The organism is Nocardia ninae NBRC 108245 (assembly GCF_007990755.1).
Lineage (GTDB): Bacteria > Actinomycetota > Actinomycetes > Mycobacteriales > Mycobacteriaceae > Nocardia > Nocardia ninae.
This window is the reverse complement of sequence record NZ_BJXA01000063.1, coordinates 1-54,294: the sequence shown is the minus strand read 5'-3', so window position 1 is coordinate 54,294 and position 54,294 is coordinate 1. Positions and strand designations below refer to the sequence as shown.

44 protein-coding genes, 2 tRNA genes and 1 pseudogene are annotated in these 54,294 nt (G+C 67.4%); 37 read left to right on the top strand and 10 right to left on the bottom strand.

Annotated features, from left to right (window positions below; genetic code table 11):
- The 8 genes and pseudogenes from NN4_RS32890 to NN4_RS32855 form a co-directional block, all read left to right on the top strand.
- Positions 1–478, top strand: a pseudogene (locus tag NN4_RS32890) (hypothetical protein); the annotation flags it as partial.
- A gap of 238 nt (positions 479–716) precedes the next feature.
- Positions 717–1,661, top strand: a complete 945-nt coding sequence (locus tag NN4_RS32885; RefSeq protein ID WP_147139538.1) for a DUF2157 domain-containing protein — start codon at positions 717–719, stop codon at positions 1,659–1,661.
- A gap of 191 nt (positions 1,662–1,852) precedes the next feature.
- Complete coding sequence (locus NN4_RS32880) at positions 1,853–3,352, top strand: CoA-acylating methylmalonate-semialdehyde dehydrogenase (protein WP_107654421.1); 1,500 nt, start codon at positions 1,853–1,855, stop codon at positions 3,350–3,352.
- A gap of 3 nt (positions 3,353–3,355) precedes the next feature.
- A complete protein-coding gene (locus NN4_RS32875) occupies positions 3,356–4,495 on the top strand; it encodes an acyl-CoA dehydrogenase family protein (protein ID WP_147139536.1) in 1,140 nt (379 codons plus the stop codon).
- Positions 4,492–5,553, top strand: coding sequence for an enoyl-CoA hydratase/isomerase family protein (locus NN4_RS32870; RefSeq protein ID WP_147139535.1), 1,062 nt, complete (start codon positions 4,492–4,494; stop codon positions 5,551–5,553). Before NN4_RS32875 ends, NN4_RS32870 begins: the two co-directional genes overlap by 4 nt.
- A complete protein-coding gene (mmsB, locus tag NN4_RS32865) occupies positions 5,546–6,445 on the top strand; it encodes a 3-hydroxyisobutyrate dehydrogenase (protein WP_147139533.1) in 900 nt (299 codons plus the stop codon). The genes NN4_RS32870 and mmsB overlap by 8 nt, the downstream gene beginning before the upstream one ends.
- A gap of 76 nt (positions 6,446–6,521) precedes the next feature.
- Positions 6,522–6,707 (top strand): DUF6374 family protein, encoded by a 186-nt coding sequence (locus NN4_RS32860; RefSeq protein WP_147139531.1) that lies wholly within the window; start codon positions 6,522–6,524, stop codon positions 6,705–6,707.
- Positions 6,708–6,827: 120 nt separating this feature from the next.
- Entirely contained in the window at positions 6,828–7,604 is a 777-nt protein-coding gene (locus NN4_RS32855) for an enoyl-CoA hydratase (protein ID WP_147139529.1), read from the top strand.
- Positions 7,605–7,679: 75 nt separating this feature from the next.
- Here NN4_RS32855 and NN4_RS32850 read toward each other — a convergent pair whose 3' ends face one another.
- A complete protein-coding gene (locus NN4_RS32850; protein ID WP_147139527.1) occupies positions 7,680–8,738 on the bottom strand; it encodes an Hsp70 family protein in 1,059 nt (352 codons plus the stop codon).
- A gap of 126 nt (positions 8,739–8,864) precedes the next feature.
- Positions 8,865–9,416, bottom strand: coding sequence for a MarR family winged helix-turn-helix transcriptional regulator (locus NN4_RS32845; protein WP_147139525.1), 552 nt, complete (start codon positions 9,414–9,416; stop codon positions 8,865–8,867).
- Positions 9,417–9,648: 232 nt separating this feature from the next.
- Here NN4_RS32845 and NN4_RS32840 point away from each other — a divergent pair.
- Positions 9,649–9,723 (top strand) — tRNA-Cys (locus NN4_RS32840).
- 19 nt (positions 9,724–9,742) lie between these two features.
- On the opposite strand, the gene NN4_RS32835 is transcribed toward NN4_RS32840, so the two are convergent.
- The 5 genes from NN4_RS32835 to NN4_RS32815 all read right to left on the bottom strand — a co-directional run bounded on the left by NN4_RS32835 (position 9,743) and on the right by NN4_RS32815 (position 15,541).
- Positions 9,743–10,804: an ABC transporter ATP-binding protein gene (locus NN4_RS32835; RefSeq protein ID WP_147139523.1), complete on the bottom strand. Its 1,062-nt coding sequence runs from the start codon at positions 10,802–10,804 to the stop codon at positions 9,743–9,745.
- Complete coding sequence (locus tag NN4_RS32830; RefSeq protein ID WP_147139522.1) at positions 10,801–12,354, bottom strand: ABC transporter permease; 1,554 nt, start codon at positions 12,352–12,354, stop codon at positions 10,801–10,803. Before NN4_RS32830 ends, NN4_RS32835 begins: the two co-directional genes overlap by 4 nt.
- Before the next feature lie 2 nt (positions 12,355–12,356).
- The gene (locus tag NN4_RS32825) at positions 12,357–13,376 is read right to left on the bottom strand and encodes an iron ABC transporter substrate-binding protein (protein WP_147139520.1); all 1,020 of its coding nucleotides are present in this window, start codon (positions 13,374–13,376) and stop codon (positions 12,357–12,359) included.
- A gap of 119 nt (positions 13,377–13,495) precedes the next feature.
- Entirely contained in the window at positions 13,496–14,917 is a 1,422-nt protein-coding gene (locus tag NN4_RS32820; protein WP_147139518.1) for a metallophosphoesterase, read from the bottom strand.
- Between the two features lie 30 nt (positions 14,918–14,947).
- Positions 14,948–15,541, bottom strand: a complete 594-nt coding sequence (locus tag NN4_RS32815; protein WP_147139516.1) for an Rv0361 family membrane protein — start codon at positions 15,539–15,541, stop codon at positions 14,948–14,950.
- A 261-nt stretch (positions 15,542–15,802) separates the two neighbouring features.
- Here NN4_RS32815 and NN4_RS32810 point away from each other — a divergent pair, with 261 nt between their 5' ends.
- The 5 genes from NN4_RS32810 to NN4_RS32790 all read left to right on the top strand — a co-directional run bounded on the left by NN4_RS32810 (position 15,803) and on the right by NN4_RS32790 (position 27,179).
- Positions 15,803–16,174 carry a hypothetical protein gene (locus NN4_RS32810; protein ID WP_147139514.1) on the top strand — a complete coding sequence of 124 codons (372 nt, stop codon included), beginning with the start codon at positions 15,803–15,805 and terminating at the stop codon, positions 16,172–16,174.
- Between the two features lie 107 nt (positions 16,175–16,281).
- Positions 16,282–17,094, top strand: coding sequence for a CPBP family intramembrane glutamic endopeptidase (locus tag NN4_RS32805; RefSeq protein ID WP_246181206.1), 813 nt, complete (start codon positions 16,282–16,284; stop codon positions 17,092–17,094).
- Positions 17,095–17,624: 530 nt separating this feature from the next.
- Positions 17,625–25,037 carry a type I polyketide synthase gene (locus tag NN4_RS32800; protein WP_147139512.1) on the top strand — a complete coding sequence of 2,471 codons (7,413 nt, stop codon included), beginning with the start codon at positions 17,625–17,627 and terminating at the stop codon, positions 25,035–25,037.
- Positions 25,038–25,041: 4 nt separating this feature from the next.
- A complete protein-coding gene (locus tag NN4_RS46685) occupies positions 25,042–26,136 on the top strand; it encodes an SDR family oxidoreductase (RefSeq protein ID WP_186818746.1) in 1,095 nt (364 codons plus the stop codon).
- A 212-nt stretch (positions 26,137–26,348) separates the two neighbouring features.
- Positions 26,349–27,179: a hypothetical protein gene (locus NN4_RS32790; RefSeq protein ID WP_147139508.1), complete on the top strand. Its 831-nt coding sequence runs from the start codon at positions 26,349–26,351 to the stop codon at positions 27,177–27,179.
- 117 nt (positions 27,180–27,296) lie between these two features.
- On the opposite strand, the gene NN4_RS32785 is transcribed toward NN4_RS32790, so the two are convergent.
- From NN4_RS32785 to NN4_RS32775, 3 genes are all read right to left on the bottom strand, one after another.
- Positions 27,297–27,369, bottom strand: a tRNA-Arg gene (locus NN4_RS32785).
- Positions 27,370–27,465: 96 nt separating this feature from the next.
- A complete protein-coding gene (locus NN4_RS32780) occupies positions 27,466–28,176 on the bottom strand; it encodes a DUF305 domain-containing protein (RefSeq protein ID WP_147139506.1) in 711 nt (236 codons plus the stop codon).
- Complete coding sequence (locus tag NN4_RS32775; RefSeq protein ID WP_147139505.1) at positions 28,176–29,105, bottom strand: thioredoxin-like domain-containing protein; 930 nt, start codon at positions 29,103–29,105, stop codon at positions 28,176–28,178. Before NN4_RS32775 ends, NN4_RS32780 begins: the two co-directional genes overlap by 1 nt.
- Before the next feature lie 114 nt (positions 29,106–29,219).
- Here NN4_RS32775 and argS point away from each other — a divergent pair, with 114 nt between their 5' ends.
- The 23 genes from argS (at position 29,220) to murA (ending at position 54,065) form a co-directional block, all read left to right on the top strand.
- Positions 29,220–30,878, top strand: a complete 1,659-nt coding sequence (argS, locus tag NN4_RS32770) for an arginine--tRNA ligase (RefSeq protein ID WP_147139503.1) — start codon at positions 29,220–29,222, stop codon at positions 30,876–30,878.
- Positions 30,879–30,921: 43 nt separating this feature from the next.
- Positions 30,922–32,343, top strand: coding sequence for a diaminopimelate decarboxylase (lysA, locus tag NN4_RS32765; RefSeq protein WP_147139501.1), 1,422 nt, complete (start codon positions 30,922–30,924; stop codon positions 32,341–32,343).
- Positions 32,340–33,692 (top strand): homoserine dehydrogenase, encoded by a 1,353-nt coding sequence (locus NN4_RS32760; protein WP_147139499.1) that lies wholly within the window; start codon positions 32,340–32,342, stop codon positions 33,690–33,692. Before lysA ends, NN4_RS32760 begins: the two co-directional genes overlap by 4 nt.
- Positions 33,693–33,763: 71 nt before the next feature.
- A complete protein-coding gene (gene thrC, locus NN4_RS32755; RefSeq protein ID WP_147139540.1) occupies positions 33,764–34,825 on the top strand; it encodes a threonine synthase in 1,062 nt (353 codons plus the stop codon).
- 49 nt (positions 34,826–34,874) lie between these two features.
- Positions 34,875–35,840: a homoserine kinase gene (thrB, locus tag NN4_RS32750; RefSeq protein WP_147139497.1), complete on the top strand. Its 966-nt coding sequence runs from the start codon at positions 34,875–34,877 to the stop codon at positions 35,838–35,840.
- A gap of 287 nt (positions 35,841–36,127) precedes the next feature.
- Positions 36,128–38,269 (top strand): transcription termination factor Rho, encoded by a 2,142-nt coding sequence (gene rho, locus NN4_RS32745; RefSeq protein ID WP_147139495.1) that lies wholly within the window; start codon positions 36,128–36,130, stop codon positions 38,267–38,269.
- A gap of 829 nt (positions 38,270–39,098) precedes the next feature.
- Positions 39,099–39,344, top strand: coding sequence for a 50S ribosomal protein L31 (rpmE, locus tag NN4_RS32740; protein ID WP_107654442.1), 246 nt, complete (start codon positions 39,099–39,101; stop codon positions 39,342–39,344).
- 91 nt (positions 39,345–39,435) lie between these two features.
- Positions 39,436–40,506 carry a peptide chain release factor 1 gene (gene prfA, locus NN4_RS32735; RefSeq protein WP_147139493.1) on the top strand — a complete coding sequence of 357 codons (1,071 nt, stop codon included), beginning with the start codon at positions 39,436–39,438 and terminating at the stop codon, positions 40,504–40,506.
- A gap of 31 nt (positions 40,507–40,537) precedes the next feature.
- Entirely contained in the window at positions 40,538–41,410 is an 873-nt protein-coding gene (gene prmC / locus NN4_RS32730) for a peptide chain release factor N(5)-glutamine methyltransferase (RefSeq protein WP_147139490.1), read from the top strand.
- Positions 41,411–41,490: 80 nt separating this feature from the next.
- A complete protein-coding gene (locus NN4_RS32725) occupies positions 41,491–42,156 on the top strand; it encodes an L-threonylcarbamoyladenylate synthase (protein ID WP_135235070.1) in 666 nt (221 codons plus the stop codon).
- Positions 42,157–42,172: 16 nt separating this feature from the next.
- Positions 42,173–43,330, top strand: a complete 1,158-nt coding sequence (locus tag NN4_RS32720; RefSeq protein WP_107654444.1) for an MraY family glycosyltransferase — start codon at positions 42,173–42,175, stop codon at positions 43,328–43,330.
- 11 nt (positions 43,331–43,341) lie between these two features.
- A complete protein-coding gene (locus NN4_RS32715; RefSeq protein ID WP_135235071.1) occupies positions 43,342–43,800 on the top strand; it encodes a Cg1360 family ATP-synthase-associated protein in 459 nt (152 codons plus the stop codon).
- Positions 43,801–44,049: 249 nt separating this feature from the next.
- Positions 44,050–44,898: a F0F1 ATP synthase subunit A gene (gene atpB, locus NN4_RS32705; protein WP_167768945.1), complete on the top strand. Its 849-nt coding sequence runs from the start codon at positions 44,050–44,052 to the stop codon at positions 44,896–44,898.
- Between the two features lie 75 nt (positions 44,899–44,973).
- Entirely contained in the window at positions 44,974–45,222 is a 249-nt protein-coding gene (locus NN4_RS32700; RefSeq protein WP_107654446.1) for an ATP synthase F0 subunit C, read from the top strand.
- Between the two features lie 5 nt (positions 45,223–45,227).
- Entirely contained in the window at positions 45,228–45,791 is a 564-nt protein-coding gene (locus tag NN4_RS32695) for a F0F1 ATP synthase subunit B (protein WP_107654447.1), read from the top strand.
- Between the two features lie 19 nt (positions 45,792–45,810).
- Complete coding sequence (locus NN4_RS32690) at positions 45,811–46,620, top strand: F0F1 ATP synthase subunit delta (protein ID WP_147139488.1); 810 nt, start codon at positions 45,811–45,813, stop codon at positions 46,618–46,620.
- 85 nt (positions 46,621–46,705) lie between these two features.
- The gene (atpA, locus tag NN4_RS32685) at positions 46,706–48,343 is read left to right on the top strand and encodes a F0F1 ATP synthase subunit alpha (protein ID WP_147139486.1); all 1,638 of its coding nucleotides are present in this window, start codon (positions 46,706–46,708) and stop codon (positions 48,341–48,343) included.
- Positions 48,344–48,484: 141 nt separating this feature from the next.
- Positions 48,485–49,456, top strand: a complete 972-nt coding sequence (locus NN4_RS32680; protein ID WP_147139484.1) for a F0F1 ATP synthase subunit gamma — start codon at positions 48,485–48,487, stop codon at positions 49,454–49,456.
- A 16-nt stretch (positions 49,457–49,472) separates the two neighbouring features.
- Positions 49,473–50,921 carry a F0F1 ATP synthase subunit beta gene (gene atpD, locus NN4_RS32675; protein WP_107654451.1) on the top strand — a complete coding sequence of 483 codons (1,449 nt, stop codon included), beginning with the start codon at positions 49,473–49,475 and terminating at the stop codon, positions 50,919–50,921.
- Positions 50,922–50,927: 6 nt separating this feature from the next.
- Complete coding sequence (locus tag NN4_RS32670; protein ID WP_107654452.1) at positions 50,928–51,305, top strand: F0F1 ATP synthase subunit epsilon; 378 nt, start codon at positions 50,928–50,930, stop codon at positions 51,303–51,305.
- A gap of 194 nt (positions 51,306–51,499) precedes the next feature.
- Complete coding sequence (locus NN4_RS32665; RefSeq protein ID WP_186818745.1) at positions 51,500–51,916, top strand: DUF2550 domain-containing protein; 417 nt, start codon at positions 51,500–51,502, stop codon at positions 51,914–51,916.
- Positions 51,917–51,981: 65 nt separating this feature from the next.
- Positions 51,982–52,563 (top strand): cob(I)yrinic acid a,c-diamide adenosyltransferase, encoded by a 582-nt coding sequence (locus NN4_RS32660; protein ID WP_147139481.1) that lies wholly within the window; start codon positions 51,982–51,984, stop codon positions 52,561–52,563.
- 242 nt (positions 52,564–52,805) lie between these two features.
- Positions 52,806–54,065: a UDP-N-acetylglucosamine 1-carboxyvinyltransferase gene (murA, locus tag NN4_RS32655; RefSeq protein WP_107654455.1), complete on the top strand. Its 1,260-nt coding sequence runs from the start codon at positions 52,806–52,808 to the stop codon at positions 54,063–54,065.
- The last annotated feature ends 229 nt before the right edge of the window (positions 54,066–54,294 follow it).

Sequence of the window (54,294 nt, the reverse complement as noted above, 5' to 3'; positions counted from 1 at the left end):
CCCGGCGCAGCCCGCCTGCCCGCTCGGCTGGCCCGCGCCGAAGCAGCAGGGCGGTCTCGCCTCGCTGATCGGACTGGCTCCGCTGGCGGGCCCGTTCTCCTCGGAAGCTTTCGCGCTCGGCTCGGTCTACCAACCCATCCTGCAGCTGGCAGGCCCGGTGCTCGCCGAGGTCGCCCCGGTGCTCGCGCGGTACCAGCCGGCGATCGACCCGTTCATCACCCAGGTGCAAGGCGTGGAAGCCGTTGTCCTGCAGGCTATCCTGCCGTACTACGGCCCTTACCGCGATCAGCTGATCGCCGCCGAGGGTGAACTCGCCAAGGTCTTGGCCCCCATCCTCACCCGCGCCTACAACAGCGAGATCGCCTCCTGCTTCGTGGCCTGGCAAGGTCAGATCATCGACCAGGCAAAGGGCGGCCACATCACCGTGGCCTCGCTGGCGCACCCGGGAACCGTGGTGGAGCTCGGCCCCGAATCCTGAACCCGCCGAGTACGGGCGGCCAGATCGCCGTGGCTTCGCTCGCCGACCCGGCACCGTGTCGAGCGCGGCCCGCTGTCGCACGGTAGGGGGGTCGTCGCCACGGTGTCCGTTGCCTGGGGCGCATCGTGCTGACCCGCGCACGAGTTCGGTGACAGGTCGGGCTACCGAGGGTGTGCGGGTGGCGCGTCGAATCGACGATCTCCGGCGGGTGGGGTGTTGGCCCGGACATAATGGGGCGATGGCGACACACCAGAGGTTGGCTGTGCGGAAGCTGGTCGAGCAGGGTGTGCTGACCGAAGCGCAGTTCGAGGCAGTGATGGGCGCGCTGGCCGCGCACGAGCCGCGGCCGCGCGGGAAGATCCTCGCCGAGATCGCGGCGTACATCGGTGCCGGGCTGGTGTTCTGCGGCATCGCGCTGGTCATCGGGGCGTCGTGGGACGATCTCGCGCGCGGTGCGCAAGTGACCCTGCTGATCGCGGTATCGGTCGGGCTCGTCCTCGGCGCGATCGCCGTGGTCGGCGGACCGTCCAAATTGTTCGACCGGGATCCGCATGGCTCCCGGGTTCGGCTTGCCGGGGCTTTGCTGGCGCTCGCCGCCGGTTCGGTGACCGGGACGGTGGGTACCGCGCTCGAAAACGGCTCCGCCGACGCGGCGTCGTGGTCGGCGCTCGCCGGACTGGTCGCCGCCGTGCTCGGCTACATCGCCGTTCCTTCGGTCATCGGCATGCTGGCCTGCGGCATCTTCAGTGCGTCGGCCATCCCGGTGGCGCTCGACGAAATGTTCGGCGTCAGCGACCTCTGGGTGGGCCTCGGCATGCTCGTGGTCGGCGGAATATGGTTCGCGCTCAGCAGGATCGGCGCGTTTGTCGAGACCTGGCTGGGATACGCGATCGCGATCGGGATCGCACTGGTCGGTGCGATCGTCACCGATTCGGACCATCGGCCGTGGGCGTTCTTGCTCAGCGCGCTGGTGGCGGCCGTCTGCTTCGTTCTGTTCGCGCAGCAGCGTTCGACGGTGCTCGTGATCGGCGGCGGTCTCGCGGTTGCCCTGGCGACCGGTCAGGCGGTGACGCAGTGGACCGACAGCGTCCTCGCCGTAGCGGTCGCTGTGCTGGTGATCGGGGCAGTGGCTCTCGGGGTCGGCTCGTACGTACTCACCAGGTCGCCGAAGCCGTCGGACTAGGCCGGTCGACTGCCTTCGAAGTCTCCCCGCATAACGCGGTGAAACCCCTGGTAGGAGTATTATTCCGCAGAGTCCGGGCGCTCCCACGCGACGTGGGATGAATCACACTCACTAGATACATGGACGTCCAACTATAGGATGACCGCATACCGCGCTGCGGTGTCACGGTCGGCTACCAGAACAGGACTGGCATGGTTCGCGAACTCACTCACTTCATCGGCGGGCAACACGTCGCGGGTACCTCCGGCAACTTCGGTGACGTCTTCGACCCCAATCTCGGCCAGGTGCAGGCGCGGGTGCCGCTGGCGAGCACGGCCGAGGTCCAAGCCGTCATCGCGAATGCCGAAGCGGCGCAGCCGGTGTGGGCCGCGTTCAACCCGCAGAAGCGGGCGCGGGTGCTGATGCGGTTCCTGACGCTGGTGCAGGACGAGATGGATTCGCTTGCCGCACTGCTCTCCTCGGAGCACGGCAAGACCATCGCCGACGCGAAGGGCGATATCCAGCGCGGCCTCGAGGTGATCGAGTTCGCCGTCGGCGCGCCGCACCTGCTCAAGGGCGAGTACACCGAGAGCGCGGGCACCGGCATCGACGTCTACTCGATGCGCCAGCCGCTCGGCGTCGTCGCGGGCATCACCCCGTTCAACTTCCCGGCCATGATCCCGCTGTGGAAGGCGGGCCCGGCGCTGGCCACCGGAAACGCGTTCGTGCTCAAGCCGTCCGAGCGCGATCCCTCGGTGCCGCTGCGGCTGGCCGAGCTGTTCCTCGAGGCCGGCCTGCCGCCCGGTGTGTTCAACGTGGTGCACGGCGACAAGGTGGCCGTCGACGCGCTGCTGCACGACCCGAGGATCAAGGCCGTCGGTTTCGTCGGCTCCACCCCGATCGCGCAGTACATCTACGAGACCGCGACCGCGAACGGCAAGCGCGCCCAGTGCTTCGGCGGCGCCAAGAACCACGCGATCGTCATGCCGGACGCCGACCTCGACGACGTCGCCGACCAGTTGATCGGCGCCGGTTACGGTTCCGCGGGCGAGCGCTGCATGGCCATCTCGGTGGCCGTGCCGGTCGGCGAGGAGACCGCGGATCGCCTGCTGGCCAAGCTCACCGAGCGGGTGCACAAGCTCAACATCGGCCGCTCCGACGACCCCGGCGCCGACTACGGCCCGCTCGTCGGCAAGGACGGCGTGGACCGGGTGCACAACTACGTCCAGATCGGCATCGATGAGGGGGCCGAGCTGGTGGTCGACGGCCGCGGCGTGACCGTCGAGGGCGCCGAGGACGGATACTTCGTCGGCGCAACGCTTTTCGACAAGGTCACCCCCGAGATGCGGATCTACAAAGAGGAGATCTTCGGTCCGGTGCTGACCGTGGTCCGGGCCAAGGACTACGAGGAAGGCCTGCGCCTGGCCAACGAGCACGAATACGGCAACGGCGTCGCGATTTTCACCCGCGACGGCGACACCGCCCGCGACTTCGCCGCCCGCGTGCAGGTGGGCATGGTCGGCATCAATGTGCCGATCCCGGTGCCGATCGCGTACTACACCTTCGGCGGCTGGAAGCGCTCCGGCTTCGGCGACCTGAACCAGCACGGCCCCGACTCGTTCCGCTTCTACACCAAGACCAAGACCGTCACGCAGCGCTGGCCTTCCGGCATGAAGGAAAGCAACGCGTTTGTCATCCCGACGATGGACTGACGAATGTTCATCCTCGACGACGACGAGAAAGCGATCAGCGACACCGCCCGCGGCTTCGCCGACGAGTTCCTCGCGCCGAACGCGCTGGAATGGGATGAGCAGAAACACTTTCCGGTCGATGTGCTGCGCAAGGCCGGCCCGCTGGGCCTCGGCGGCATCTACGTCCAAGAGGACGTAGGCGGCTCGGGTCTGCGCAGGCTCGACGCCGTGCGCATCTTCGAGCAACTCGCCACGGGGTGCCCGGCCATCGCGGCCTACATCTCCATCCACAACATGGCGACCTGGATGATCGACAGCTACGGCGACGACGCCCAGCGCCATCGCTGGCTGCCGCGGCTGACCTCGATGGAACTGCTGGCGAGTTACGCGCTGACCGAGCCCGGTGTCGGCTCGGACGCGGCGGCCTTGAGCACCAAGGCCGTCCGCGACGGCGACGACTACATCTTCAACGGCGTAAAGCAATTCATCTCCGGCGCGGGCGCCACCGACGTGTACGTGGTCATGGCCCGCACCGGAAGCCCAGGCGCGCGCGGTATTTCGGCGTTCATCGTGCCCGCCGATACGCCGGGCCTCTCCTTCGGCGCCAACGAGCGAAAGATGGGCTGGCACGCCCAGCCCACCCGGCAGGTGATCTTCGAAGACGCCAGGGTTCCGGCGGTCAACCTGCTCGGCGCGGAGGGCGACGGCTTCCGCATCGCGATGAACGGACTCAACGGCGGACGGCTGAATATCGCCGCCTGCTCGGTCGGCGGCGCGCAGGCGGCGCTGGACAAGACGGTGCCGTACCTGGCGCAGCGCAACGCGTTCGGCGCACCGCTGCTGAAGAACGATGCATTGCGGTTTCAGCTCGCCGACATGCGAACGGAGTTGGAGGCCGCCCGCACCCTGCTGTGGCGGGCCGCGGCGGCGCTCGACGCCGACGCGCCGGACAAGGTCGAGTTGTGCGCCATGGCAAAGCGATTCGCCACCGACGCAGGCTTCGAGGTCGCGAACAAGGCGCTGCAACTGCACGGCGGCTACGGTTACCTGGCCGAATACGGTCTGGAGAAGATCGTCCGGGATCTGCGGGTACACCAGATCCTCGAAGGCACCAATGAAATCATGCGGGTGGTCGTCGCCCGTGCGGTGGTAGGAGCGGCATGACCAGTGAACCGGAAGTTCTGATCGAAAAGCAGGATGGGCTCGGGCTCATCACCCTGAACCGGCCCAAGGCCATCAACGCGCTGAATCATTCGATGGCGCTGGCCATCAGCGAGGCGCTGCACGCCTGGACCGATGACGACGAGGTCCGCACCGTGGTCGTCACCGGTGCGGGGGAGCGCGGCCTGTGCGCGGGCGGCGACATCGTCGCCATCCACACCGACGCGACCGGCGGTGCGGCGGGCGCGGATTCGCCGACCGGGCGCTTCTGGCGCGACGAGTACGTGCTCAACGCGCTGATCGGCCGCTACCCGAAGCCCTATGTGGTGGTGATGGACGGCATCGTGATGGGCGGCGGCGTCGGCTTGTCCGGCCACGGCAGTCACCGGATCGTCACCGAGCGGTCCAAGATCGGCATGCCGGAGGTCGGTATCGGCTTCATCCCGGATGTCGGTGGCACCTATCTGCTTTCGCGCACGCCGGGCGAGCTCGGCACGCACGTCGCGCTCACCACGGCCCGGATGAACGCGGGCGACGCCATCGCGGCCGGCTTCGCCGACTACTACATCGCCTCCGAACACCTTCCGGCGCTGCTGGATACGCTGCGCACCGAGACGGCAGAGATCGCGATCGCCAAGTTCGCCTCGGCCGCACCGGCTTCCGGCCTGCTCGCCCAGCAGGACTGGATCGACGCCTGCTACGGCGCCGACACCGTCGAGGAGATCGTCGCCCGCCTGCAGGCGCACGAGGCACCGGAAGCGGCCAAGGCCGCCGCCGACATTCTCACGAAATCGCCTGTCGCGCTCAAGGTCACCTTGCGTTCGTTGCGTTCGGCGCGGTCCGCGCCGAACCTGGAGGCGGTGCTGAACGAGGAGTACCGGGTCTCCATCGCGGCGCTGGCCTCGGCCGACCTGGTGGAGGGCATCCGCGCGCAGGTGATCGACAAGGACCGCAACCCGCAGTGGTCGCCGGCGACGCTCGCCGACGTCACCACCGCACAGGTCGACGCATACTTCGCCGAATTGGGCGATCAGGAACTGGGTTTGGTGAGCAATGACTGAAAAGATCGGATTCCTCGGACTCGGCCACATGGGTGCGCCGATGGCGGCGAACCTCGTCAAGGCCGGATATGAAGTGCTGGCCTACGATCCGGTGCCCGCCGCGCGGGAGCAGGCCGTCAAGGACGGCGCCACCGTGGTGGGTACGGCGGCGGAAGCGGCGGACGCCGGTGTGGTGATCACCATGCTGCCCAACGGAAAACTCGTCCTCGACGTGTACGCCGAACTGCTGCCTGCCGCCAAGCCCGGCACCCTGTTCATCGACTGCTCCACCATCGACGTCGCCGATGCCAAGTCGGCCGCGGTGCTCGCCATCGGCGCGGGGCATCGCGCGCTGGACGCACCGGTGTCCGGCGGGGTTGCGGGCGCGGCGGCGGGTACGCTGACCTTCATGGTCGGCGGCGGGGCCGAGGACTTCGCCGACGCATTGCCGGTGCTCGAGGTGATGGGCGGCAAGGTGGTGCACTGCGGCGGCTCCGGCGTCGGCCAAGCCGCCAAGATCTGCAACAACATGCTGCTCGGCATCTCGATGATCGGCCTTTCCGAAGCCTTGGTCCTCGGTGAGAAGCTCGGCCTGACGCACCAGTCGTTCTTCGATGTCGTCTCCACCGCATCGGGCCAGAGCTGGGCGCTGACCAGCTATTGTCCGGTCCCCGGCCCGGTGCCGACCAGCCCGGCCAACAACGACTACCAGCCGGGTTTCGCGACTGCTCTGATGAACAAGGATCTCGGTCTGGCCGCGAACGCGTTGCGTGAGAACGGCATCGACGGTCAGCTCGGTCTGCTGGCCGCGGAGATCTACAACCGGTTCAACGAGTCGTCCGGCGGCCGCGACTTCTCGGCCATCGTCACCGAGATCCGGGAACGAAGCGTCGGCCAGAACGGGGACGCCTGAGGCCGCGGCGAGCCGAGTCCGACGCGAAGGTTGACACGTCTCGAACATGCGTTCGACTCGAGGTATTGTTCGGGCCGTGTCTCCACTTTCCCGCCAGGACTGGGCCAGGATGAACCTCGAACAGGTCCGTGACCAGCTGCTCGACGCGGCCGCGTTCGGCAAGTACCTGCCGCCCGAGCAGCTCGAGCACGCGGCCGGGAAGATCGCCGAGGGGCTGCGCGTCTTCCAGGAACTGACGAGCGACCGGAATGGGCCCGGATAGCCAATTACGTTGTAGTGCAACACATTTGAAGATTGATCGGGACGTTGTGGAAGGGGTGAGATACCTGCTTCCTGTATCGTCACCGATATTCCTGACCACCCCCGACCTAGAAGGTGCCGAGTGACCGAGTTCGAGACGATTCTGCTGGAGCGTAAAGGCCGGGTCGGCTGGGTCACGCTGAACCGCCCGAAGGCGCTCAACGCACTCAATGCCCAGGTCCTCGACGACGTCATCGCCGCGCTCGACGAACTGGAGCGCGACGACGAGGTTGGGGCCGTGGTCATCACCGGGTCCGAGCGCGCGTTCGCGGCCGGCGCCGACATCAAGGAAATGCAGCCCAAGTCGTATATGGACATGTTCCTCAACGACTACTTCGCGCGCTGGGACCGGCTCGCCCAGTTCCGCAAGCCGACCATCGCCGCAGTGGCCGGGTACGCCCTCGGCGGCGGCTGTGAGCTGGCGATGATCTGCGACATCCTGATCGCGGCGGACACCGCGAAGTTCGGGCAGCCGGAGATCAAGCTCGGCGTCATCCCCGGCATCGGCGGCTCGCAGCGGCTCACCCGCGCGGTCGGCAAGGCCAAGGCGATGGATCTGGTGCTCACCGGTCGCAATATGGACGCGGAGGAGGCCGAGCGCGCCGGACTGGTGTCACGCATCGTGCCCGCCGCCGACCTGCTCGACACCGCACTCGAGGTGGCCGAGACGATCGCCTCGATGTCCTTGCCGGTCACCATGATCGCCAAGGAGTCGGTCAACCGTTCCTTCGAAACCACCCTCGCCGAGGGCCTGCGCTTCGAACGGCGAGTGTTCCACTCGCTCTTCGCCATCGAGGATCAGAAGGAAGGCATGACCGCCTTCGTCGAGAAGCGGCCCGCGAAGTTCACCAACCGCTGATCCGCGTGCGCCCGGCAGAATAGTTGTCCACTTAACCGGCAGAATTCGACGCCCCTAGGCCCGATGTCGAAGGGCCTAGCCGAAGCTGGACGACGACGGTCCGACGATGTCCATCGGCGTCGGCGGGACACCGTGGGTGGGTTCGGCCGAAGAGTTGTCCATGGCAAGGATTCCCGCGATCGTCGCGCCGAGTGCCGCAGTCACCGCAACCGCGGCGATCAGCTTGCGGCGGTCCACCGTGCCGTGCGCCAGCGACGCGGACAACGCCGCACCCGCCCGCACCCGCGGCATCCGCACGTCGCCGCTGTGCCGCTCCGCGGCGAGCAACACCGCGCCGCGAGCCGAGACGTAGTCGGGTTCCGGGTCGTAGATGATCGGCAGGTCGATCAGCTCCGCGAGCTCCTCGCGGATGCTCGGGCTGCGCGTGCAGCCGCCGAGCAGCACCATCGCGTCGGGCTGCACGCCGCTCTCCTCGATGAGCTGACGCACGAACGAGGCCGAGTGATGGATGCTCGCCGCGCACAATTCGGCCAGGTCACTGCGGGTGACCACCTCGCGGTCGCCGGAGATCGGGTCGATCGCGGTGACCACCCGCTCGCTGCTCAGCGCCTCCCGATGCCTGCGACTGGTCAGCTTGTCGGTGAGCACGCCGCCGCGGGCGAGCTGCCAGCGCAGCAGCGCGTCGTAGCCGTCGCCGCCGAGCACCGTGCTGCGTTTACCGGCCAGGATGGTGTCGTTGCGGCAGTCGGCGTGCGTGATGGTCAGGCCGGACGTGCCGAGGTCGTAGAGCAGCACCGTGCCCTCGTCCGGCAACTGGCCGGTGAAGCGCAGGTAGCGCAGTTGGGCAAGCGGTTCGTCGACGATGGTGAGGCGATTGCGGCCCGCGCTGGTCCGGATGGCGTCGGCATGCAGGGTGCAGCGGCAGGTCACCGCAGTTCCGGTGACCAATTCGTCGCGCCGGTCGGCGGCGCCGCGCATCTGCCGGATGGCCTCGAAAACGGGTTCTTCGACGCCGCCACCGGCGCGTCGCGGCACCTCGCAGCGGTCGATCGGCGGGAGGTGCGGCTGATCGGAATGTGTCAGCATCGCGCGTGCGCCACCAGCGCCCGCCGATACCCCCAAGACCAGCACCATGGTTTACATGGTGAACCCTTTTGGGCCCGCTGCCAAGACGACGGGGCGGGAAATTCGCTAGTTGGATGCCGGACCGTTACCCCCTGGTCGATCAGCGGGTGTATTGAACCGTCCAGTACGTCTGTCTCATTCGGGCCGGGTCGTGGACCAGCGGGCTTGCTCGCCGCCGGTGTCGAAGTCGCCTGCGGCGTGTCGGAATTCCGCCAGTAGCTGCAGCAGCGTGTGCAGCCGATCCGGTGCCAGGCCGGGCAGTGCGAAGACTTTCGTGTTGAGTTCCTCGGTCGCCTGCGCGACCAATTCCCTTCCGGCGGCGGTGATCTCGATCAAGGTCGCGCGCCGGTCGGTGGGGTGCGGCACCCGCTCGACCAGCTTCGCCGCCTCGAGCCGGTCCACCGTGTTGGTCACGCTGGTCGGGTGCACCTGCAGCCGGGCACTGGCCTTGGCCATCGGCAGCGCGCCGGTCTTGCTGAAGCTCAGCAGCATGAGCAGTTCGTACCGGGAGAAGGTCAAACCGGTTGGTTTCAGTGCCTCGTCCACCCTGGCCATCACGATTTGCTGGGCACGTACCAGCGAGGTCACCGCGGCCATGCCGTCGGCCACGTCCCCCCAGCCGTGGTCGACCCACTGGCGATGGGCCTCCTCGATCGGGTCGAGCGGGAGCGGGCGTGGCCGAGACATGGTCCGATCATTCCATGCGGGCTCGGAATCGGGCCGCATGCTCGGAATCAGGGCCATGCTGCTGATCGAGCCCACCCGCCCTCCGGCTCAGCGGCTTCGAGTCGGGCCCAGTGGCTTTGAATCGAGCCGGTGCTTGGAATGGGCCCAGTGCTTTGAATCAGGCCCGTGCTTTGAATCAGGCTGAGCGCAACGGTGTGTCCGGGAGTCCGCGCACGGCACTATCAATCGTGAGGCGGGCGTGGCTGAGTGGTTGAGGCAACGGTCTGCAAAGCCGTTTACGCGGGTTCAATTCCCGCCGCTCGCTCCATCGGGGTTCGAGGGTCGCCTCAGGCGGCAACGCTCGGTTCGGCATACGCCACAGCCGAACCGAGCACCTCGAGCCGTACGCGCCGGCCAGCGGCAGGCGCCGCCACACTGGCCCGGCGCACCCGTACGGCGTCACTGCGGCCGTCCAGTGCGATGGTGAGCATCACGTCGGCACCGCGGAATTCGACATCGCGCACTACCCCGCTGTCCGGTTCGCCTGCCGAAACTTCATGGGCGACAAGTTGTTCCGGGCGAACCATGATGGTGACCGCACCGGTCGGCGCACCCTTCTGCACAGGAATCCGGCCGAGCACGCACTTCGCCACGTCGCCGTCCACCACCGCGTCGAGCAGCACGCAGTCACCGAGGAAACGCGCGGTGAACAGGTCCTTCGGCGCGGCGTAGACCTCTTCCGGCGCGCCGACCTGGGTGAACCGGCCGTCGCGCATCACCGCGACCTGCTCGGCGAAGCACAGCGCCTCCTCCTGATCGTGGGTGACCAGGATGCTGGTCATGCCCGCCGCGCGCAGGGTGTCGGCGACGGCCTGCCTGGTGGTCGCGCGCAGGCCGGCATCGAGTGCGCTGAACGGTTCGTCCAGCAGCATCACGTCGGGCTTGCGGGCCAGGGCGCGAGCGAGGGCGACGCGCTGCTGCTGCCCGCCGGAGAGTTGATGCGGGCGGCGCTCGGCGTAGGACGGATCCAGCGAGACCATGTCGAGCAGTTCGTCGACGCGGTTTGTGCCGTTGCGCCGGCCGTAGAATCCGCGGCGCAGTCCGTAGGCGATGTTCTGGCCGACGGTCAGATGCGGGAACAGCGCACCGTCCTGTGCGACATAACCGATGTTGCGCCGCTGGGGCGGCACCGAGAACCGATCGCGGGCAACGGTTTCCGAGCCGATCGCGACCGACCCCGCGTCCGGCGCCTCGAACCCGGCGATCACCCGCAGCAGCGTGGTCTTGCCGCAGCCGGAGGAGCCGACCACCGCGGTCGAGGTCCGGTCCGGCACCTCGAGGGTGATCCCACCGAGCACCCGATGGCGGCCGAACGTCTTCGACACATCGGCAACGACGAGCTCACTCATATTCCGGCCGCCTTCCGCGATTGCGTGAACAGCAGATAAGTCACCGGCACCGCCGCGACGATCATGATCAGGGCGTAGGGCGCGGCGGCCGCGTAATCCAATTCGCCGGACAGCGACCAGAATCGCATGGCCAGCGTGCGAGTTCCGTTGGGCGCCAGCAGCAGTGTCGCGGTCAGCTCGGTCGCGACGGCGACGAAGACCAGCGCACCGGCGGCGGCCGCGGCAGGGGCGGTGAGCCGCAAGGTGATTCGGGCGAAGGTGACCGGACCCGACTTGCCGAGCGACCGGGACACCTCCTCCAGCCCGATCGGCACCTGCGCGAGCCCGGCCCGCACGCTCACCAGTGCGCGGGGCAGGAACAGCAGCACGTAGGCGGCGACCACCATGGTCGCCGTCTGGTAGAGCGGGGGAGCCCAGCGGATGGTCACCGTCACCATGGCCAGCGCGACGACGATGCCGGGCAGTGAACTGGTGATGTAGTTGGCGCCCTCCACCATTCGGGCGAACACCGAGGTGGAGCGCACCGCGATCCAGGCGACCGGGAAGGCGCACAGCGTGGTGAGCAGCGCGGCCACCGCGGCCAGCGCGATGGTCTGCCCGAGCGCCTCGCCGAGCTCGGCGAAGTCCCATACCTGCGCGCCACCGATGCGCAGCCAGCGCCCGATGGTCCACAGCGGAACGCCCAGCGCACCGGCGGTCACCGCGGCGAGCGCGGCCAGCACCGGAATAGTGCTCGCGCCCAGGCGGATTCGTGCCGCTGCGCGCGGTGCGCCGCTGCCGATCCTGGCGTAGCGGCTGCGGCCACGCACCGCCGCCTCACTCCCCAGCAGCACCAGGCAGCACAACACCAGTACCCCCGCGAGCATGCTGCCCGCGGGGCCGGCGAAGCTGGACTGGTACTGCTCGAAGATCGCGGTGGTGAAGGTGTCGAAGCGGACCATGACGAACGCGCCGTACTCGGCCAGCAGGTGCAAGGCGATGAGCAGTGCGCCGCCGAGAACGGCCAACCGCAACTGCGGCAACACGATTCGCGCGAACACCGCCACCGGCCCCGACCCGAGCGCCCGCGCGGACTCCTCCACCGCGGGATCGAGGCGGCGCAGCGTGGCCGCGGCGGGCAGGTACACCAGCGGGAAGTACGACATGGTGGAGATGACCACCCCGGCCGAGAGGCCGTGCATGGTGGGGAAGGCGCTGACCCAGGCGTAGCTGTTGACGAACGCGGGAACCGCCAGTGGCGCCGCGAATATCGGCCCCCACCATGCCTTTCCCGGCACATCGGTGCGTTCGACCACCCAGGCGAGGCCGACCCCGAGCACCACGCAGATCGGCACGGTGCACACCACCAGGCCGACCGTATTACGCAGCAGCTGACCGACTCTGGGCCGAAACACCAGGTCTGCTGCCGGGCCCGGCCCGGTGGCGAAGATCTCGGACACGATGTAGCCCAGCGGCACGAACGTCGCGGCCACCAGCAGCAGGGCGACGGTCGTGACGAAGGGCCCGGGTCGACCGACCCGGGACGAGGCGACAGCGGTCCGGACGGCCACGGTTAGAGCAGGCCCGCCTCGGTCATCAGCGCGGTGACCTTCTTGGCGTCCAGCTCGGACGGATCCACCGGGGGCGCCTGCAGGTCGGCCAGCGGCGGCAGCGCCGGATTGGCGGCCACATTGCTGGCCACCGGGTACTCCATCGAGTCGCCGTCGCGCAGCACCTCCTGGCCCGCCTTACCGGTGATGAACGCCAGGAACTTCTGCGCCGACTCCTGCTTCTTGCTCGACTTCAGCACGCCGCCACCGGAGATGCTGACGAAGGCGCCCGGGTCCTGCTTCTTGAAGTAGTGCAGCGCGGTATGGCTGCTGCTCTCTTTGGTCTTGGCCTGGTCGCGGTACCAGTAGTAGTGGTAGATCACGCCGCCGTCCGGGCTGCCCGCGTCGACCGCCTTCATGGTGGCCACGTTGTTCGGGAACGGCGTCGCGTTCTCCTTCATGCCCTTCAGCCAGGCACGGGTCGCGTCCTCACCCTTCAGCGCGAGCAGGGCGGCCACGATGGCCTGGAAGTCGGCGCCCGAGACGCCCGCGCCCCAGCGGCCCTTCCACTGCGGCTGCGCGAGGTCGAGCAGCGAGGCGGGCAGCTGGTCGGCCGCCACCTTGTCCTTGTTGTAAACGAAAACCGTTGAGCGCGCGGCGACTCCGGTCCACTTGCCGGTGGACGGGCGGAACTGCGCGGGCACCTGATCCAGCGTCGGCTTGTCCACATCGGCGAACAGGCCCGCGTTCTCGACCAGTGCCATGGCGGGGGAATTCTCGGTGAGGAATACGTCGGCGGGCGAGGCGGCGCCTTCGGCGACGAGTTGGTTGCCCAGCGCGGTGTCACCGCCCTGCCGGAGCGTGACCTTGATACCGGTCTCTTTGGTGAATGCCGCCACCCATTCCTTGGTGAGCGATTCGTGCTGTGCGTTGTAGACCGTGATCTCTTGCGCATCATCCGACGAATTCGAGCATGCCTGTAGACCGAGCGCCGCTACCGTGACGGCCAGTACTCCGGAGATCGTTTTCCATCCGACAGGCATCGGTTCGGTCCTTCCGCTGGAATTCCTCATGTTGATGAGGCTTACCTAAGCAACATACCGCGTCCGACGTGCGCGGATGATATCGGTCCGGCAGCGGCGTTTCCGGAATTCCCGGCCGGTCAGCGCAGACCCGAGAAATCCCGTAGGACAACGTGATTACGGTCGGCGGTGGTGCCCAGCGTGTAATCCGGGAGTAGGCCGAAGTATTCGGACCTGGTGGTCGCGCTCCAGCGGCGAGCCGCGTCGGTGCGGGTTTTGTAGAAGTTGAGCATGTAACCGCCCTCGTACAGCCGGAGCAGGCTGTAACCGCCCGGATATTCCTTCACCGCCGCCACTTCCAGGAATTCGACGGCGCAGGCGGCGTCGGGGCGGGTGCGGCGATTTCGGTGGGTATGTCCGCTGTGGTGCAGGAAAACGCCGGGGGAGCGGGTGTACAGGGCTTGGAGTTCGGCGCTGTCGCGGCCATTGAGGACGAATCCCGGTCCCGCGAGATTGGTGAAACCGGATTCGACGGTGACCGGGTGGTGGCCGAAGACCAGAGTCGGGCGGTCGGGGTCGGCGCGCAGTCGCTCGGCCAGCAGATCGAGTTGTGGTCGGTCGATGGTGCCGCCGGAGCCGTCTAGTTCGCTGGTGTCCAGGCCGAGCAGGCGCAGGCCGCCGGTTTCGTGCTCGATCAGCTGCTGGCGCGGGATGAACGCCTCGGCCCAGCAGTCGTGGTGGTCGGCCGGAGCGGGCAGGCAGCTCGCGTAGTCCGGGCCGACGTGGGGGCGGTCGTGGTTGCCGCGCACGACGAAGTAGTCGGTACCGAGCGCGCCCCAGGTGTCGAGGTGGGCACGCACGGCGGTCGCGTCTTTCAGAGACGCCTCATTGGTGAGGTCGCCCGCGATCAGCAGTCGCTCGGCGCCGCGGTCAGGTCGGCGCAGATCGTCGAGCAGGGCACCCAGCATCACCTCCGGGTACGGCGGGATGTCCTGGCGGACGCCGGGCGGCACGTTGGCGACCAGCAGGCCACTGACCTCCTCGCCGTAGTGCACGTCGTTGGCGAGGGCGAGGGTTTGCAGTGGGCGGCCCGGCGGCGGCACCAACGTGGTGAATTCGCCGGTGGATTCGGGAGTTCCCGGGCTGAGGGTGGTCAGCGAGAGCGCGGGGATCGCGCGCACGCCGTTGGACCACGCCTCGAAGCGATAGGGGCGGCCGGGTTCGAGGCCGTCGATTTCGGCGTAGTGGAACGGTGTCGGCCGCGGGTCGGCGTGCACGGGAACCGGGGCACGGGCCGAATCGGCCGGGGCCAGCCGAACTTCCGCGTCGGTATCCACCGGTGTCAGTCGTCCGGCGGCATCAGGCGTCACCGTCGTCCAGGTGATGATCACCGAGCGGTCGGTGATCGTGACGACCTCGAGATCGGTGGCGATCAGCGGATGTGGTTGGGCCCGAGCCGAACCCAGACGAGTGAAGGGCAGCAGGGTGGCAAGTCCCATGGCGCCGAGAATGGTTCGCCTGGACGGGCCGCAGCACGAGGTGCCTGCGGTCCGCTTGCTCATGACGCCGTCACTCATCGGCGAGGCACGGGGTCAATTCTTGGGCGAGCTCGCGGAGCAGACCTTCCACTTTCCGTCTTCCTTCTTCAAGTGTTCGGTGGTGCTCGTGTCGGTGTCGGGGGCCTGACCCGGCACTTCCAGGGTGAGTGTGCCGAGAATGTGTGCGGTCGCGACCGCACCGTCGATCGCGACATCTTCGATCTTATCGATGGTCACCGCGACCGTCGCCGACTCGAACTCCTGCTTCTGCTCCTCGGGCAGCGCGTCGAACTCGGCTCGGTCCGCCGCGCACGCCTTGGCCGCGGCTGCCCGGAAGCCCTCGGACTCCAGCGTGTCGTAGAAGTCGTGGATGGCCACCTCGATCCGCCTGTCGTCGGAGGCGAGCGGGCCCTTGCCCTGCGCCGTCAGCACGGCGCCGAGCACCACCGCGCCGCCGAGTGCGAGCAGTACCACCGCCACCAGTCCGACAATCAGGCCGATCTTGCTCTTCCGGGACGGCTGAGCGCCGGCCGCCGGTGCATTTCCGGCCTGTTGGTCACCCGGCGGTGGCGGATAGGAGGTGGGCTCCTCGGGCTGCTGCGGATACTGCGGTTCCTGCGGCGGTTGCCCGCCCGGCGGATAAGTCATCGTCTCGCCTCCGTCAGCCCCCTTCGGCTTCCTCGAAGGTTACGGCAAGCCTGCGCCCGGTCGAGTGGAATAACGCGCTGACCGTGGCCTCAGCCGGTGTCTCGGCATGTCGTTCGCGGGCGTGCGGAATGCCGGCTGGATCCGAGAAGTATCGAAGGTCGCGGGGCATTGCGTGTCCTGGTACCGGGCGGGCGGTCGGCCGACCTATATTTGCCGAGAGCGGATGACCGCCCATATTTGTTCGTGCAGAGGGAGATTCGAATGCGCAGATTGATCGGCATGTCCGTTTTCGGCGTGGGTTTGCTGGCGATCGCGCAGGGCGCGGGAATCGCCGGAGCCGACCCGGTGCCGGCCGGGCATGGCGTGTTGCGGGTGCAGGCGGCAACCACCGGGGCTGAACCGGCCGCCGTCGCCGGCGTGCAAATCGGTGTCACCACCTGCGCCGCGGGGCCGATCCTCGCCACCCTGACCACCGGGCCCGACGGTACCGCCGCCACCAACCTCGCACCCGGTTGCTATCTGGCCCAGTTCACCTCGGTTTCCGGTTGCGAACCGAAGAGCACGACCTCGGTCAAGGTGGACGTTATTCCTGACGCCACGCAGACCGCTGCCTTCCAATTCAGCTGCGCCTGAACGACGCACGGCTTTACCGCGCGTCCACAGTGGTAATGGAATTGCGAGTTCGGGAGTCACCATTTCGTAGGATGTGCACCGCCTGAAGTGCGGGATACGGTCGTGGCGTGGCGTTTTTCGCGAGCTCCGAGGACGGGCGGCCTGCGTTTGTGGTCAGGTCGATCGTAGTTTTCGTCGCGGTGACGGTCTGGTGGCTGGTGCTGTATCGCGGGGCGGACATGGTGTTCGGCGAGGAATACAGCCGAGGTCGTCATGTGGCGGCTGCGGTCGGTGCGACGCTGGGTACGGTGCCGTTGGTCTATGCGGCGCGCCGGTTCCTCGATCGTCGGCCGTGGTCCGGGCTGGGCTTGTCGTCGATCGGACAAGGTTGGCGCCCTTTCCTTTTCGGTGCCGCATGCTGGGGTATTCCCGCCCTTTTGTCTGCGGCCGTGATGATCTGGCTCGGCTGGGCCGAACTCACCGTGCGTGCGCCGGTACCGCAGACCTTGTCGGCGATCCTCGCACTGCTCGCACTGGTACTGCTGTACGAGGCTTTTCCCGAGGAACTCATCTTCCGCGGATATTTCTTCGCCAACCTCCGCGAACGCTGGCCCACCGCCGCCACCGTCCTCGGCCAAGCAGCACTGTTCACCGCATGGGGAGTTTTGATCGGCGCGGCAGGCTCCCTCGACCGAGCCCTGTTCTTCTTCGCATTCTCCGCTGTGCAGGGCGCACTGCGCGCCACCACCGGAAACCTCTGGGCCTGCATAGGATTTCACACCATATTCCAAGTGACCACACAGTTCCTCGCCGGCAAATGGGACTACATAGACCTTCACGACCCCGACATGGCAGTCATCGGCTTGGCATTCGGCGTCATCCCGTTCACCAGCACGGCAATCCTGCTGTGGTGGTATGCGCGGCAGCAGCGGCAGAGCTGATCGCCGCGGCGTAACCGGCTACCCGGTGAGTCGGTCGATTGCTCAGCTTCGGGCCGTTATCGGTTCCCATCCGAGCGTGCTTCGGCAACGAATAGCAGTATGCGGGTGCCTTATCTGACGTGCGACGAAATGGGTTGCAGCACTGGGTAATTGCCGAATCCGGGGGCTTGCGCCCGATGATTCCGATCGGTAGATTCGCGGTCGAGCTCGTCCAGAGCTGAAGCGAGGCCACCGGGGGCAACGCGGCTCGATCGCCATCGATCCCGCACCGCTCCGTTCGTTCGATATCGCACGTGACGACTGCTGCCGAGGTGTCGGCAGCAATCGATGACACAGATCAACGGCCTCGCGGTATTCGGATTCGCCCGCGCAGTGGCGCCGATCGTGGCTGCCACCGTGCCCGGCTTGTTGTCAGATGCAGATTCGACCCGTTGAACCCGTCGCTGTCCATGTGCCGGCGGTTCAGGGATCGCCACCGATCGTCGAGATGACCACTGCCCCGCCTTTCGGGGGCCGGAGAAGGAGAACGTATGTCGGGGTTCGGCGCGTCCCAGCACGGTGCGGACATCGCGGTCGTCGGCGTGGGTCTGCGACTGCCGGGCGGCATCGCCGACCTGGACGGATTGTGGGCAATGTTGTCCGACGGACGCGATGTCGTCACCGAGATACCGGCAGATCGGTTCGACGCAGGCCGGATCGTCACGCCCGGTGGTCGCAGGCCGGGCAAGAGCTACACCGCTGCGGCGGGCATGCTGACCGGGGTGGATATCGCGGCGTTCGACGCGCGGTTCTTCGGCATCTCACCGCGCGAAGCCGGCCGGATGGACCCGCAGCAGCGGATCCTGCTGGAGCTGGCGATGGAGGCGCTCGACGACGCCGCTGTCGATATGCGCGAGCTGTCCGGCTCGGATACCGGTGTCTTCATAGGTATTTCGGAGATCGGCTACGCCACCCAGCAGAACGACTGGCGAAACATCGACGCCTACACCAATTCCGGGCTCGCGCTGTCGATCGCGGCGAACCGTATCTCGCACTTCTTCGACTTCCGTGGGCCGAGCATGGCCATCGACACGGCGTGTTCCTCGGCGATGGTGGCGCTGCACCAGGCCTGCCAAGCCCTTCGGTTCGGTGAGGGGCGGGTCATGCTCGCGGGCGGCATGAGCATCCTGCTCAGCCCGTTCACCACCGTCGGCTTCGCGCAGGCCTCGATGCTGTCGCCGACCGGCCGGTGCCGGGCGTTCTCGGCCGATGCCGACGGGTATGTGCGCGCCGAGGGCGGCGGCCTCGTGGTCTTGAAACGGTTGGCCGACGCCCTCGCCGACGGCGACCGAGTGCACGCGGTGATTCGGGGTACCGGGGTCAACTGCGACGGTCGCACCCCGGGCCTCGCGCTGCCCAGCGCCACCGCGCAGGAAGCCTTGCTGCGCAAGGTGTACGCCATGGCCGGGGTCGAGCCACACCAGGTCGGCTACGTCGAGGCGCACGGCACCGGCACACCGGCGGGCGATCCGGTCGAGTGCGCCGCGCTCGGTCGGGCGCTCGGCATGCCCAGGTCTGCCGGGCCTGCTCTGCCGATCGGTTCGGTGAAGACCAACCTCGGACACCTGGAAGCGGCCTCGGGCATGGCCGGACTGCTGAAAGCCATTCTGGTGCTGCGCCATCGAGTGATCCCGGCGTCGCTGCATGCCACGCCGCTCAATCCGGCGATCGATTTCGACGGACTGCGCCTGGCTCCGGTCCGCGAGAACACGCCGCTGGACGGTGCCCGACCCGCCGTGGTCGGCGTCAACTCCTTCGGCTTCGGTGGCGCGAACGCGCACGCGGTGCTCGCCGAAGCGCCGCAGCGCCCGCCGACCGCGCGGCCGACGGATCGGCCGCTGCCCATCGTGGTCTCGGCGCGCTCGGCGGACGCGGTCACCGAAGCGGCCCGGCTGCTCGGCGCGCAACTGGCCGACACGACGGCGGAACAGTTCTACGACGCCTGCTACACCCTCACCCGGCGGCGCACCCGCCATTGGGATCGGGTAGCGGTGCTCGCTGCCGACGGCCCGTCCGCCGCGGCGCGGCTGCGCGCGATCGCCGAGGGCACGGTGGACATCAACCAGTGTGCGTCCGAGACCGCGCGTGGCCAGGTCGCTTTCGTCTTCTCCGGCAATGGTTCCCAGTGGGCAGGCATGGCGGCCGACCTGCTGGCCGACCCGGTGTTCGGTGCGGTCATCGCGGCGGTGGACGCCCGGCTGCGGCCGCGCCTCGGCTGGTCCGTCGCCGACGAACTGTCCGCGCCGCTCGACCGGTCCAGGATGTCCGCGACCGAGGTCGCTCAGCCCGCGTTGTTCGCCGTGCAGCTCGGCCTCGCCGAAATGCTGCGCGACAAGGGCGTCGAGCCCGGGGCCGTGGTGGGTCACAGTGTGGGTGAGGTCGCGGCGGCTTATCTGGCGGGCGCGCTCGATCTGGACGCAGCGTGCCTGGTCATCGCCGAACGCAGTGCCGCCCAGTCCAGGACGGCGGGGCGCGGGCGGATGGCCGCGGTCGGCATGTCGGCGGCGGAGATCACGCACGAGTTGGACGGGCTGCCTGGCGTGGAGCTCGCCGGCATCAACTCTCGCAAGGACGTCACGGTCAGCGGTGACAGTGCTGCGGTCGCCGAACTGGGCACACGCCTTGCCGCCCGCGAGATCTTCTTCCGCGAACTCGAATTGGATTACCCGTTCCACAGCAAGGCCATGGACGACCTGCAGGACACGGTGCGCGCCGGACTGGCCGACCTCGCCCCCGGCGCAACGCGGATCCCGCTGATCTCCACGGTGACGGGAACCGAAATTCCCGGCACCGAACTCGGCGCCGAATACTGGTGGCGCAACGTACGCGAACCCGTGCTGTTCGCCCCGGCCATCGAGGATCTGATCACGCGGGGATTCGACATTTTCGTCGAGATCGGCCCGCATCCGGTACTGCGCGGCTATCTGCGGCGGCTGACCGCGGCCGCCGAGACACCCACCGCCGTGGTGCCCACCCTGCTTCGATCCGCCGAGGGTGCGCGGTCGGTCGACGCCACCGTAGAGCGGTTGCTGGAGGCCGGCGCTGCGCTCGACGCGGCGCGCTACTTCCCCGATACCGGCCTGGTGGTGGACCTGCCGCGCTATCCCTGGCAGCGCGAACGACATTGGCAGGGCAGCCCGGAATCGAGTTTCCGCAACGGCGGCGACGGCACGATCGACCATCCGCTGCTCGGCGAACGTCTCACCGTGCTCGAACCGACCTGGCGCGATGTCGTCGAACCCGTCAGGGTGCCCTGGCTGACCGACCATCGGGTCGGTGGCGCCATCGTCATGCCCGCGAGCGCCTTCCTGGAGATGGCCCTGGCCGCGGGCCGCCGCGTGCACGACGCGGCGGTCGAGGTCACCGATCTGCAGATCACCCACGCATTGGTGCTCGCCCAGGACGACGATGGCCCGCCGGTCAGCCTGCAGGTGTCGCTGTCGGAAACCAGTGGCGCCGTCCGGATCGCCAGCCGAGTCGAGGGCATGTCGGACTGGCAGGCCAATGCCACCGGCCGGGTCCGGCGCCTGTGGCATCCGCAACCCGCACCGATCGACATCGCCGGCGAGCGCGCGTCCCTGAACGAAAAGGTCAGTGGCGCAGAGCATTACGCCGCTACCGCAGCCGTCGGTCTCGATTACGGTCCGGCGTTCCAAGTGCTGGAAGAGCTGACAGTCGGCCGAGACCACGTGCTGGCCGCTTACCGCCTCGACGCGGCGCAGTCCGGCTACGAGGTGCACCCGGCACTGCTGGATGGTGCGCTGCAAGCGGGCGCGCCGCTGCTCGCCGACGCTCGCCACGTCTTCCTGCCGCACGCCGTGGGTACCACCCATCGCTGGTTCCAGCCGCCGGCCACCGGGTGCATCCTGGTCCGCTCGCGCGCCAGGCACCAGGACTATGTCCGCTGGGACATCACGATCACCGACGTGGACGGCGCCGTCGCGATGGAGCTGCGGGACGTGTGGCTGCGCCGGTTCGATGCGGCGCTCGGCGATCCGGTGGACCAGAACGTGTGTGTGCTGCGGGCAGCGCCGTACGAAGAAGCACCCATGACGAGTACGCCGATGCCGGCGGCAGGCGAGCTCGCGGTGGCCACAGTGCAACGGCTGCAATCCGGTGAGACGCTGCTGGATACACCCACGAACCTGATGAGGACAACCGAAACCCTCACTCATCACGCCGTCGCCGCGCTGACCCAGTTACTGCCCGCGCCTGCGATATTCGCTGAAGAAGACGCGCTGGCAGCGGGGATGCTGCCGAAATACGCGGGGCTGTTCGACCTGCTGCTGTCGATGGCCTGTGCGTACGGTCTGGCGGAGCCGATGGGCGAAAAGCGCTGGCGCTGGACGGGTGCCGCCGCACCGGAGCCGCTGCTGCGCTGTTGGCTGGCGGAGGTCCCGGAGTGCGCGCCCGCGGCGGCACTCGGTACCTATGCCGCGCGGCGACTTCCGGAATTCTTGTGCGGTCGCGCGGACCCGATGCAAGAAATCGTCCTCGACGGCGGGTCGTTGCTGGAGCAGTACTACGACGTCAACCCGGATACTCGGTACCACAACGAGATACTGCGGGCGGTGCTGAGCGAGATCGTGCTGGGCTGGCCCGAGGATCGTCCGCTGCGGGTACTCGAGGTCGGCGCCGGGACCGGCGCCACCACCGCGGCTCTGCTGCCGTTGCTGCCACCGGAGCGAACGCACTACCTGTTCACCGACGCGAGCACGTCCTTCTTCACCAAGGCACAGAAGCGCTTCGCGGCCTATGACTTCGTCGAGTACCAGCAACTCGATCTCGACGAGGAGCTGGCCGCGCACGGCTTCTCGGACTGCGCTTTCGACCTCATCGTCGCGTCGAACGCGCTGCACACGGCCGCCGACCTGGCGTGCTCGATGCGGTCGCTCGGCCGCCTGCTCGCGGCGGGTGGGCTGCTGCTGGCCAGCGAACGGCACGACCCACAGCCCTTGGCGCTGCCGTTCGGCGTGCTGGACAGTTTCTGGAGTTTCACCGACACCACATTGCGGACGCATTCGCCGCTGCTGTCGCGCGAGCAGTGGCCAGTGTTGCTGCGTCGCTGCGGCTTCGCCGACGTGCGGCAGCTGGGCAGCGAACAGGAACCGCTGCGCAGCTCGTCCTCGGTCATCCTCGCCACCAGGGCTGCCGAGACAGCGCTCGGCGCGGCGCTGCCACCGGCGCCGCTGGGTAGCCGGTGGATCCTGCTCGCCGAGGACGACACGGAGCTCGGGTTCGCCGCATCGCTGGCCGAGCGGTTGCACGAGGCGGGCGGCAGCTCGGTGCGCGCGATCGTGGCGAGCGAGCTGATCGATGGATGGTTGCCTGCCGTCGCCGAGAACGATTCGGTGCGGGTGGTTTTCCTGCTTTCCGCCGCGACTTCGGACGCGCAACCCGGCCCGGCCGCGACGACCCATCGGACGCTGCGGCGCGTCGCTGTTCTGCGCGCCGTCGCCGCGGGGCTCGGGGACCTGCCATCCACCGTGCAGACCCGGTGCTGCCTGGTCACCCGGCCGACCGGCGCGATGCCCGCGCCGGAGCGGGCAGAGGTTCCCGAAGATGCGGCACTGTGGGGCGCCGCCCGGTCCCTGGCCAACGAGCAGCCCGCGCTCGGCCTCACCCGAGTGTCCCTCGCGCGCGGCCCGCAGCTCATCGATACCGCCGACCGGCTGGCCCGCGAACTGCTCACCCCCACCGACGAGGACGAGGTAGTGCTCACCCCCGCGGGCAGATTCGTGCCTCGGGTGGTCGCGGCCGCACCCGAGCTGATTTTGGTTGCCGCGGACAACCCGCAGCCCTATCGGCTCGCACTGCACAATCCCGGCCTGTCGTGTGAATTCTCTTGGCAGCCCTCAGTTCCGAAGCAGGCCGGACCTCAGGAGGTGGTCATTGCGGTCCGGGCCGCGGCACTCAACTACCGCGACGTGCTACAGGCGGTCGGCATGCTGCCGCCCGAGGTGATCGATGGCACCTTCGCCGAGCAAGGACTCGGATTCGAGTGCGCCGGTGTGATTACCGAGGTCGGTGCGCAGGTGCGCGACCTGCGGCCGGGGGACCGGGTGTACGGTCTCGCACCCGCCGCGCTGGCGGCCCAGGTGGTGACTGCGGCCGAGAACGTCGGCCGGATCCCTGACGGCCTGTCCTTCACCGGGGCCGCCACGCTCCCGGTGGCCGCGTCCACCGTGTACTACGCCTTGGAGACGCTGGCCAGGCTGGTGCCGGGTGAGGTGCTGCTGGTGCACGGCGGGGCGGGTGGCGTCGGGTTGGCCGCCGTCCGGTACGCCGAGCAACTCGGCGTGACGGTCATCGCCACCGCCGGGTCGGCGATCAAACGTGAGTTCCTGCGGTCGCTGGGCGTCCAGCACGTCTTCGATTCCCGCAGTATGGCTTTCGTCGCCGAGGTCGAGGCTGCCACCGGCGGGCGTGGGGTGGATGTAGTGCTCAATTCCCTTGCGGGAGAGGCCCTGCACCGCAGCCTCGAACTGTTGCGCCCGCACGGCCGGTTCGTGGAACTGGGCAAGCGGGACGTCATCGAGAACAGTCCGCTGTTGCTGCGAGCCTTGCAGCGCAACATCAGCGTCTTCTGCGCCGACCTGAGCACCATGGACAGCGACCACCCGGTTCTCGGCCAGGTCCAGTTCCGGACCGTTGCCGAACAGATCTCGTCGCAGGCATACCCGCCGCTGCCGCACACGGTGTACCCCGCGGCGCGGATCGGCGAAGCCTTCCGGCTGCTGCAGCATTCGCGGCACATCGGCAAGGTGGTCGTGACATTCGATGCTGAGGTCCCCGTCGAACGCATGCCGGTGCCGGTCCGGCTCGATCCGGACGCGACCTATCTGGTCACCGGCGGAACGAGTGGCCTCGGTGCGGCGACGGCCCGCTGGCTGGCCGGGCGCGGTGCGCGGCAGGTGGTGCTGACGAGTCGCAGCGGGTCGGCGGCGCCGGAAGCGGCGAAGCTCATCGACGAGCTCGCCACCGGCGGGGTCACAGTCACCGCCTACGCCGCCGATGTCACCGACCTGGACGCCATGCGCGCGGTATTCGCGACCATCGATGCGACGGGACACCCGGTACGTGGGGTGGTGCATGCCGCGATGCGGCTCGACGACGCGCCGCTCGCCGAACTCGACGACACCCGATTCGACACCGCGTTGGCTCCCAAGATGCAAGGTGCGCTGACCTTGGCCGAACTCGTCGCGGAACGCTCGCTCGACTTCTTCGTACTGTTCTCGTCCGTCGCTGCCATGGCCGGGCAGCTCGGGCAGGCGAATTACGTTGCGGGCAACCTGTTTGTGGAGGCCTTCGCGAGGCATCGGCTGAGCAAGGGTCTGACCGGGCAAGCCGTTGCGTGGGGCGCCATCGGTGATGTCGGCCATGTCGCTCGCACCGGTCTCGCCGACCGGTTGTCGGGATTCGGGATTTTGGCGATCTCCGCCGAGGAGGCGATGACGGGTCTCGAGCAACTGCTCGGTTCCGAACGCAACGGCGTGTCCGTCGCCAGAATCGACTGGGATCGGATGACGACCATGCTGCCCAGCCTGTTGACGCCTCGATTCGCGCGCGTGCGACCGCCGGCCATCCACGGGATGGGACAGGGCAAGAGCGAATTCCTCCGCCAGCTGGCGGCTGCCACGCCGGAGGAAGCTCAGGAGCTGGTCCAGCAGGCCATGATCGGGCTGGTCGCGCACGTCATGCAGACCACGCCGGACCGGGTCGATCCGCACCGGCAGCTGGATCAGCTCGGGCTGGACTCACTGATGGCCGCCGAGCTGCTTGCGGCGATCCGGCACCAACTGGGGTGCGAGCTGTCGGTCATGGATGTCGCACGGGGCGGTTCGCTCGCCCAACTCAGCCGCGTCGTACTCGCCGCGGCGAAACCGAGCCGGACCGGGAGCTGAGCAGATGGGCACACCGACGATCGCCGTCACCGGTGCCACCGGGTTTCTCGGTGTGCACCTCATGCGGGAGTTGTTGCGGGACCACGCCGCACTGACCGTGCTCGCGCGCGCCGAACCGGAATCCGTGCTGAACCGGATCGGCGGGTTCCTGCGGTTGACCGGTGCCGGTCGCGACCTCCTCGACCACCTCGCCGAGCGAATCCGGGTGGTGCGAGCGGACCTGGTCGAACCCCGATTCGGGTTGCCGGAGCAGCGTTTCCAGGAGCTGGCCGACGAGCTGGACGTGATCTGGCACTGTGCAGGGGACACCACGATCGGCGCAGCGCTCGACCAATTACGCCGGACCAATGTCACCGGCACCCGCCACGTCCTGGAATTGGCGGCGGCAGGCGTGCGATCCCCCCTGCTCTATCACGTCAGCAGCATCGCCGTCGCGGGAGCCAGACGGCACGGGACGATGCCGGAAGAACTGCTCGACGACACCTGCGGCTTCGAAAACCATTACGAGCGAACCAAATACGAGGCCGAAGCCATGGTCCGCGCCTGGGCGGCACAGCAGGCCAGGCCGGTCGTGGTGTTCCGTCCGAGCATCCTGGTCACCGATGTGCCCCGCCACGCCGAACTCCCGCTGCACACCCTCAGTCTCGTCGCCGAGGCCTTGGAGAGCGGCATGTCCAGGTTCGGCATGTCCGATCACCCACCCGCGCAGCGACTCCCGGTCCGGTTCCCGGGCGCCACCACCGCATCATTGAACCTCGTCCCCGTCGACTACGCCGCCGCCACGATGGCCCGCCTCGCCCAGCGGGAGCCGTCCGGCGGGGTCGACACGTACCACATTGTCCACCAACGAAATACCTTGGTCACCGACCTGCTGACCACCTTCGAACGCACCTACCCGTTCGACCTCCACCTGGTCTCCCGACCCCCCGCCGACCAATCCCCGATAGAAGCCGCCCTCGAAGCCCAAACCGCCTTCGCCGGCTACACCCGCCACCACCGCCGCTACGACACCTCCCGAGTCCGCGCCGCCCTCGGCACACCCCCACCCGCCCCCGAAATCAACCTGAACTACCTCACCTCCGCAATCAGTCACCCATAACCAGAGTTGCTGTGCCGCCGACGAACAGAAACCTGCACACCAACTGCCGGATCCCCTCCCGGACTTAAAATGGCCCCGACCAATACAACTGCTCGGGACCATTTCCCGGTGCCCTCGGCAGGATTTGAGCCTGCGGACGTCGATCTTGATTCTCGATAGCGGAATTCGGCAACAGCACGCATAAGTGGTGTGTGCCAGCGAGAATCGAGTACATGACTGGGCTCATGCTGACGAATGAGCGACGCACAGAACTGGCGGCACTGCTGGAGGACGAGCAGCGGCTCCGGCTGGAGTATCCGAAGGTTGCGGAGTACCTGGACACGGCGCCGATGTTGCTGGGGACCGGCGATGCTGCGGCTGATGCCGCGTTCGATCTGCGGTTGGTGCACTTCATGACCGGCGGTGTGTCGGAGTCGGGGAATCCGTATTGGGACATCGTTGCGCCGTCGGTTGGCGAGGATGGTGGGCGTCGAGTTATCAATGGCGGCAGGCAGAACGGCAGTGCACGACTGGCCTTCGCTCAGACGATTCTGCAAGCGGCATACGCGTACGCGGTGCCGTCGCCGGAATCGATCGGGTGGCTGGCGGAGTTCAGCGGCGGACGACGGGTACTCGAGCTGGGTGCCGGGCGCGGGTACTGGGCCGGTCAGCTTGCCGCGCGGGGTGCGGATGCGGCCGCGTTCGATGTGGAGCCGCCGAACAGCACTGAGAATGTGTCGTTCCCGGGCGCTGCGGGTCAGCTGGACGTGTGGCATCCGGTCGGCGGGTTGGGCGAGTTCGAGGCAGAGCTGAACGGGGACTGCGTGTTGTTCCTGTGCTGGCCGCCCGGCTGGGGAGATCCGATGTCGTCTCGGGCCTTGGCTGCGTTCGAGGCGCGGGGAGGTCGGCGGTTGATCTACATCGGTGAGCCGAAGGGTGGCAAGACCGGCGACGACGCGTTCTTCGATCGGCTGTCCGAACGGTGGTCGCTGGAATCCTCTGATACCCACCATGTCTCGTGGTGGAATCTTGCCGATGTAGCACAAGGCTACGTTCGGGCCTGAGGATCGACCGCATCCTCCGGGTGAGGTTGTGCCATCGCGTGTCATCGACGCGAGCTGACGCCGTGGAACGAGAAAGGCCCCGACCGGATTCGCACTGGTCGGGGCCTTTTCATGCGGTGCCCTCGGCAGGATTCGAACCTGCGGCCTTCTGCTCCGGAGGCAGACGCTCTATCCCCTGAGCTACGAGGGCGGGATAGGTCTCGGTCGGTGGCGGGGGGCCGCCGATCGGGCGGGGAAAGCGTATCGCATCGGGTGCTGTTGGCCAAAAAGGGTGTTCGGGGGCGGGTCAGCTTTGCGGGAGGGGAGTGGCGCCGCGGGCGGTGAGCATGGTGGTGATGAGTTGGGCTTCGCCGCGCTGGGTTTTGTCCATGGTCTCGGCGAGGGTGCGCACGGCGGTGGTTTCGGCGTGCTCGGCGGCGTACTGGATCATCGGCAGACCGCCCTGGTGGTGGCGCAGCATGAGTTGCAGGAAGAGGGTGTCGAGCTCGGGGCCGGTGGCTTGGCGGAGTGCGGCGAGGTCGGCGGGGGTAGCCATGCCGGGCATGGTCGGCATGGGGCCGGTCGCGGTCTCGGTGCCACCGTTGTGGCCGTGGCCGGTCGGCTGGTCGTGCATCCAGCCCATGTAGCCGTCGATGCTCTGCGCGGGTTCGCCCCACAGCTGGAGCCAGCCCTGCATGCGACCGACCTGGTTCTGCTGGGTGGTCATGATGTCGTAGGCGAGGCGGCGCACGTCGGTGTCGGTGGAGCGGACCAGCACGACGCCGGCCATCTCGACGGCCTGCGCGTGGTGGGCCGACATGTCCTGGTTGAAGCCGACGTCGACGGTGCCGGGGTCCGGTTCGGACGAGCCGTCGAGCGGCAGTCGAATCAATGTGCCGAGCGCGACACCGATCAGGATGGCGCCGATCAGGCCGAGGACGAGCAATGCGGTGCGCTGGCGACGAACCTGCGCACCGAGGCCGGACTCGGTGGAGTCCGGCTCGACATCGGCGGCCACTAGCTCCCTGCCCCCGGCGCGGGAGCGGGCTGACCGGGCGCAGGTTGACCCGGCACGGGCTGCCCCGGCCGCGGCTGTCCGGGCACCGGTGCGCCGGGCAGACCCGGCAGCCCGGGAACGCCGGGCACGCCCGGCAACCCACCGGGCATCTCCGACGGATCCGGCTGCAGTCCCTTGCCATCCATCGGCACCGCGTCCGGTCCGGGCGGCGTCGGGTCGAACGGCGGCGGGTTGTCGGTGTCGAACGCGATGGTCGAGCAATCCGCGCCGACCTCCGGGTACGTGTAGTTGTTCAGGCGCAATGCCGTGATGAACTGGCCGACGCGCTTGTCCTGCGCGCTGTCCAGCTTGAGCTGATGTCCCCAGGACTGCAGCGACACCGGGGTGTCCAAACCGGGATACGGCGACATCAGCGAGTACGGCTTGCCCTGCACCTTGCTCTTCAGCGAGTCCAGACCGGCGGCGTCCACCTTGTCCGGGTTGTAGGTGATCCACACCGCGCCGTGCTCGAGCGAGTGCACCGCGTTCTCCATCCGGATCGGCTTGTCGTAGACGACGCCGGTGCAGGTGGCCCAGGAGGCGTCGTGCGGTCCGCCGAACGCGGGGCTCTGGTCGTAGGCGACCCGCTGGTTGGGGCCGATGTGCAGCCCGGCCGGGTATTCCTTCTTGACCACGCCTTCGATCGAGTCCGAGGGGTCTTTGCGCTCCGCGCTGGGTGTGTACTTCTCCAGGCTGGCCTTCTCCTGGTACTTGGGTACCAGGCTGTAGGCGAGCGCACCGATGAGTGCGATGATGACTACGGCCGCGCCGATGGCCAACCAGGGAATCTGACGATTCTTCTTGGGAAGTTGTCCTCGGCCGCCCCCTTTATGGGAGCCGGACAACTTGGCGGCGGCTTTGGCCGATTTGGCGCTGGGACTGCTCGGCATCGCTCGTTGTGCTCTCTCGACGTGATGGATCCGCGGGCTGCTGTGGGTTGCGGACGGTTCCGGCGCAGTGCCCACTCGAGGTGTACACCCGCCAAGACCATAGGATAGAGACTCGTGACTCCAGCTGACCTTGCAGATCTCCTTCGCGCTACTGCGGCGAAGGTGCTTGTCGAACGCGGACTGGACCCCGCGGTACTCCCCGACGAGGTCACTGTCGAGCGCCCCCGCAACCCTGAACATGGTGACTATGCCACGAATGTGGCGATGAAGGTCGCGAAAAAGGCAGGTACGAATCCGCGAGATCTGGCGGCCTGGCTCGCCGACGCGCTGAGCTCCACCGACGAGGTGGCCTCCGCCGAGGTGGCGGGGCCCGGCTTCCTGAACATCCGGCTCGCCGCGTCCGCGCAGGGCGCGATCATCGAGCAGGTGCTCGCCGCCGGGACCGCCTACGGCAGCTCGGAGCTGCTGAAGGGCAGCCGGATCAACCTCGAGTTCGTCTCGGCCAATCCGACCGGTCCGGTGCATCTCGGTGGCACCCGGTGGGCCGCGGTCGGCGACGCGCTCGGCCGAATTCTGGCCACCCAGGGCGCCGAGGTGGTCCGCGAGTACTACTTCAACGACCACGGCGCGCAGATCGAGCGGTTCGCCAGGTCGCTGGTCGCGGCGGCCACCGGTGCGCCGACCCCGGACGACGGCTACGCGGGCGCCTACATCGGCGAGATCGCGAGCACGATCGTGGCCGCGCACCCGGAGGCGCTGTCGCTGCCGGAGGACGAGCGGCAGGAACTGTTCCGCGCCGAGGGCGTCGAGCTGATGTTCGCGCAGATTCGGCAGTCGCTGCACGAGTTCGGCACGGATTTCGATGTCTTCTTCAACGAGAGCTCGCTGTTCGAGTCGGGCGCGGTCGAGCAGGCCGTGGCGAAGCTGACCGAATCCGGTGATCTCTATGAAAAAGACGGCGCCTGGTGGATCGCCAGTTCCGAATACGGCGACGATCAGGATCGCGTTGTCATCAAAAGCGACGGCAAGCCCGCATATGTTGCCGGCGATATCGCCTACTTCCAGAACAAGCGGGCCCGCGGTTTCGATCTCTGCATTTACATGCTCGGTGCCGACCATCACGGCTATATCGGTCGGTTGAAGGCGATCGCCTCGGTCTCCGGCGAAGATCCGGCGACCGTCGAGGTGTTGATCGGGCAGATGGTGAATCTGCTCAAAGACGGTGTCGCCGTGAAAATGAGCAAGCGCGCGGGCACCGTGGTTACCCTCGAGGATTTGGTCGAGGCGATCGGCGTCGATGCCGGTCGGTACGTGCTGGTGCGCTCCTCGGTGAACTCCAGCATCGATATCGACCTGGACCTGTGGACCAGCCAGAGCAGCGAGAACCCGGTCTACTACGTGCAATACGCGCACGCGCGGACCGCGTCGATCGCGCGCAATGCCGCCGAGTTCGAATACGACAAGGTCACACCGGATCTCGCGCTGCTGACCTCGGACGAGGAGGGCGAACTCATCCGCACCCTCGGCGAGTACCCGCGCGTGGTGACCAGCGCCGCGAGCCTGCGTGAGCCGCATCGGGTCGCGCGGTACCTGGAGGAGCTGGCCGGTACCTACCACCGCTTCCAGACCAACAAGAACCTGCGCGTGCTGCCCCTGGGGGACGAGCCCGTCAGCCCCACCAACGCCGCCCGGCTGGTGCTGGTCAACGCGACCCGTCAGGTCCTCGCGAACGGCCTTGCCCTGCTCGGTGTCAGCGCACCGGAGCGCATGTGAACGGGCACAAGGACTTTCAGACGAGCGCCAGGGAGGAATTATCGTGAGCGCGCACCCCGCCGGGCCTCGCCATGCCGAGATCCCGCACGCCCCCAATCTGCCGGAGCGCCCCCGCGATCCGCAGCAGATGATCGATCTGCCCGCGAACGTCTGGCCGCGCAACGCCGCCCGCGACGACGACGGCGTGGTGCGGCTGGCCGGCGTGCCGGTGCACGAGCTGGCCGCCGAATTCGGCACCCCGCTGTTCGTGGTCGACGAGGACGACTTCCGTTCGCGCTGCCGCGACATGGTGCGCGCGTTCGGCACCAACGCGCGAGTTCATTACGCGTCCAAGGCTTTCCTGTGTGGCGAGATCGCCCGCTGGATCCGCGACGAGGGCCTGTCGCTGGATGTCTGCTCCGGCGGCGAGCTCGCGGTAGCCCTGCACGCAGGCTTCCCTGCCGAGCGAATTGCCTTGCACGGCAACAACAAATCCGCGACCGAACTCGAGGCGGCGGTGGCCGCCGGCGTCGGTCACGTGGTCGTCGATTCGCTGATCGAGATCGAACGTCTCGAAGCCATCGCGGGCCGCGCCGGAGTGGTGCAGGACGTGCTGGTCCGCGTCACCGTCGGCGTGGAAGCCCATACACACGAATACATTTCGACCGCGCACGAAGATCAGAAGTTCGGCTTCTCGATCGCCGGCGGCGATGCCATGGAGGCGCTCGCTCGCGTCTTCGACGCGGACAACCTGCGCCTGGTCGGCCTGCACAGCCACATCGGTTCGCAGATCTTCGAGATCGACGGCTTCGAGATCGCCGCGCGCCGCATGCTGCGGTTGCTGCACGACGCCGTGGAGAAGTTCGGCGTCGACCGCACCTCGCAGATCTCGACGCTGGATCTCGGTGGCGGGCTTGGTATTTCGTACTTGCCGAGCGATGATCCGCCGCCGCTGGACGACTTCGCCGCGAAGGTGCTCGATCTGGTCGCCGCCGAGGCGGTCGCCATCGGCCTGCCGCAACCGAAGATCGCGGTGGAGCCCGGTCGCGCCATCGCCGGGCCCGGCACGGTCACCCTGTACGAGGTCGGCACCATCAAGGATGTCTCCCTCGACGGCGGCCTGCGCAGGCGCTACATCAGCGTCGACGGCGGCATGAGCGACAACATCCGCCCGGCGCTGTACCAGGCCGACTACGACTGCCGCCTGGTCTCCCGCTCCTCCGAGGCCGCCCCCGTGGTCGCGCGCGTCGTCGGAAAGCATTGCGAGAGTGGCGATATCGTCATCCGCGATACCTGGATGCCCGCCGATGTCGGCCCCGGCGATCTGGTCGCCGTCGCCGCGACCGGCGCGTACTGCTACTCGATGTCCAGCCGATACAACCAGCTGACCCGCCCTGCGGTCGTCGCGGTGCGTGACGGACAACCGCGACTCATTCTGCGCCGGGAAACGGTGGCGGACCTGCTCAGCTTGGAGGTTGAATCATGACTGATCCCGCTCGGAATACCTGGGGGAGAGATCAGCCGATCGGCGTCGCGGTCCTCGGCATGGGCAATGTCGGCACCGAGGTCGTGCGGATTCTGCGTGACCACTCCGAAGACCTGCGCTCGCGCGTCGGTGCACCGGTGGTGCTGCGCGGCGTTGCCGTCCGCAACCCGGACAACGATCGCGGCCTGCCCGCACACCTGCTGACCACCGACGCCGACGCCCTGGTCGCCCGCGACGACGTCGACATCGTGGTCGAGGTGATCGGCGGCATCGACCCGCCGCGCCGGCTCATCCTGGCCGCGCTGAACGCGGGCAAATCCGTGGTGACCGCGAACAAGGCGCTGCTGGCCGACTACACCGGCGAGCTCGCCGCGGCCGCCGAACGTAACCGCGCCGATCTGTACTTCGAGGCCGCGGTCGCGGGTGCCATCCCGGTGGTCCGCCCGCTCATCCAGTCGCTGGCCGGTGACCGCGTCAACCGGGTCGTCGGCATCGTCAACGGCACCACCAACTTCATCCTCTCCGCGATGGACGAGACGGGCGCCGACTACGAGGTCACCTTGAAGGAGGCCACCCGCCTCGGTTACGCGGAGGCCGACCCGACCGCCGACGTGGAGGGCTACGACGCCGCCGCCAAGGCCGCCATCCTGGCCTCGCTCGCGTTCCACACCCGGGTGACCGCCGCCGACGTCTTCCGCGAGGGCATCTCCAAGATCAGCGCGGAAGATCTGGAGACCGCGTCCGCGCTGAACTGCACGGTCAAGTTGCTCGCCATCTGCGAGCGGGTCGCCGCGGGACCGGGCGAGCCGACCGTGGCCGAGGGCGGCAAGGAGCGCGTCTCGGTGCGCGTCTACCCGGCGCTCGTGCCGCGCAAGCACCCGCTGGCCGCCGTGAGCGGCGCCTTCAACGCGGTCGTCGTCGAGGCGGAGAACGCGGGCAGGCTGATGTTCTACGGGCAGGGCGCCGGCGGCGCACCGACAGCCTCCGCGGTGCTCGGCGATCTGGTGATGGCCGCGCGCAACAAGTTCTACGGTGGCCGCGCACCCGGCGAATCGGTTTATGCTGAGCTACCGATTGCGCCGATCGGCGATACGCCCACCCGCTACCACGTGAACCTGCAGGTAGCGGACCGTCCCGGGGTCCTGGCCGCGGTGGCGGGTGAATTCGCCAAGCACGGGGTGAGCATTTCGACCGTCCGCCAAGAGGGGCACGGCACGGGTGCTCGCTTGGTCGTGGTTACCCACCACGCCGTGGAATCAGCGCTCGCGGACACCGTTGCCGCTCTTGCGGAAATGGATTCCGTCACCTCGATCACCAGTGTTCTTAGATTGGAAGGCACCGAAGAATGAGTACGCTCCGGGGACGGCAGACGGCGGAGCCGGCGGGGTGGGTGAGCTCCGGCGTGGCGCCGCAAGCAGGAGTGCACTCCCGCTGGCCGGGCCTGATCGCGGCCTACCGCGATCGGATCGCGGGCGCGGCCGAGTGGGAGCCGGTCACCCTGTACGAGGGCGGTACGCCGCTGGTGCCCGCACCTCATCTGTCCGAATTGACCGGATGTGATGTATATCTCAAGGTCGAGGGGCTGAACCCGACCGGCTCGTTCAAGGACCGCGGCATGACCGTGGCGATCACCGACGCCAAGTACCAGGGGCAGCGGGCGGTGCTGTGCGCCTCCACCGGCAACACCTCGGCATCCGCCGCGGCCTACGCGACTCGGGCCGGCATGACGTGTGCCGTGCTGATCCCGCAGGGCAAGATCGCCATGGGCAAGCTGGCGCAGGCGGTCATGCTGGGCGCCAAGATCATTCAGGTGGACGGCAACTTCGACGACTGCCTGGAGCTGGCGCGCAAGGTCACCTCGGACTTCCCGAGCATCGGCCTGGTGAACTCGGTGAACCCGGCCCGCATCGAGGGGCAGAAGACCGCGTCGTTCGAGATCTGCGATGTGCTCGGCAAGGCGCCCGACGTGCACGCGCTGCCGGTGGGCAACGCGGGCAACATCACCGCGTACTGGCGCGGCTATCGCGAGTACTACGCCGACGGCATCACCACCCAGCTGCCGCGCATGCTCGGCGTGCAGGCCGCAGGGGCCGCACCGCTGGTCAACGGCGCGCCGGTGAGCAACCCGGAGACCATCGCCACGGCCATCCGGATCGGCGCGCCCGCATCCTGGAACGGCGCGATGGCGGCCAAGGAGGAGTCGTGTGGTGCCTTCCGCGCCGCCACCGACGACGAGATCCTGGAGGCCTACCGCCTGATCGCGGCGACCGAGGGCGTGTTCGTCGAGCCCGCGTCGGCGGCCAGCGTCGCGGGCCTGCTCGCCGCGCACAAGGAGGGCTGGCTGGACTCCGGCCTGACCGTCGTGTGCACCGTCACCGGCAACGGACTCAAGGACCCGGACACCGCGCTGCTGGGAATGCCGCAGGTCCAGGCGATTCCGGTCGACCCGGTCGCGGTCGCCGCCGAACTAGAGCTGGCCTGAGTTGGATTCGCGCGACGGCCAACTGTCGGTGCGGCCACGGACCGCCAGCATGAGTCGCACGCTGCCCGCCGGTCTTTCGGTGACCGCGCGGGTGCCCGCGTCCAGCGCGAACCTCGGTCCCGGGTTCGATTCGCTCGGCATGGCATTGGGGATCTACGACGAGATCGACGTGCGCACTACCGATTCCGGGCTCACCATCCGGGTCGAGGGTGAGGGCGCCGACGATGTCCCCTGGGGCCCTTCGCATCTCGTGGTGCGCGCGATCGAGCGCGGACTCGAGTCGGCGGGGGTCTGGGCGGACGGGCTCGAGGTGGTGTGCCGCAACGTGATTCCGCATTCGCGCGGGCTCGGCTCCTCGGCCTCCGCCGTGGTGGGCGGGCTGGCCGCAGGGTGCGCCATCGCGGCGAAGTTCGATCCGGCGCTGGCCACCTCCGCCGACCAATTGGTGCAGCTGGCAGCGGAATTCGAAGGTCATCCGGACAACGCGGCGGCCAGTGTGCTCGGCGGCATCGTGGTGTCCTGGACCGAGACCGATCGCGCCGCCGACATCGGCCGGGACGGGGTGCCGGTGGCCGAGCACCACGGCCGGGTCTACCGGGCCGTGCGGCTGGACGCGCACCCGTCGCTGCGGCCGATCGTGCTCATCCCGGAGGAACGCTCCTCGACCGCGCACACCAGGGGTTTGCTGCCCGAGGTGGTGCCGCACGGCGACGCCGCGTTCAACGTCAGCCGGGCTGCGCTGGCGGTGGTCGCCCTGACCCAGCGGCCCGACCTGCTGATGCCCGCGACCGCTGATCGGTTGCACCAGGCTCAGCGCGCACCCGCGCTACCGCTGACCACCAGCTGGATTTCCCGGCTGCGGGCGGCGGGTATCGCGGCTACCGTCTCGGGGGCCGGTCCGACCGTACTTGCCCTCGGTACCAGCGAATTCCCTGCCGAACTCCGTGAACTCGCGGCGATCGACGGGTTGCGCGTGGTCGAACCAGGACTGGCCGATGGAGTCCTGATCGACTGACGGCGCGTCTGGCTTGCCGAGATTCCCAATGGGCAGCTATCCTGAGCGAGTCCGTACATCGTGCGCATCAGACGCCGGTGCTTCATCAGGGCAATCGCTCCAGCAGGCTCCAGGCTCGAGCCTCCAGGCCATGGGGGTGCTGCGTAGCTGCGCAACTGGAATGATCTCTCCCACCTCACACCACCGGTGGCGAAGCGGACGGACGCATCCGAGTCCGGCAGAATGCCCGGACTGCGGGACGAACCCTCGAAACAGCACACGGCAATCGGGGGAAGGAAAGGATTTCCGTGACAGATACGGACCTGCTCGCGACACCCGGGGTGGAATCCAACCCAACATCTCCGGGGGACCGCGAAAGTGACTCCGGACAGATTTCGAAGATGAGCGAACAAACCGACGTCGCACGATCGGGGCTGACTGGAATGTTGTTGCCGCAGTTGCGCGCGCTCGCGGGGGAGCTCGGTATCCGAGGCACCTCCGGAATGCGCAAAGGCGATTTGATCGCCGCCATCAAGGAAAATCAGGCCGGAAAACCGGTAAAGGGTGAAAAGCCCGAAGGGGGACAGGCCAAGTCCGCGGTTTCCGCCAAGGCCGATACACCCGATAATTCGGAAGCGCCGGCCAGTCGGCCTGCGTCCGCCCGGGCAGAGCAGGGCACCCTCGACGTGGCGACCGCCCCGGCGAAGGAAACTCCGGTCGCCGAGGCAGCTGCCCCGGTCAAGGAATCCGCTCCCGCGAACTCGGCTCCGGCCGAGGCCCCCGCGGCCGGCACGGCCGAGTCCACCGAGGACTCCGGCCGCGAGGCTGGTCAGCGTGGTCGTGGTCGGCAGCGGCGCGGCCGTGACCAGGCGCGATCCGGCGGCGGCGAGACCGCGACGGCCGATGCGCGTGGTGACGAGCCGAAGCAGGATGCCGAACAGGGCGAGCGGCGCCGTGAGCGCAACCAGTCGGGTGAGCGCAATCAGGGCGAGCGTAATCAGTCCGGTGAGCGTAATCAGGAGCGCGGTCAGGCGGGCGAGCGTAATCAGGGCGAGCGCGGCCAGTCGGGCGAGCGTGGTCAGGGTGAGCGCGGCCAGTCCGGTGAGCGCAACAACCAGAACGGCAACGGCGGCAGCAACGCCGGCGGCCGGAACAACGACCGCAACAACGCGCGCAACAACGACGACGACGAAGAAGGCGGTCGCGGCAGGCGGGGACGCCGATTCCGCGAGCGGCGTCGTGGTCGCGACCGCGAGCCGGGCACCGGTGGCGGCGAGGCACGTGAGCTCGAGATCCGCGAAGACGATGTGTTGCAGCCGGTCGCGGGCATCCTCGACGTGCTGGACAACTACGCCTTCGTCCGGACCTCCGGCTACCTGGCCGGCCCGAACGACGTCTACGTCTCGATGAACCTGGTCCGCAAGAACGGCCTGCGCCGCGGTGACGCGATCACCGGTGCGGTGCGGGCTCCGCGCGACGGTGAGCAGAGCAACCAGCGCCAGAAGTTCGATCCGCTGGTGCGGCTGGACACGGTCAACGGTGGTGAGGTCGAGGCGGCCAAGCGGCGCCCCGAGTTCAGCAAGCTCACCCCGCTGTACCCGAATCAGCGGCTGCGGCTGGAGACTCAGCCCAACAAGCTGACCACTCGCGTCATCGACCTGATCATGCCGATCGGTAAGGGCCAGCGCGCCCTGATCGTCTCGCCGCCGAAGGCCGGTAAGACGACGATCATGCAGGACATCGCCAACGCCATCGCCATCAACAACCCCGAGGTCTACCTCATGGTCGTGCTGGTCGACGAGCGTCCGGAAGAGGTCACCGACATGCAGCGTTCGGTGAAGGGTGAGGTCATCGCCTCCACCTTCGACCGGCCGCCGTCGGACCACACCTCGGTCGCCGAGCTCGCCATCGAGCGGGCCAAGCGACTGGTGGAAATGGGCAAAGACGTTGTGGTGCTGCTCGACTCGATCACTCGATTGGGCCGCGCGTACAACAACTCCTCGCCCGCCTCGGGCCGAATCCTGTCCGGTGGTGTCGATTCCACCGCGCTGTACCCGCCCAAGCGGTTCCTCGGCGCGGCGCGCAATATCGAGAACGGTGGCTCGCTCACCATTATCGCGACCGCGATGGTGGAGACCGGTTCGACCGGTGACACCGTCATCTTCGAGGAATTCAAGGGCACCGGTAACGCGGAGCTCAAGCTGGACCGCAAGATCGCGGAACGGCGCGTGTTCCCCGCGGTGGACGTCAACCCGTCCGGTACTCGTAAGGATGAGCTACTGCTCAACCCTGACGAGGCCGCGGTGCTGCACAAGCTGCGCCGCGTACTGTCCGGCCTGGACTCGCACCAGGCGATCGATTTGCTGATCGACCGCCTGAAGAAGTCCAAGAACAACCTGGAGTTCCTGATGCAGGTCAGCAAGACCGCGCCGGGCGCTCTGGACGAGTAGGTTCGCCAGTTGTACTGCCGAAAGGGCCTCGCTACCGCGGGGCCCTTTCGGCGTTTGCGGGCAGAAGAACATGAGACCGATGATCGCCGCGCCGCTGATCATGAAACCGAGAATGATCGCCGAGGTGCCCACCGCACTCCCCTCCGGAGCGGTGTTCGGAGCCTCGTAATAGACGGCGATTCCCGGTGCGGCCGTGGTCGTGGTGTCCGGAAGGGCACACCAGCCGACCACGACAGCGAGAATCAACAGACCGAAAATCGCCGACGCGACTCGGATGCTCACAAGTTCTCCCTTCGGGTCACGGCACGCCACTGTGCGGCCTCGAGCGTTCGCTCTCGCAAGCGCTCCCCAGCGGCCTCGAGCGTTCGCTCTCGCAAGCGCTCCCCAGCGGCCTCGAGCGTTCGCTCTCGCAAGCGCTCCCCAGCGGCCTCGAGCGTTGCTACACGCTCCTTACGCCTTCGAGCGCCGCTCCCGCGAGCGCTCCTGCGGCCTCGAACGTTCGCTGTCACGAGCGCCCTGTGCTGAGGTCTCAAACTCTATGAACGAAACTGTTCGCATTCCTGAGTAGCCGACTACCCGTCTTCAGGCTTCCTGAGACAGCGGCAAAGCGCGTGCCCGGACTTCCTTGGGCGGTGGCGTCAGGGGGAGTACCTAGGGCGGGAACAAACCACTTGCCGGGGGCGTTTTGGGAGCGTAAGGACTGTTCTGGCATACTGAACGGTCGTTGCGTCTGCTCTGTTTCGAGCAGACCTCCCGCCTAGTCGGTTCCGGTTCACGTTCCCGCGATTCCCGCGCGAGCGACCCGGCGACCAATATCGAGAGGACACCCATGAAGGCAGGAATCCACCCGACGTATGTCGACACCACGGTCGTCTGTGGTTGCGGCAATACCTTCCAGACTCGCAGCACCAAGGAGTCCGGACACATCAACGTCGAGGTCTGCTCGCAGTGCCACCCGTTCTACACGGGCAAGCAGAAGATCCTCGACACCGGCGGTCGCGTGGCCCGCTTCGAGGCTCGCTACGGCAAGCGTGCGGGCAAGAAGGCCGACGCGGACGACGCCGCAGCCAAGTAGCTTCCTCGCCGACGCCCGGTCCTGCTCAGCAGGCCGGGCGTCGGTGTTTTTGTATGGCGTCCTTCGAAGGAAATCAGAAAGAGGAAGCATCGTGACGCAACCGTCCGCGATCGACGACATTCTGGCCGAGCACGCCGGGCTGGAGACGCAGCTGTCCGATCCGGCGCTGCACGACGATCCCGGCGCCGCCCGCCGGGTGGGTAAGCGATTCGCCGAGCTCGCGCCGATCATGGCCACCTATACCAAGCTGAAGTCCGCGCGCGACGATCTCGCCGCCGCGCAGGAACTCGCCGCCGACGACGCGTCCTTCGCCGCCGAGGTGCCCGACCTCGAGCGTCAGGTCGCCGAGCTGGAGCAGACCCTCGCGGATCTGCTCGCGCCGCGCGACCCGCACGACGGCGACGATGTGGTGCTCGAGGTGAAATCCGGTGAGGGCGGCGAGGAATCGGCGCTGTTCGCCGCCGACCTGGCCCGCATGTACGTCCGCTATGCCGAACGGCACGGCTGGAAGGTCGAGATCCTCGGCGTCACCGTGTCCGACCTGGGTGGGTACAAGGACGCGACGCTGTCGATCAAGAGCCGCGACGCCGCACGCGACGGCGTCTGGTCGCGCTTCAAGTTCGAGGGTGGCGTGCATCGGGTCCAGCGCGTGCCGGTGACCGAATCGCAAGGCCGGATCCATACCTCGGCCGCCGGTGTCCTGATTTATCCGGAGCCCGACGAGGTGGAAGCGGTGCAGATCGACGAGACCGACCTGCGCATCGACGTGTACCGGTCCTCGGGCAAGGGCGGCCAGGGCGTCAACACCACCGACTCCGCCGTCCGCATCACCCACCTGCCCTCCGGCATCGTGGTGACCTGCCAGAACGAGCGGTCCCAGCTGCAGAACAAGGCCCGTGCCATGCAGGTGCTCGCCGCGCGGCTGCAGGCGCTGGCCGAGGAGCAGGCCGATCAGGAAGCGGCGGCCGGCCGGGCCAGCCAGATCCGCACGGTGGACCGCTCCGAGCGCATCCGCACCTACAACTTCCCGGAGAACCGGATCGCCGACCACCGCATCGGTTTCAAGGCGCACAACCTGGATGCCGTGCTGGACGGCGACATGGACGCCTTGCTCGACGCGCTCGGCAAGGCGGATCGTGAAGCCCGAATGGCAGCGGAGTAAAGGCCTTTCGGGCAGAGTCGAGGACATGTCCATGACCCGTGTAGCGCTGCGCCCCGCCGTCAACGACGCCATCGAGCTGCTGCGGGCGGCGGGGGTGCCCAGTCCGCGCGCCGACGCCGAGCACCTGGCCGCGCATGTGCTCGGGGTCGAGCGCAGCAGGCTGATGATGACACCGCTCATCGGGCCGGACCAGCTGACCGAGTATCGCGCGCTGGTCGACCAGCGCGCCCGGCGAATTCCGTTGCAGCACTTGACCGGAACCGTGGCGATGGGCGAGATCGAGCTCGCGGTCGGACCCGGCGTCTTCGTGCCGCGTCCGGAGACGGAGCTGCTGTTCGCCTGGGCGCTGGCGCAACTCGAGGCACTGCCGCACGATCACACGCCGATCGTCGTCGACCTGTGCACCGGCTCCGGCGCGCTGGCGTTGGCCATCGCGCACGCGCGCCCCGACGCCGATGTCCGTGCGGTGGAACTCGATCCGGGCGCACTGCATTGGGCCCGCCGCAACGCCGACCAGTGCCTCGGCAACGGCGACACCGCGATCACCCTGTACGCCGACGACGTCACCGATCCGAACCTGCTGGCCGAATTCAACGGCCGTGTCGACCTCGTGGTGGCCAACCCGCCCTACATTCCGGACGGCGCGACGCTGGATCCCGAAGTCGCCGACCATGATCCGCACCTGGCCCTCTTCGGCGGCCCCGATGGCCTGGACGTCATCCGCGGCATGATCCCCACCATCACCCGTCTGCTGCGCAGCGGCGGCGCCACCGCGATCGAGCACGACGACGCCAACGGCTCGGACCTCGCGGCGCTGCTGGGCAAACAAGGCGAGTTCACCGACATCGTCGAACACCCGGACCTCGCGGGAAAGCCGCGCTTCGTCGTCGCGACCAGAACGTGACACGGTCCAAATCCTGAAGTCGCGGAGTGGCGGGGGAGCGGATGGTGGCTCCTACTGGTCGCCGTGACAGGATGATCGTCGTGAGTACCGTCTACGACTGCGCGGATCCCGACACGCGCGCCGCCGGACTGACCGCAGCCACCAGCGCCCTGAAGTCCGGGCGACTCGTCGTGCTGCCCACCGACACGCTCTACGGCCTGGCGGCCGACGCTTTCGATGCCACCGCGGTGAGCGAGCTGCTCGCGGCCAAGCGCCGTGGCCGGGACATGCCGGTGCCGGTCCTGGTCGGCTCCTGGCACACCATCGACGGCCTGGTTTTCTCGGTGCGCCCGCAGGCGCGCGAGCTGATCCGGGCATTCTGGCCCGGCGGCCTGAGTCTCGTTGTGCAGCAAGCCCCTTCGCTCGCCTGGGACCTCGGCGATACCCGCGGCACGGTGATGCTGCGGATGCCGCTGCACCCGGTCGCGCTGGAGCTGCTGCGCGAGGTCGGCCCGCTCGCGGTCTCCAGCGCCAACGTCTCCGGCCAGCCGCCCGCCAAGACCGCCGCCGAAGCCCGCGACCAGCTGGGTGAGCTGGTCGGCGTCTACCTCGACGGTGGCCCCGCGGACCATGCCGTCGCCTCCACCATCATCGACCTCACCGCCGACCAGCCGCGCATCCTGCGCGAGGGCGCGGTCCCCATCGGCGACATCGCCGACGTGCTCGGTATGTCGCCGGAGGCGCTGACCAGCGCCTCCACCCGATGAGCGGTGGGTGCCGCGGATGACCGGTTCGGGTGCCGTCGTTCCCCTGCGGGAGCTACTGCTCGTACTGCTCATCTCCGCGGTCGTGACCTTCCTGGCCACCGGCGGGATCCGGGTGCTCGCCATCGGCTTCGGCGCCGTCGCGGTGCCGCGCGAACGTGACGTGCACGTCAAGCCGATTCCCCGGATGGGCGGTGTCGGCATCTATGTCGGGGTGGTGGCGGCGATGTTGTTCGCCCACCAACTCCCCGCGCTGCGCAACGGTTTCGACTACAGCCCGAATATTCCGCTCGCGGTGCTGGTCGGAAGCACGATCATTGTCGCGGTCGGCATCGTCGACGACCGCTGGGGCCTCGACGCGCTGACGAAGTTCGCCGGACAGGTGACCGCGGCGGGTGTGATGGCTGTCATGGGTTTGAGCTGGTACAGCATCTACAACCCGTTCAACAACACCACGGTCTTTCTGGACGCGCTGCAAGGTGGTCTGATCACCGTGGGGGTCACCGTGACCCTGGTGAACGCGATGAACTTCGTCGACGGACTCGACGGCCTCGCGGCCGGTTTGGGGCTCATCGCGGCGGTCGCGGTGTTCGTGTTCGCGCTCGGCTTGATGAACGACCAGGGCGGCTCGGTCGACACCTACCCGCCCGCCTTGCTCGCCGCCGCGTTGGCCGGTGCCTGCCTCGGCTTCCTGCCGCACAATTTCCAGCCCGCGCGAATCTTCATGGGCGATTCCGGCTCGATGCTGATCGGCCTGGTGCTGGCCGCGGTCTCCACCAGCGCGTCGGGCCGCATCCCGCTGCAGGGCTTCGGCACCCGCGACATCGTCGGCCTGCTGTCGCCGCTGCTGCTGGTCGGCGCGGTCATGTTCATTCCGGTGCTGGATCTGGTGCTGGCCATCGTCCGGCGGGTACGGGCTGGTGTGAGCTTCTCCACTCCGGACAAGATGCACCTGCACCATCGATTGCTGCAGATCGGGCACTCGCATCGGCGCGTGGTGCTGCTTATCTACTTGTGGGTCGGGATCCTCGCGTTCGGCGCGGTCGGCACGGCGCTGATGAACCTCACCCTGGTCGTCCTGCTGGTGGCAGGCGGACTGGTCTTCGCCCTCGTCGTGACGGCCATTCCGGGCCTGCGCCGCGGGGAGGCCGCAGAGGACGGACCACCTGCCGGGTAAGGTTCGCAAATGTGAGCTTCACTCCCACCCCCGTTCCCGGTCCCGACGCCCCGCTGAAGGCGGCCCTGCGCTACGGCTTGATCGGGCTCGGCGTGCTGGTCGTGCTGTCCGTCGCGATCGGTGCCGCGGCCGCCGGATTGCCCGGCCTGTGGGGTGCGCTGATCGGCTCGGCCATCGGCGGCGGCTTCATCCTGACCACCGCCGCGGTGGTGCTGTTCGGCGCGAAATTGCCGCCGACCACGGCGGGCATGGTGATGCTCGGCAGCTGGGTCGGCAAAATGCTGGTGGCCCTTTTGGTCATAGCAATACTGAATCAATTCGATTTTTATGACCGAATGGTCCTTTTTCTTACCGTGATCGGTGCGCTGGTCATCGTGCTCGGGGCCGAGACGTATGGCGTTGTCCGGCAGCGCGTTCCGTACGTGACGGTGCCCGATGCGGCGCCGGATTCGCCCCCTCGGGAAGATTGATCCCCACCCACCTACACGCTGTCGTAGATAACTTGGTAAAGTGTTGGTAAGCAAGCAACCAAGCGAGGGGGGATCGCCAAGATCCCTCCGAGTGCCGCTATGCTTACTGCCGTGCCGGGCTCTGAGGGTTCCGGTTCTGCATGTCGACGATGTCGCCGACACACGTACAGACGCCAGGTGGAATCAAAACCCGCCGCACAGCTGCTGACGAACTTCGAGCCGACCTGAGTCGACCCAAATTGATCGTCAATGTCCGATCGAACCGTGGGATCAACCGAACCTACGGCCCGAACACGGGAGAGAACGCTGAGCGTCACCACTTTGGCGGGCGAGTTCCACGCGCCATCGCTGTCCGACTTCTTCCCTCCAGCGCTGCTGTTCGAGGGTACGCCGTTCGAAATCGATCGTTTGATGGGTATCCGGCTCCTGATGACCGCGGTGCTGGTCATCGTGATGGTCCTCGCATTCCGGAATCCCCGCATCATCCCGCGCGGGCTGCAGAACGTCGCCGAAACCGGTCTCGTCTTCGTCAAGGAACAGATTTCCGACGAAGTTCTGGGTAAGGAATCCGGCCGCAAGTTCTTCCCGCTCATCGCGACGGTCTTCTTCACGGTCCTGTTTCTGAACTTCTCCGGCATCATTCCCGGGTTGAACATCTCCTCGAACGCCCGAATCGGCATGCCGCTGGTGCTGGCCGCTGTGGCGTACATCGCGTTCAACTACGTGGGTATCAAGAAGTACGGATTCGTCAAGTACATGCGCAGCAGCATCGTGGTGCCGAATGTGCCGCCTGCCCTGCATCTGCTGCTGATTCCCATCGAGTTCCTCTCGACGTTCATCCTGCGTCCGTTCACCCTGATGGTCCGACTCATGGCCAACATGCTGGCCGGACATATCATGTTGGTGTTGTTCTTCAGCGCTACCTGGTTCTTCCTGTTCGACGCCGCTGCCTGGATGAAGGTGTTCTCGCCGTTCTCGCTCGCGGCAGGCCTGGGGTTCACGCTCTTCGAGATGTTGGTCATCTTCCTGCAGGCCTATGTGTTTGCGCTGCTGACCGCCGTTTACATCGGACTCGCGCAAAACGCGGATTCACACTGACCTGCCTGACTTACCGGAAAACCTGCTACACCTCGCCGACCGGCGGGTGTGCAACAGAAAGGGAATGGAAGACTCATGAGCCTCGCGTACCTGGCCCAGGAAGCCGCAACCACCTCTGAGAAGGTCAAGGGATACGGCGCCATCGGCTTCGGTCTGGCGGCTATCGGCCCCGGCATCGGCGTCGGCATCGTCGTCGGTAAGGCCATCGAAGGCATCGCCCGTCAGCCCGAGCTGCAGGGCCAGATCCGGACCACCATGTTCCTCGGCATCGCGTTCACCGAGGCGCTTGCCCTGATCGGCCTCGTCGCCGGCTTCATCTTCTGATTCCGATGAACGAGTTCTCTGTTCTCGCAGCGGAAAGCGGAGAGGATGTGAATCCTCTTATCCCCGAGACGTACGACATCGTGTGGTCGATCGTCTGCGTCGCGATTATCGCGGTCCTCTTCTACAAGTACGTGATCCCGCGTCTGATGAAGACGCTCGACGAGCGCACCGACAAGATCGAAGGCGGCATCAAGCGCGCCGAGATCGCCCAAGAAGAGGCCCAGCTCACGCTGCAGCAGTACCAGCAGCAGCTGGCCGAAGCCCGGCTCGAGGCCGCACGCATCCGTGAGGAAGCGCGCACCCAGGGCCAGCAGATCCTCGCGCAGATGCGCGCGGACGCACAGGCCGAAAGTGACCGCATCGTCGCCGCGGGTCACAGCCAGCTGGAAGCACAGCGCCAGCAGATCCTGACCGAACTGCGCACCGAACTCGGCCACACGGCCGTAGATTTGGCCGAAAAGATTATCGGGCAGTCGGTTTCGGACGAAGCTAAGCAGGCGGCGTCGATCGAGCGGTTCCTGACCGAACTCGACGACGAGTCGAAAGCCGGCATCGGGGTCGGAAGGTAGCGACGCGAAAGTGAGAAGCATGTACGCAGCGAGCCGCGAGGCCTGCGCCCGGTCTCGGGAGGCGCTCAGGGCCGCTCTGACCGGAAGCGACAGTGTCGCGGCAACGACGGGGTCCGAACTGTTCGCCGTTGTCGCCGTGCTGGACGACCAGCGTTCGCTGCGTGTTGCGCTCGCGGACGTGTCGGTGCCCGGCTCGGCCAGGGCCGAGCTCAGTGAGCGGGTCTTCAGCGGAAAGGTCAGCCCGGCCACCCTGGCCGTGCTGACCACCGCGGTGGCCCAGGACTGGTCCAGGACCGCCGACCTGGTCGACACCCTGGTGTTGCTCGGGCAAGAGGCGTTGCTGGAGTCGGCGGCCGACAGTGGTCGTCTCGACGCGGTCGAGGACGAGCTGTTCCGGCTCGGCCGGATCATCAGCGACAACCCCGAGCTGGAGCAGGCCCTTTCCGACCGGACGAAGCCGGCCGAGGCCAAGCGGGAACTGGTCGATCGCCTGCTCACCGGCAAGACCGAATCCATCACCCTAACCCTGGCTGAGCAAGTGGTGACCAGGCAGAAGACGGCAGTCGGGGTGGCATTCGACGAACTGTCCGACCTGGCCGCGGCCCGCCGCGACCAGATCGTGGCGCACGTGCGCGCGGCGATCGAACTGTCGGCGCAGCAGCGCGAGCGGCTCGCCGCCTCGCTGCATCGCATCTACGGCAAGCCGGTCCAGGTGCACGTCCAGGTCGACCCGAGTCTGCTGAGCGGGCTCGTCGTACACGTCGGCGACGACGTCATCGACGGCAGCGCCATCGGCCGACTGGAACGGCTGCGTCGGTCCCTGACCTGACGTCCGCAGGGTCCACCCACCCCGCCGGCTTCGCCGGCTGCCGACCCCCACCCCCGACATTCGACACAGCGAGAGCAGGAAGAACATGGCGGAGCTGACGATCTCCTCCGACGAGATCCGTAGCGCGATCGAGAGCTACACGCAGAGCTACACCCCCGAGACCTCCATCGAAGAAGTCGGTGTTGTCACCGACACCAGCGACGGCATCGCGCATGTCAGCGGCCTGCCCTCGGCGATGGCCAACGAACTGCTCGAGTTCCCGGGTGGCGTGCTCGGCGTGGCGCTGAACCTCGAGGACCGCTCGATCGGTGCGGTCATCCTCGGCGAGTACGCCGAGCTCGAAGAGGGCCAGCAGGTCCGTCGGACCGGCGACGTGCTCTCCGTCCCGGTGGGCGACAACTTCCTCGGCCGCGTGATCGACCCGCTCGGCCACCCGATCGACGGCCTGGGCGAGATCGAGGCCGAAGAGCGCCGCGTGCTCGAGCTGCAGGCCGCGACCGTGCTGGAGCGTCAGCCGGTCGAGGAGCCGCTGGCCACCGGCATCACCGCCATCGACGCGCTGACCGCGATCGGCCGTGGCCAGCGTCAGCTGATCATCGGCGACCGCAAGACCGGCAAGACCGCGGTCTGCATCGACGCGATCCTGGCGCAGAAGGCGAACTGGGACTCGGGCGACCCGGCCAAGCAGGTGCGCTGCATCTACGTGGCCATCGGCCAGAAGGGTTCCACCATCGCGGGCGTCAAGACCGCGCTGGAGGCCCGTGGCGCGCTGGAGTACACCACTATCGTCGCGGCCCCCGCGTCGGACTCGGCCGGCTTCAAATGGCTTGCGCCGTACACCGGTTCGGCCCTCGGCCAGCACTGGATGTACCAGGGTAAGCACGTCCTCATCGTGTTCGACGACCTGACCAAGCAGGCCGAGGCGTACCGCGCCATCTCGCTGCTGCTGCGTCGCCCGCCGGGCCGCGAGGCGTACCCGGGTGACGTCTTCTACCTGCACTCGCGTCTGCTGGAGCGTTGCGCCAAGCTCTCCGACGAGATGGGCGCCGGCTCGATGACCGGTCTGCCGATCATCGAGACCAAGGCCAACGACATCTCGGCGTTCATCCCGACCAACGTGATCTCGATCACCGACGGCCAGGTGTTCCTCGAGTCCGACCTGTTCAACAAGGGCGTCCGCCCGGCGATCAACGTCGGTACCTCGGTCTCCCGTGTCGGTGGCGCGGCCCAGACCAAGGGCATGAAGAAGGTCGCCGGTTCGCTGCGTCTGGAAATGGCGCAGTTCCGCGAGCTGGAGGCGTTCTCCGCCTTCGCCTCCGACCTCGATGCCGCGTCGCTGGCGCAGCTCGAGCGTGGCGCCCGCTGGGTCGAGCTGCTCAAGCAGGACCAGTACTCGCCGGTTCCGGTCGAGAACCAGATCGTCTCGATCTTCCTGGTCGACGCCGGCTACTACGACTCTGTTCCGGTCGCCGACATCCGTCGCTTCAACAACGAGCTGCTCGAGCACCTGCACCGGGTCGCGGGCGACGCGTTCAAGTCGATCGAGGGCGGCAAGGTCCTCAAGGACGAGGCGGCCGACCAGATCAAGTCGGAGACCGACAAGTTCAAGCAGGGCTTCCTCGCCTCCGATGGCAGCCGTGTGGTGAACGAGGCCGAGGCGGCCGATCTCGAGCACGAAGAGGTCGAGACGCTGTCGGTCACCCGCAAGCACGTCGAGAAGTGACCCAGGTTCGGGACTGATGCGAGTTATTCGTGGTACCGAGCGCGGCATGAGCGTCAGGCACGGAGGAGGCAGCTTGCGTAACCATGCAGTGCCCGTGAATGCCGCCCATCCGACACAGCATGAAGGGAGTGTGAACCGCTGATGGCAAGTTTGCGTGAATTGCGCTCCCGCATTCGTGGTGTGAATTCGATCAAGAAGATCACCAAGGCCCAGGAGCTGATCGCGACCTCGCGAATCTCCAAGGCACAGGCCAGGGTTGCGGCCGCCAAGCCGTACGCCGAGGAGATCACCAAGGTCCTCGGTGAGCTGGCGAGCGCGTCGCAGAACCTGACCCACCCACTGCTGACCGAGCGCGCCGAGCCGCGCCGGGCGGCGGTGCTGGTGATCACCAGTGACAGCGGCATGGCCGGTGGCTACAACTCGAACGTGCTCAAGCGGGCCGAAGAGTTGATGCACACGCTGCGTGGCGAGGGCAAAGAGCCGGTGATCTACGTGATGGGCAGTAAGGGCATCACGTACTACACCTTCCGCAACCGCCCGCTGGTCGCCGCGTGGCACGGGTTCTCGCAGCAGCCGAAGTACACCGATGCCTCGGAGGCGTGCCACCACCTGGTGGACGCCTTCATGGCAGGCGCCGACGGCCAGGTGCCCGCTCCGGACGGATCGGGCGAGATCGCCGGCGTCGACGAGCTGCACATCGTGTACACGCGGTTCGTGTCGATGTTGACGCAGACCCCGGAGGTGCGCCGGCTGGCGCCGATCCAGGTCAGCTATGTCGATGAGAACTTCGACATGGGTGAGGACTTCGTCTCCGATTCGCCCACGGCGGATGTACACGCGCAGTACGAGTTCGAGCCCGACGCCGATGTGCTGCTGGCGGCCCTGCTGCCCAAGTACATCAACACGCGTATCTACTCATCGTTGCTCGAGGCAGCGGCATCCGAGTCCGCGGCTCGGCGCACCGCAATGAAGGCAGCCACCGATAACGCCAACGAACTTGCCACGGATCTTTCCCGGCAGGCGAACTCGGTGCGGCAGGCCCAGATCACGCAGGAAATCAGCGAAATTGTCGGCGGCGTAAACGCGCTGGCTTCGAGCTCGGACCGCGACTAAGCGCAGGAAGAGAAAAATGACCGCAGCAGTCACGCAAGACAACACGAGTCGGACCGGCGCAGACTCAGGTCGCGTCGTCCGAGTCATCGGCCCCGTCGTCGACGTCGAGTTCCCCAGGGGCTCGATTCCCGAACTGTTCAACGCGTTGCACGCCGAGATCGAACTGACCTCGGTGGCAAAGACCCTGACCCTCGAGGTCGCCCAGCACCTCGGCGACGGCATCGTGCGCTGCATCTCCATGCAGCCCACCGACGGCCTGGTCCGTAGCGCTCCTGTCACCGACAGCGGCAAGCCGATCTCGGTGCCGGTCGGCGACGTCGTCAAGGGCCACGTCTTCAACGCCCTCGGCGACTGCCTGGACAGCCCGGGTCTCGGCCGCGACGGCGAGCAGTGGGGCATCCACCGCAAGCCCCCGTCATTCGACCAGCTCGAGGGTAAGACCGAGATCCTGGAGACGGGCATCAAGGTCATCGACCTGCTCACCCCGTACGTGAAGGGTGGCAAGATCGGCCTGTTCGGTGGCGCCGGTGTCGGCAAGACCGTGCTCATCCAGGAGATGATCACCCGTATCGCGCGGGAGTTCTCCGGTACCTCGGTGTTCGCCGGCGTCGGCGAGCGCACCCGTGAGGGCACCGACCTCCGCCTGGAAATGGAAGAGATGGGCGTCCTCCCGGACACCGCCCTCGTCTTCGGCCAGATGGACGAGCCGCCGGGCACCCGTATGCGCGTCGCCCTCTCGGCCCTCACCATGGCCGAGTACTTCCGCGACGTGCAGCACCAGGACGTGCTGCTGTTCATCGACAACATCTTCCGGTTCACCCAGGCCGGTTCCGAGGTGTCGACGCTGCTCGGCCGCATGCCTTCGGCCGTCGGTTACCAGCCGACCCTCGCGGACGAGATGGGTGAGCTCCAGGAGCGCATCACCTCGACCCGTGGCCGGTCGATCACCTCGCTGCAGGCGATCTACGTGCCCGCCGACGACTACACCGACCCGGCGCCGGCCACCACCTTCGCCCACCTCGATGCGACGACCGAGCTTTCCCGCCCGATCTCGCAGAAGGGCATCTACCCGGCCGTCGACCCGCTGACCTCGACCTCCCGCATCCTGGAGGCCTCGATCGTCGGCGACCGGCACTTCGCCGTTGCCAACGAGGTGAAGCGGATCCTGCAGAAGTACAAGGAACTGCAGGACATCATCGCCATCCTCGGCATGGACGAGCTCTCCGAAGAGGACAAGGTCCTCGTCGGTCGCGCCCGTCGCCTGGAGAAGTTCCTCGGCCAGAACTTCATCGTGGCCGAGAAGTTCACCGGTCAGGTCGGTTCGGTGGTTCCGCTGGAGCAGACCATCGACGACTTCGACCGGGTCTGCAAGGGCGAGTTCGACCACTTCCCGGAGCAGGCGTTCAACAGCTGCGGTGGCCTCGACGATGTCGAGGCGGCCGCGAAGAAGATCGCCGGAAAGTAGTCACCGATGTCGGAAATGTCAGTTGACCTGGTCGCCGTCGAACGACGGCTCTGGGCCGGGCAAGCGACGTTCGTCAGTGCGCAGACCACCGAGGGCCAGATCGGCATCATGCCGGGTCACGAGCCGCTGCTCGGCCAGTTGGTCGAGGGCGGCACGGTGGCCATCGTCTCCACCGAGGGTGAGCGCATCGTCGCGGCGGTGCACGGCGGCTTCTTCTCCGTGACCGCCAGCACGGTCCGGATCCTGGCCGAGTCCGCGGAGTTCGCGGACGAGGTGGATGTCGAGGCGGCGCGGCGCGTGCTGGCCGACTCGGCGGCCAGCGAAGAGGATCAGCTCGCGGCGCAGGCCCAGGTCCGCGCGGCGGAGCAGGCTGCGAACGCGTAAGCGACAACCGGATATTCGAGCACGAGACTGTCGGCGGCGAAGAGACCTTCGCCGCCGACAGTCGTCTTCACACCTCTTGCGGTCGTCTTAATACACGGCCCCCCAGTTTGTAAACTTGGTGTCGTGGTTGAATGACCGCGGGGTGTCGACGACACGGCGACAGAGCGAAGGGACGAACTGCATTGCAGACCGGGATGGTTCTCCTGATCATTCTGGTGCTCACGCTCGTGTTCTTGGCCCTGGCCTCGACCTATCGCCTGATCATGTTGCGGCGCGGCGGAACCGCCGCACTGTTGCGAGTATTGCCCGCCCGCGGTGGTCAGGGTTGGCGGCACGGTCTGCTCCGATATGACGAAGACCGAATGGTCTTTTTCAAGTTGACCAGCCTGAAACTCGGCCCCGACTGCACAATTCACCGCCAGGGCATCGAGATCGGCGACCGCCGCGGACCCGTCGGCGACGAATTCGACATCATGAGCGACGACATCGCGGTGATCGCCGTGGCCGATCGGGAGGGCAGCTTCGAACTCGCCCTGGATCGGGCCTCGCGGACCGCGTTTCTGTCCTGGGTGGAGTCTCGCCCCTCGGATCGCACCCGCCGAATGCGTTGATCCCGCCCGCGCGCATCGCTGTGCGGCAAAGGACTCCGGACGGTAGGGGAGCTAGGGTTGGTCCTGTGAGTGTTCATCTGACGCGGATCTATACGCGCACCGGCGATGACGGGACCACTGGTCTCAGCGACTTCTCGCGGGTGGCGAAGACCGATCCTCGGCTGGTCGCGTACGCCGATTGCGATGAGACGAACGCCGCAATCGGGGTGGCGATCGCGCTCGGGCAGCCCGAGGAGCAGTTGCGTGCGGTGCTGCTCCAGATACAGAACGATCTGTTCGATGCGGGCGCCGATCTGTCTACCCCCGTTGTCGCGGAGCCGAAGTATCCGCCGCTGCGCATCACCCAGGACTACATCGACCGACTCGAAGGCTGGTGCGACGAGTTCAATGCTGAACTGCCGGCACTGAATTCGTTCATTCTGCCGGGCGGCACCCCGCTGGCGGCGCTGCTGCACACGGCGCGCACCGTCGCCCGTCGCGCGGAACGTTCCGCCTGGGCAGCCATCGAGACACACCCGGACGACACGAATGTTTTGCCGGCCAAGTACCTGAACCGGCTGTCGGATCTGCTGTTCATCCTGAGCCGCGTGGCCAATCCCGGCGGCGATATCCTGTGGAAGCCCGGCGGAACCAGGTCGAGCACCTGATAATGCTCGAGACGCGAGGACGCATGTCCTCGAGTTCATGGGTTACACCCCGGGTAGGCCCAGAACTCAGGGGACGGTAGGAGGCGAAGCCGACGGGGTGGGTGAATTCAGCCCGGCACCCGACCGCCGGCCCGCAACCGAACTACCGTGGCACCCACTAGTGCGCTGAATACCCGGAGTGGCGGAACAGTGCCGCAACTATCCTTGCACCCAACAGTGCGCCGAATACGCGGAGAGGCGGCATGGAACGGTTTTTGGTTACCGGCGGGAACAGACTCGTCGGTGAAGTCGCGGTGGGGGGCGCCAAGAACAGCGTCCTCAAGCTGATGGCCGCTGCCTTGCTGGCCGAGGGCACCACCACGATCACGAACTGCCCGGACATTCTCGACGTGCCGCTGATGGGTGACGTGCTGCGCGGCCTCGGCTGCGACGTCGCGATCGATGGTGGGGTGGTCACCATCGACACCCCCGCAGAACCGAAGTACCACGCGGACTTTCCCGCGGTGACGCAGTTCCGTGCGTCGGTGTGTGTGCTCGGGCCGCTGATGGCGCGCTGCAAGCGGGCGGTCGTCGCGCTGCCCGGCGGTGACGCGATCGGCTCCCGCCCGCTGGACATGCACCAGGCCGGCCTGCGGTTGCTCGGCGCGACCAGCGAGATCGAGCACGGCTGCGTGGTCGCGCGGGCCGACGAGCTGCAGGGCGCCAAGATTCGGCTCGACTTCCCCTCGGTGGGCGCGACCGAGAACATCCTGATGGCGGCCGTGCTCGCCGAGGGCGAGACGGTGATCGACAACGCCGCGCGCGAACCCGACATCGTCGACCTGTGCAACATGCTCGTGCAGATGGGTGCGCGGATCACCGGTGCGGGCACCTCGGTGTTGACGGTGCAGGGCGTCAAGCGGTTGTCGCCGACCACCCATCGCGTGATCGGCGACCGCATCGTCGCGGCGACCTGGGGCATCGCCGCCGCGATGACCATGGGTGATGTCCGGGTGACCGGAGTGAATCCGAAGCATCTGTCGCTGGTGCTGGACAAGTTGCGCTCGGCGGGCGCGCGGATCTCGTTCGAGCAGGACGGCTTCCGGGTCGTGCAGGCCGAGCGTCCGCGCGCGGTGAACTTCTCGACGCTGCCGTTCCCCGGGTTCCCCACCGATCTGCAGCCGATGGCCATCGGGCTCGCCGCGATCGCCGACGGCACCTCGATGATCACCGAGAACGTCTTCGAGGCGCGCTTCCGTTTCGTGGAGGAGATGATCCGGCTCGGCGCCGATGCGCGGACCGATGGTCATCACGCGGTGGTGCGCGGTATTCCGCGGTTGTCGAGCGCGCCGGTGTGGTCCTCCGACATTCGGGCCGGCGCGGGCTTGGTACTCGCCGGTCTGGTTGCCGACGGAACCACCGAGGTGCACGACGTCTTCCACATCGACCGCGGTTACCCGAATTTCGTGGAGCAACTGCAGGCGTTGGGCGGCGAAGTGAAGCGAGTCGGCGCTGCGGAATGAGGCGTTAGCGCCGAAAACCCTTCCTGACCAGGCGATTTGACATCGCGCACGCAGACACGTAACTTTATTCGAGTCAGAGCGACACGGACACCGACCCGGAGCCGAGAAGCCAGCGGAAACGCTGAGCGAAGGCCAGGGACACGAGGTAGTACGAGGAGCGCCTGACGCTCACACTAGCTTGACTGAGACCCCGATTTGGTTCTGGGGGAGCGGCTGAGCTAAGCTGGAT

What these genes read in the sequence shown, in the direction of transcription:
- NN4_RS32820 (WP_147139518.1), bottom strand. Translation starts at nt 14,917, where the DNA reads ATGAGCAAGCGGACCGCAGGCACCTCGTGCTGCGGCCCGTCCAGGCGA.
- NN4_RS32800 (WP_147139512.1), top strand. Translation starts at nt 17,625, where the DNA reads ATGTCGGGGTTCGGCGCGTCCCAGCACGGTGCGGACATCGCGGTCGTC.
- atpD (WP_107654451.1), top strand. Translation starts at nt 49,473, where the DNA reads ATGACCGCAGCAGTCACGCAAGACAACACGAGTCGGACCGGCGCAGAC.
- NN4_RS32695 (WP_107654447.1), top strand. Translation starts at nt 45,228, where the DNA reads ATGAACGAGTTCTCTGTTCTCGCAGCGGAAAGCGGAGAGGATGTGAAT.
- atpB (WP_167768945.1), top strand. Translation starts at nt 44,050, where the DNA reads ATGTCCGATCGAACCGTGGGATCAACCGAACCTACGGCCCGAACACGG.
- rpmE (WP_107654442.1), top strand. Translation starts at nt 39,099, where the DNA reads ATGAAGGCAGGAATCCACCCGACGTATGTCGACACCACGGTCGTCTGT.
- NN4_RS32775 (WP_147139505.1), bottom strand. Translation starts at nt 29,105, where the DNA reads ATGCCGAGCAGTCCCAGCGCCAAATCGGCCAAAGCCGCCGCCAAGTTG.
- NN4_RS32885 (WP_147139538.1), top strand. Translation starts at nt 717, where the DNA reads ATGGCGACACACCAGAGGTTGGCTGTGCGGAAGCTGGTCGAGCAGGGT.
- NN4_RS32875 (WP_147139536.1), top strand. Translation starts at nt 3,356, where the DNA reads ATGTTCATCCTCGACGACGACGAGAAAGCGATCAGCGACACCGCCCGC.
- mmsB (WP_147139533.1), top strand. Translation starts at nt 5,546, where the DNA reads ATGACTGAAAAGATCGGATTCCTCGGACTCGGCCACATGGGTGCGCCG.
- NN4_RS32825 (WP_147139520.1), bottom strand. Translation starts at nt 13,376, where the DNA reads ATGCCTGTCGGATGGAAAACGATCTCCGGAGTACTGGCCGTCACGGTA.
- atpA (WP_147139486.1), top strand. Translation starts at nt 46,706, where the DNA reads ATGGCGGAGCTGACGATCTCCTCCGACGAGATCCGTAGCGCGATCGAG.
- NN4_RS32880 (WP_107654421.1), top strand. Translation starts at nt 1,853, where the DNA reads ATGGTTCGCGAACTCACTCACTTCATCGGCGGGCAACACGTCGCGGGT.
- murA (WP_107654455.1), top strand. Translation starts at nt 52,806, where the DNA reads ATGGAACGGTTTTTGGTTACCGGCGGGAACAGACTCGTCGGTGAAGTC.
- NN4_RS32850 (WP_147139527.1), bottom strand. Translation starts at nt 8,738, where the DNA reads ATGGTGCTGGTCTTGGGGGTATCGGCGGGCGCTGGTGGCGCACGCGCG.
- NN4_RS32670 (WP_107654452.1), top strand. Translation starts at nt 50,928, where the DNA reads ATGTCGGAAATGTCAGTTGACCTGGTCGCCGTCGAACGACGGCTCTGG.
- NN4_RS32760 (WP_147139499.1), top strand. Translation starts at nt 32,340, where the DNA reads ATGACTGATCCCGCTCGGAATACCTGGGGGAGAGATCAGCCGATCGGC.
- NN4_RS32720 (WP_107654444.1), top strand. Translation starts at nt 42,173, where the DNA reads ATGACCGGTTCGGGTGCCGTCGTTCCCCTGCGGGAGCTACTGCTCGTA.
- NN4_RS46685 (WP_186818746.1), top strand. Translation starts at nt 25,042, where the DNA reads ATGGGCACACCGACGATCGCCGTCACCGGTGCCACCGGGTTTCTCGGT.
- NN4_RS32870 (WP_147139535.1), top strand. Translation starts at nt 4,492, where the DNA reads ATGACCAGTGAACCGGAAGTTCTGATCGAAAAGCAGGATGGGCTCGGG.
- NN4_RS32680 (WP_147139484.1), top strand. Translation starts at nt 48,485, where the DNA reads ATGGCAAGTTTGCGTGAATTGCGCTCCCGCATTCGTGGTGTGAATTCG.
- NN4_RS32835 (WP_147139523.1), bottom strand. Translation starts at nt 10,804, where the DNA reads ATGAGTGAGCTCGTCGTTGCCGATGTGTCGAAGACGTTCGGCCGCCAT.
- prmC (WP_147139490.1), top strand. Translation starts at nt 40,538, where the DNA reads ATGACCCGTGTAGCGCTGCGCCCCGCCGTCAACGACGCCATCGAGCTG.
- NN4_RS32845 (WP_147139525.1), bottom strand. Translation starts at nt 9,416, where the DNA reads ATGTCTCGGCCACGCCCGCTCCCGCTCGACCCGATCGAGGAGGCCCAT.
- NN4_RS32810 (WP_147139514.1), top strand. Translation starts at nt 15,803, where the DNA reads ATGCGCAGATTGATCGGCATGTCCGTTTTCGGCGTGGGTTTGCTGGCG.
- NN4_RS32690 (WP_147139488.1), top strand. Translation starts at nt 45,811, where the DNA reads ATGTACGCAGCGAGCCGCGAGGCCTGCGCCCGGTCTCGGGAGGCGCTC.
- thrB (WP_147139497.1), top strand. Translation starts at nt 34,875, where the DNA reads ATGAGTCGCACGCTGCCCGCCGGTCTTTCGGTGACCGCGCGGGTGCCC.
- NN4_RS32815 (WP_147139516.1), bottom strand. Translation starts at nt 15,541, where the DNA reads ATGACTTATCCGCCGGGCGGGCAACCGCCGCAGGAACCGCAGTATCCG.
- NN4_RS32700 (WP_107654446.1), top strand. Translation starts at nt 44,974, where the DNA reads ATGAGCCTCGCGTACCTGGCCCAGGAAGCCGCAACCACCTCTGAGAAG.
- NN4_RS32665 (WP_186818745.1), top strand. Translation starts at nt 51,500, where the DNA reads ATGGTTCTCCTGATCATTCTGGTGCTCACGCTCGTGTTCTTGGCCCTG.
- NN4_RS32790 (WP_147139508.1), top strand. Translation starts at nt 26,349, where the DNA reads ATGACTGGGCTCATGCTGACGAATGAGCGACGCACAGAACTGGCGGCA.